This is a genomic window from Streptococcus sp. A25, from assembly GCF_043674095.1.
Taxonomy (GTDB): Bacteria; Bacillota; Bacilli; order Lactobacillales; family Streptococcaceae; genus Streptococcus; species Streptococcus suis_V.
The window spans coordinates 1-40,943 of sequence record NZ_JBIMJO010000021.1 but is presented as its reverse complement, the minus strand read 5'-3'; the positions used below and the strand labels follow the sequence as shown (position 1 = coordinate 40,943).

Here is a 40,943-nt window from a genome sequence, read left to right as displayed (position 1 = left end):
CTAGCCCAGACAGCTTAACCTCTGGATCTCTAGTTATCAATGAACTTGTTGCACTTGACTTGACAATGTGCGAATAAGATCCAATTTTTAAACTCTCAAAACTAAGAAGACACAAATAAAAACATTCAATAATTTCATAAGTTCCGCTGCTTTCCCACCCTAAAAAAATGGACTTTTCTTCATTTCTTTCCTATTTCATGATACAATAGAGCTATGAGAATCCAACAATTATATTATGTTATAAAAATCGCAGAGACAGGGAGTATGAACGAGGCTGCAAAACAGCTTTTCATTACCCAACCAAGCCTGTCCAATGCTATCCGCGACCTGGAAAAAGAGCTCAATATCAAGATTTTTTTCCGTAATCCCAAAGGCATTACCCTGACCAAGGACGGGATTGAGTTTCTATCCTATGCCCGCCAGATTGTCGAGCAGACTGAGCTTCTGGAAGACCGCTATAAAAATCCCAATGCCAAGCGCCAACTCTTCAGCGTATCCTCCCAGCACTACGCCTTTGTGGTCAATGCCTTTGTCTCCCTGCTCAAGGAGACTGAAATGGAAGACTACGAGCTCTTCCTGCGGGAAACCCGGACCTGGGAAATCATCGATGACGTCAATAATTTCCGCTCAGAAATCGGCGTCCTCTTCCTTAATAACTACAACCGTGAAGTCCTGCTCAAGTTGCTGGATGACCACAGGCTCTCCCAAACGCATCTTTTCACTGCCAAGCCTCATGTTTTCGTCAGCAAGACCAATCCACTGGCACAAAAGAAAAGTATTAGCCTGGATGACCTAGCCGACTATCCCTACCTCAGCTATGAACAAGGGATTCACAATTCCTTCTACTTTGCCGAGGAAATTCTCTCCCAAGTCCACCACAAGAAATCCATCGTCGTATCCGATAGGGCCACCCTCTTCAATCTCCTGATTGGGCTAAACGGCTATACGGTTGCGACTGGTATCTTGAACTCCAACCTAAACGGGGACAATATCGTCTCCATCCCGCTGGATTATGACGATGAAATCGAACTCATCTACATCAAACATGAGAAAGCTGTCCTATCCGACATGGGGGAAAAATTCATTGCCTATCTCCTGGATGAAGTAAAATTCGATAAAAAATAATGACATATTTAAGTAGATTTCTTCTATCAATATATGTTATAATGCTATCATGAAAGCAGTTGAAAGTGATGTTGGAAATATTTCAACAAAATCACGGGAACCGCTTTCATTTTTTTGTTCTTTATGCTATAATACTTCTATAATAAATTTTAAGGAGTGATGAGATGGCTCAAAATAAAATGTTAGCTATGATACTTGCAGGTGGACGGGGAACCCGTCTTGAAGGTTTAACAAAAAAGGTGGCCAAACCTGCCGTTGCCTTCGGTGGAAAATACCGCATCATCGATTTCCCTCTCAGTAACTGTGCCAACTCTGGTATCGATATTGTCGGTGTCTTGACCCAGTACGAACCGGTCTTGCTCAACTCATATGTTGCCCAATCACAGCGTTGGGGGTTGGATGTCCAAGGTTCTGGTATTTTTGTCCTGCCACCAAGTGAGAAAATCGAAGGTTTTGGTCTCTATAAGGGCACGGCTGACGCCATCACTCAAAATATCGACTTCATTGATTTGAACGAGCCTGAGTATGTCCTCATCCTGTCTGGTGACCACATCTACAAGATGAACTACGACAAGCTCTTGGATACCCACATTTCCAAGAAGGCTGATGCGACTATAGCAGTTATCGAAGTTCCTATCAAGGAAGCGTCACGCTTTGGTATCATGAATACGGATGATGAGTACCGCATCGAGGAATTTGAAGAAAAACCGGCCAACCCTAAGAGCAATCTTGCCTCAATGGGTATCTATATTTTTACATGGAAAACGCTTAAGAAATACCTCCTGGAAGACGACAAATCAGAAACCTCATCACACGACTTCGGCCACGATATCATTCCAAAATACCTGGCAGATGGTCGCACTCTGATTGCTCACCCATTCCGTGGCTACTGGAAGGACGTGGGTACGGTTAATAGTCTCTGGGAATCTAACATGGACCTGATTGACCATGCGGATGAGCTAGACCTGTCTGACCGTTCATGGAGAATCTACTCTGAAGACAAGGGCTCTCCTGCTCAAGTTATCAGTGCTACTGCCTCTGTCAAGTCTGCCTATATCGATAAGGGAGCCATTATTGATGGTGCCATCGAGCACTCTGTTATCTCAAATGATGTGCAAGTTAATGTCGATGCTGTTGTCAAAAATTCTGTCCTCCTACCTGGTGCTATCATCGGTGAGGGCGTTGAATTGGACTATGTCATCGTGGCTGAAAATGTCAAGATTGCGGACGGTGTCAAATTGGCTGGCGAACCAGACAATATCCTCTTGATTGATAAGAATGTGAACAAGTAAGAAAGGTCGATTATGTTAAGAAATACTCTAGGAATTGTAAATATTGAAGGGAATAATGTGCACTTTGGCAATGTCATGGACCACCGTGGTGTACAAGCCTTTGGTTTTCTTGGCCGCTACCGCTTGATTGACTTTGTCTTGTCCAATATGTCCAACTCTGGCATTACGGAATTTCAGGTCTACATGCCTGCCAAGATGCGCTCAACCATCCAGCACGTCGGAACTGGTAAGCACTACAACATTAACAGTAAGCGTGGTTCGCTCCGTCTCTTGAACGGCGTGACCGACCCCAACTCTGTTTACCAGCATGACATCAATGCCTTTTCAGAAAACCTTCATTACATTGAAAGTTCGACCAAGGAATATGTGCTGATTGCGCCATCTTACTTCCTCTACAGCCAAGATTTCACAAAGGTCATGGCAGAGCATCAGGAAACTGGAGCTGACATCACCGTTCTCTACAAAAATGTTATGGACGCCAAGGAGAATTTTATCGGATGCCAAACCTTGAAATTCGATGATGACAAGCGGGTCGTGGCCTTTGAAGAAAACCACGGTAAATACAAGAATCGTCCTGTTTCACTTGAAGCCTACATCATGAAGCGGACCACCTTTATCGAGCTCATCCGCCGTGCCAACAAGGTTTCCTCGCTCTACTGGCTCAAGGATATCCTGCGCGATGTGGCTGACCAGTATGTCATCCGTGGCTACGCCCACCGTGACTTCGTTGCCTGCATCAACAGCATTGATAGCTATTTCAATACCCAGCTGGACCTCTTGCAGCGTGACACGCGCAAATTGCTCTTCAAAAATGATTGGCCTATCCATACCCAGACCAGCGATTCATCTCCTACTCTTTACGGACCACTGGCAGATGTCAAACGATGCCTGATTGCCAACGGTGCCAATATCAATGGTCAGGTTGAAAATTCTATTATTGACCGGGATGTCATTATCGAGGACGGGGTGACCATTAAGAACTCCATTATCTTAAATGGTGTAACGGTGCGCAACGGTGTCACTATTGAAAATGCCATTATCGATAAGGCGACCAAGATTGTTCATTCTACGGATATTAAAGGAACTGCAAGTAATCCAGCCTATATCAAGGCACATCAAATCATCTAGGAGTAAACATGACAAAAAAATCTGTACTCTTTGTAGCATCTGAGGGACTTCCATTCATCAAAACTGGCGGCTTGGCTGATGTGATCGGCTCTCTGCCAAAAGAATTGGTCAAACAGGGGATGGATGTTCGGGTGGTGCTGCCACTTTACAAGAAAATCGCCATCAACAACCATGCTGATTTTGATTATGTATCCAGCTACGATGTGCGAGCAGGCGATATCCAGTCCATGGCCAATGTCTACAGCCAGGTCGTCGATGGTGTGACCTTCTACTTCATCGAACATCGTGATTTCTTTGAGCGTGACGAGCTCTATGGCTACGATGATGACGCCATGCGGTTTGGGTTCTTCCAGCATGCGACCTGCCGTCTGCTTGAGGCTCTCAACTTCTTCCCAGATGTCATTCATTCCCACGACTGGCATGCGGCGGTCATGCCCTTCCTCTGCCGGACCTTCTACAGCTACCGGGAAGAATTCCGTAATATCAAGCATGTCTTTACCATTCATAACCTGGCTTTCCAAGGGATTTTCAACAAGCAAGCCCTCTGGTCTGCCCTGGGGATGGACTACAGCTACTATCTGGATGGTATTGCACGTTTCCACGACGAATGTATCAGCTTTATGAAGCTAGGTATACTCTACGCTGACAAAGTAACGACTGTTTCTGATACCTACGCCAGAGAAATCCTTACCGAAGAATTCGGCGAAAATATGCAACACGTCCTCGAACTTCGCAAGCATGATTTGGTCGGTATTGTTAACGGTATCGATTACGATAGTTGGGACAGTCAGACAGACCATTATCTAGTGAAGAACTACGGTCTTGAAACAATCGGAGATAAGAAAGCCAATAAATTGGCCTTGCAAGCTCAGTTTGGACTTCCACAGGATGAACATGTCCTGATGATCGGTATCGTATCTCGTTTGACCTGGCAGAAAGGCTTCTACCTCTTGACTGAGGTGCTCGGCCATCTTCTTCAAGCCCATGTGCAATTTGTCATCTTGGGTAATGGTGAAGCAGACGTTGAAAATGCCTTCAACCACTTCAAGCATGCCTATCCTGAAAAATTTGCCTTCTACCGTGGCTACAATGAACCGCTTGCCCACCAAATTTATGCAGCAAGTGACCTCTTCCTCATGCCATCCATGTTTGAGCCCTGTGGTATTAGCCAGCTGATTTCCATGCACTATGGGACCCTGCCACTTGTCCGTGAAACAGGGGGATTGGTGGACACCGTCAAGCCATACCACATCGAAACAGCTCAAGGAACTGGCTTTAGCTTCGGCGGCCGTGATGCCTACAGTATGAAACAGGTCTATGACCTGGCCCTACAGACCTACTACGACCGACCAGAAGACTGGAATGCCATGGTCAAGCAAGCCATGGAAGAAGACTTCAGCTGGACCTCTTCAGCTGAGAAATATATCTGGCTCTACCGTGAAATTAGTGGCTAGGTAAGATTTGACAACAAACTGAAGGGGAGTGCGACCAAGGTCCACTCCTTTTCCACAAGGGAGATTGTTATGACAGAATTTACTGATTTGGATTTATACTATATGAATTCCGGTGAGCACACCACACTCTATGAGAAAATGGGGGCTCATATCATCAAGGAGCGTAATAAAATTCTTGGCACCCAATTTCGTGTCTATGCTCCAAATGCGAGAGAAATCTTTTTAGTTGGTGATTTCAATAACTGGGATCGCAGTCATCCCATGAATCGGGAAATTGACGGGGTCTTTGAGCTCTATGTGCCTGATTTGAAATCACTGGAAGACTACAAGTACCTGATTATCAGCCATGACGGTCGGGAAATTTATAAGGCAGACCCCTATGCCTTTTTCAGCCAGGTCCGGCCCAATACTGCCTCCACGACCTATAACAGTCGCTACAAGTTTAAGGACGATATCTGGATGTATGACCGGGTTTCTTACGATTTCAAGGAAGAACCTGTGTCTATTTACGAGGTTCATCTGGGTTCTTGGAAACAAAAGGTTGTCAATCAAAACCAGGCTGGCGCCCCGCTTGAATCCTTCTATTCCTATAAGGAAATCGCCCCTCTCTTGATTGACTATGTCAAGGAAAACAAATTCACTCACATCGAGCTGATGCCCATCACCGAGCATCCTCTGGATGCCTCTTGGGGCTATCAGGTCACTGGCTATTACAGTCCGACCAGCCGCTATGGCAAGCCTGATGAATTAAAATACCTGGTAGACCAGTGTCACCAGGCTGGGATTGGGGTTATTTTGGACTGGGTTCCCCTCCACTTCTGTAAGGATGCCCATGGTCTCTATCAGTTTGACGGATCCTGGCTCTATGAGTATTTCCATGAAAATGACCGTGAAAATAGACAGTGGGGTACGGCTAACTTTGACCTGGGCAAGGGCATTACGCGGTCCTTCCTCCTCTCTAACCTTAAATACTGGCTAGACAACTTCCATTTTGACGGCATTCGGGTCGATGCCCTTTCCTACCTCCTCTATTGGCGCGGAGAAACCGAAGAGGACAAAATCAACCATGCCGCAATTGACTTTATCAAGCGGGTCAATGCCATGGTTCACACCGATTACAAGGGCGTTCTCATGATTGCCGAGGATTCCTCAAGCTATCCAAAAGTCACCCATGCACTGGAAGACGGCGGTATTGGCTTTGACCTCAAATGGGACTTGGGCTGGATGAATGATACCCTGAAATTTGTCGAGCGTCCGTCTGTTTATCGTAAATACCATTCCAAGGAAATCACCTTTGGCATGTATTACAATCAAAACGAGCACTACCTCCTACCCCTGTCCCACGACGAGGTTGTCCATGGGAAACACTCTATCATTAATAAGATGAACGGGGATTTTGAAGATAAATTCCACCTGGCCCGTGTTTACTACAGCTTCTACTATGCCCATCCTGGTAAAAAACTCCTCTTCATGGGTAATGAATGGGGCCACATCCGCGAATGGCATGAATATACAGAAATGGACTGGGGATTGCGCCTTTATCCAAACCACGAGTCCTTCTACCAGATGATGAAAACCCTGTCTAACTTCTATCGGGACAATGATGCCTTTTGGAAATACGACCATCAAGCCTATGACAAGGGCTTTGATTGGATAACAATCGATGAAGAGGCCAGCGTCTACGCCTTTGTCCGCAAGAGTGATGACCAGGAAATTCTAACTGTTCATAACTTCAATGATCAGGAGGTCTTCGATGTGCACCTAGCCCTACCAACAGATTCTGAATACAAACTGGTCTTCTCATCCAATGCCATTCCAATGGAATCCTTCAGCCTTTATCCGGATGAAAATGGAGCCAAGATTACTGTTCCAAGGTTGACGTCCTTCTATCTGGAGCGAGTGAAATAGCGATAAAATCTTGTGCCTTTGGTGCAAGATTTTTTTCTGTGCATTTGAGGAAAAATTCCACACAAAAAAGCCAGCCACTGTTTAGATGACTGACCTATGTATTCTATTCAACTGCTGTGTAAGTTGCTGCTTTCTCAAGGAAGGCGTCAAATTCACCTTTGGCTTTGACATCAGCGATAACCTTGTCGATTTCTGCTTTGAGGTCTGCGCTGCCTTTTGGAAGAGCAATGACTTTTGAATTTTCATCAATGGTTGGGAACTCAGCTTTGGCGATGGCCAAGTCAGCATTTTGTGAAACATAACCTGCTGCCACTGGCGAGTCCATCAAGACTGCATCAACCTTACCAGCCTTCAATTCGTTGACCGCTTCGCCCATCAAAGTGAGAGAAACAATCTTAGCACTGCTCAAGTTTTCTTTAGCATACGTTTCTTGTGTAGAACCTTTTTGAACGGCCAAGTTAAGACCTGCAAGAGCGTCGGTATCTTTAATCTGATCTGCCTTGTCCTTGTTGACCAAGAGAACATCTGAAATCAGGTAATATTCTTCAGAGAAATCAAATGTTTTCGCACGTTCTTCTGAGTAAGAAATACCCGCGATGGCGATATCTGCCTTGCCATTTTGCACGCTGGTCAAGACGTTGTCAAAGTTCATTGGAGAGATTTCCAATTTTACGCCCAATTCATCAGCAATTTTCTGTGCCAACATGATGTCCGCACCAACGACTTCGTTTTTGCCGTCTACAAGTGCTTGGAATTCAAAAGGTGCATAGTCTGGGCTAGTAGCTGCGACCAAGGTACCTTTTTCCTTGATAGTATCCAAAGTTGACTTGCTTGACTCCGTCGTTGACGATGAACAAGCTGCCAAGGTAAGACCAGCTACAACAGTTGCCGCAAGAGTTAAAATTTTGTTAAATTTCATGATAATTTCCTTCTTTATTGCTTATGTTTTCAGATATTCTGAAACAACATGACCTATTATATGGCATTTTTATTCATTTGTCAACGGGAGTGCTTTGAATATTTATTCTTTATTTACTGATTGACTGTTGGTAAGCTTCTTCGACAAAGTCTGATATCTTGCCTGACTCAACCAGCTCTTTTACGACCTTGTCAATCTTAGCTTTCAGCTCTGCGCTTCCTTTTGGCATGGCAACAGCATAAGAGTCCGAAATGGTTGTCTCAATGTCCATGTCCACAATTTGCAGGTCTGGGTTGCTACCCACATAAGCCTTAGCAATCGGTTCTTCAAAGATTACACCGTCCAATTGGCCAGATTTTAATTGCTGGATCAGGTCGCCGTTCTTCTCTAGACTGAGGATGGATGAGTCAGCAAAAGCCTCCTTGGCAACGGATTCTTGGATAGAACCTTTCTGGGTACCGATGGTTACTGATGCGAAATCTTCAGCCTTGCTGTATTTAGCTGCGTCATCCTTTTTGACAATCATCTTGTTGACCGACTGGTAGTAGGCTTCTGAGAAGTCGTAGGTTTTGGCGCGTTCTTCTGTGGCAGAAATCCCTGAAATACCAACGTCCGCCGTACCTTTTTGGACACTTGCCAATACGTTAGAGAAGCTCATTGGTGAGAACTCTACTTCCACGCCCAATTCTTCACCGATGGCCTTGGCCAACTCGATATCTGCCCCTACGATGGTGTCCTTACCGTCAATCAATTGCTTGTATTCAAAGGGCGGGAATTCTGGGTTGAGGGCAACGACCAGGGTCCCCTTGTCTTCGATTTTTTCAAGTGTGGTTTGGTCGCTGTTTGATGAACCACATGCAGCCAAAGCCAAACTAGCAAAGCAAACTGTCGCAAATGTATAAACTTTTTTTAATTTCATGATAATCTCCTTTTTATGCAATAGACACTATTTTTATACCATACATTTCGTATGTTTATGCCATTTTATACCATAATTATGCAATTGTCAACCATAAAATCCGAATTTTTATACATTTTCTTGAAAAAATGAAAAATGCTGAAAAAACACCCTGTTGCCAGAGTGTTCCAGTTATCAGTTTTTAATCAATTTCTAAGCCGCCTGTATACAGTCTGTAGTAGACGCCTTTTTTCTCCATGAGCTCTGCGTGGTTACCACGTTCGACAATGCGGCCATGGTCCATAACCATAATGACATCAGAGTTGACAATCGTCGACAAGCGGTGGGCTATGACAAAGACGGTCCGGCCCTGCATGAGCTTGTCCATACCCTCTTGGACCATTTTCTCGGTCAAGGAATCGATAGAGGAAGTCGCCTCATCCAAAATCAGGACCGGAGCATTGGCTAGTGCTGCCCTGGCAATAGCAATCAGCTGACGTTAACCATTTGACAAGCCAGCCCCATCACCGCTAATCTGGGCGTCGTAGCCATTTTCCAAATGTTTGACAAAGCGGTCAACATTAGATAATTTTGCCGCAGCCAGTATCTCATCTCGACTGGCAGCTTCATTACCATGGGCGATATTTTCCGCAATGGTCCCTGTAAAGAGGTGGGTATCCTGCAAGACGATGCCCAGGGATTTTCTCAGAGAAGCCTTATCAATCAAACGAATATCAATTCCGTCGTAGGTAATTATGCCTGACTGAATCTCGTAGAAACGATTGATGAGATTGGTAATAGTCGTTTTCCCAGCTCCTGTCGCTCCGATTGATCCCTTGGTCGATAATCGCCGCCATCAAAAAGAGAATGGATAGCTCGAACAGCACTTCAATCGTCATCGCCAAGAATGCCAAAATCGAGGGTCGCTTATAGTTACCAACATAGCCTAGTAGTATCTTATACATTACTCTCCTCCTTTATTGTAATTATCACTAACTATTATTATATTACTATTCAAGAAAATATTCAATGATTAACATGAAAATGACAGGAAAAAAAGCCGAACATTCTTGTTCAACTTTGCTCCTATCTATAATTCCTATCCCATTCTCCGTCCTGGTCTTTCCTTGTATAGAAAAATTCAGACAGATTTGGATTATCCATGACCTTGAGAATTTCCAGCAAGTCATAGGCCAAATCCATTTGGGGTAAATCCGATTTTTTAACCCAACGGACTTCTCCTTCTTCCGTCGAGAGGAGTTGACCGGTAAATGCTGTCGCCTTGTAGAGAAAGACAATGTAACGATGCCCCTCCTTATCAGGCCAGTGCTTGGTCCCAACCAGCTGGGCATTCTGAATTGTCAGACCGGTTTCTTCATAGACCTCACGGACGACCGAATCATAAAATGGCTCATTTTCCTCAATGTGACCCCCTGGGAATGCAACGCCGGACCAACGATAACGATCGGGGTCGCGGATTTGTACCACCACATTTCCATCCTTGTCTTCAATGAGGCACATATTGGTCAGGGTAACGGTTTGCTTACGGGACATAGTTCACTCCTTTTATAATATATTCCTCATTATACCACAAAAGCCAAGGAAATCCCTCGGCTTTGTTAATTTCTTACCAACGTGGTTCTGCTTCAAAGGTCCATTTCCGGGTCCAAGAATGGCTCTGACCTGGCTTGATAGAAATGGTCTGGATGATTTCTGGGCTGACGATATGGTCCGTTGCCCATAGGAGGAGACTGGTTGGGGTGACACTGTCCGTCCCAGTCACGCTAGCCTTAGCCCCCTTGTGTAAAAGTTTCCATGAAAACTCATCTCGGAGCGGAGCATTTTCCGTAGAAAGCACACTCAAAGACACATCGGTCTCACACTTGTCAAAGGCAATAGCCTTGCCGTTTGCTATAAAATTATTATGGTCGTAGCCACCAAATCCCTCCAGGCGCTGGTCGCCCAAATCATACATGTCCGGCAGCTCCAGGCGGTAGTCAGGCGAAATAGCCATCCCATCGATACTGAGGAAATTATGGCAATATTCCTCGGTCACAATCTCCCGCTCGCCAACATTAGTGATGGTCGCCTCCAAAATCAGGTGATTGTCCTCTATCCGAATGGTCTTACGCACCTGAGCTGCAATGCCCAAACAAGGCACCGCATCCGTCACAAAGTCCGCACTGGTCTCCGTGTGGCTAAAAGTCACAGGATAGGGCACAACCTCCTCATACTTGTGTTCAAACTGGTAGCCCAGGTCGCTGTCCTGCTTGATCAGACCCACTCCTAGCTTTGGAAAATAGTTTCCGACTGCAGCACCTTGTGAAAAATCACCCGAAAACTCACAACACAGACCGCGGCCGCCCGATGACAAGTGTCTCAGGTTCATGGGTTCATTGGCACAGAAATGCGTATCTCCGTCCAAAATGACATTAGAGATGAAACCAGCTCGGTCAAAGCGAAAAGTATCATTGGGCCGCTCGCCAGGCTCAGCAATCTCCACTCGCAGGCGATGATTGGTAAGGTAGATCATAAGAACCTCCGTGAATATTTTATAACATAATTATATATTAAATATCCACCTAAAACAATAGCCTACCCTACTTTTCCAAAATCATCCGATATTCTGTCCGTTCTTGGCCGAGATGGACCTGTTTGCTCACCCCATCAAAGCGAAAGCCGACTTTTTCATAGAAAGAAATAGCACGCGCATTTCCTTCCAGCACCCAGAGGCAAACCCTATCGTAGTCTTGCATTTTTTCCAGCGCAGCTTGGAGCAGTCGGTAGCCGACTTTCTGACCGTAGACATCCGCCAGCACATAGAGGGCATATAGTTCGCCAGCATTTTCCAAATCCTCCGACATGGACTGACCATAGCAGGTAAAGCCTACTACCTGGTCATTTTCAAGAGCCACAAAAATCCTCTCTGGATAGCGAAAGGCCCAGTCCTGACAGCGTTCTAGCGTGTAGGTCTTTTGGAGAAATTCCTGCGGTAACAAATCAGCGTAGGCCTCCTGCCAAGCTTTCCAATGGACATAAGCCTTACCCCTAATCTCCTCCTCAGTCTGCATGGGTTTAATAATCATCACTATTGCCTCCTTTTGAAATGATTATACTGAAAAAAAGAAGCTAACACAAGGTCAACTTCTCATCTTCATTACGGGTGCAAACGGTGCAACATCCGTGGGAACGGAATGGCTTCACGGATGTGCTTTGTACCAGCGACGAAGGTCACCATACGCTCGATACCGATACCGAAACCACCGTGTGGCACTGAACCGTATTTACGGAGGTCAAGATAGAATTCATATTCTGACTTGTCCATACCGAGTTCGTCCATCTTGGCTACCAAGGCATCGTAGTTGTCCTCACGCATAGAACCACCGATGATTTCACCGTAGCCTTCTGGAGCCAAGAGGTCCGCACAAAGTACGCGCTCTGGATTGCCAGGAACTGGTTTCATGTAGAAGGCCTTGAAGCTTGCTGGATAGTTAACAACGAAAGTCGGTACACCAAAGTAGTTTGAAATCCAAGTTTCATGTGGCGATCCGAAGTCATCACCATGTTCGATGTATTCGTAGTCTGTATCTTCATCAGCTTCATGTTCTTGCAGAAGGGTAATGGCATCATCATAAGCCACACGTTTGAATGGTTCTGCAATGTAGCGTTTAAGGGCATCCACATCACGCTCAAGAGTTTCCAAGGCTTGAGGAGCACGGTCGATAACACCTTGAATCAAGGCTTTGACATAAGCTTCTTGCAAGTCAAGTGACTCTTCATGGCTGAGGAATGAATACTCGGCATCCATCATCCAGAACTCTGTCAAGTGACGGCGAGTTTTTGATTTTTCCGCACGGAAAACAGGTCCGAAGTCGAAAACACGACCAAGTGCCATAGCTCCAGCTTCAAGATAGAGCTGACCTGATTGACTGAGGTAAGCAGGCTGACCAAAGTAGTCTGTTTCGAACAATTCTGTTGAATCTTCTGCCGCATTTCCAGACAAGATTGGGCTATCAAACTTGATAAAGCCATTCTTTTCAAAGAATTCATAAGTCGCATAGATAATGGCGTTACGGATTTGCTGGATAGCAACCTGCTTACGAGAACGCAACCAGAGGTGACGGTTGTCCATAAGGAAATCTGTCCCGTGCTCTTTTGGTGTAATCGGATAGTCCTGTGACTCGCCAATCACTTCCAAATCCGTCACATCCAGCTCGTAGCCGAACTTAGAACGCTCATCTTCCTTGACAATCCCTGTCACATAAACTGACGTTTCTTGACTGAGGCGTTTTGCCACATCGAACTTCTCAGTACCAGCTTCTTCACCGAATTTTTCGATGAAGTTTGGTTTGAAGGCAACGGCTTGGAAGAAGGCTGTTCCGTCACGCAACTGCAGGAAAGCCAATTTCCCCTTACCTGACTTGTTGGCAACCCAGGCACCAATGGTCACTTCTTGACCAACATAATCTTTTACTTGGTTAATGGTAATCAATTTTCTAGACATTATTTTTCCTCTTTTACTTTTTCATAAATGTGTGTAGTCGAGCCACCGCTTCTTTTAGTGTATCCATATCTGTCGCGTAGCTGAGGCGGATATTTTCAGGAGCACCAAAACCTGCACCTGTCACCAAGGCGACACCAACCTCTTCCAAGATAGCAGTGGTAAATTCGGTCACATCTGTGTAGCCCTTCATTTCCATTGCTTTTTTGACGTTAGGGAAGAGATAGAAGGCTCCTTCCGGTTTGATGACTTCAAAACCTGGCACTTCTGCTAGTAATGGATAGATAGTGTTAAGTCGTTCTTCAAAGGCCTGACGCATGGTTTCGACCGTATCTTGCGGACCTGTAAAGGCTTCAATGGCCGCATACTGAGCAGCAGTTGTTAAGTTTGACGTCGTTTGTCCGACAATCTTACTCATGGCCGCAATGATTTCAGGATTACCAACGGCAAATCCAACCCGCCAACCTGTCATGGCATAAGCTTTTGCAACACCATTGACCACAATAGTCTGCTGGCGAATGCTTTCTGAAATGCTTGAAATCGGTGTAAAGCTGTTCCCATTGTATACCAAACGACCGTAAATATCGTCTGCCAAGATGAGAATATCGTGCTCTACAGCCCAGTTGCCAATAGCTTCCAATTCCTCACGACTGTAAATCATACCTGTCGGATTGGACGGACTATTGAGCAAGAGGACCTTGGTCTTGTCAGTCCGAGCAGCTTCAAGCTGAGCAACTGTCACCTTGAAATTATGTTCTTCTGTGGCAGTGACAAAGACTGGCACGCCTTCGTTCATCTTAATCTGGTCAGCATAGGAAACCCAGTAAGGTGTTGGAATGAGAACCTCATCACCAGGATTGATAACCGCCGCAAAGAAGGCGTAAAGAACAAACTTGGCACCTGTGGCAAGAACAACTTGATTGCGTTCGATAGAGTAGCCATAGAAATTCTCAAAGTAGGTATTGACTGCGTCCTTCAATTCTGGCAGACCTGAAGCCACCGTGTAAAAGCTAGCCTTGCCATTTTCGATAGACTGAATGGCTGCTTCTTGAATATTCTTCGGTGTGACGAAGTCTGGCTCACCCAAGGTCAGCTCTAAAATATCACGCCCTTCCGCCTTCAAGGCCTTGGCACGCGCACCAGCCGCCAAGGTCACACTTTCTTCCATTTCCAAAACGCGGTTTGATAGCTTACTCATAAGCCCTCCTTTTTGATAAAGTCTCCAGTTTTAAAATCAATGTTATAATAGGCCGTCCCTGACTTAATTTCCCAAATAGGCTTGCCCTCCCGCATGCCGATAATCGCGCGATCAATCTGGCCGGCTCCCTGCTCTTGGGCAATGGCCTCAGCCTGGGCTTGGGCAACGCCGTCAGATAGTTTGTAAACATAAACTTGGGAGGTTTGGTCTGACACTAGGATTGCCAGCTCTTGCCCATCAGAATCCGTCCCTAAGACGGTATGAAAGTCGTCCACACCTCGGTAGGAGCTAATCTTTTCAATGGTTTCCAACTGGACTGCTTGACGGGCCAGATTCTCTGCCCTCTCACTTGCCTGGGCATAGGGACTGCTGGCCATTTCCAAAATCAGGAGTATAGAAAATGTCAAAACCGTCAGGATAACTGCTGAACCAATCAAGAATTGTTGACCTAAGGTCAGGCTAATCCAAGGTTCACGTGATGTTTTCGCCATAATAGGAATATTATACTACAAGTTGCCACATATTGCTAATTGAATCCGAAAATTCTGCAAAAAAACTTCAGCTAAAATTCGATATGGGAAAATGCGCTCAAAATCTTGTCAGAATCAGCTTTTTCAGCCATCAAATTTCTTGCCAAAGGAACTAGTTATTGATAAAATATACTTATGAATAAAGTAGAAAACTCTCTAAAAGAAAATCAGCATGCCCTACATAGTTTAGTTGTCTTTCGTCGCGCTGCCAATACTATTAGCAGACAGGAGACAGAGATTATCAGAAAACATGGATTAACCGTTGGCCAATTCGGCGTGATGGAAGCACTTTACAATAAGGGGAATTTACGCATCCAGGATTTGATTGATAAGCTGCTCAGCACTTCTGGCAACATGACGGTAGTCATTCGGAATATGGTCCGTGATGGCTATATCTTCAAGACCCAGGATGAAAGTGATAAGCGGGCTTCCTTGATTGGTTTGACTCCTTTCGGTCGGGAAACGATTGAGAAGGTTTTGCCGGAACACTATGCTCATGTTGGAAAAATTTTCTCTGTTTTGAGCCAGGAAGAACAGGATTTATTGGCCGATTTACTAAAAAGATTCAAATTCATAGATAAAGATGTTGCTAATTAGTGATTTATGTGTTATGATAGTCACATCAAGTAATTAAGGAGTTACATTATGTCAAACATTTTATTTTTAGTTGGTTCTCTTCGTGAAGGTTCATTCACTGCTCAATTGGCTCAAGCTGCTGAAAAAGCGCTTGAAGGTAAAGCAACTGTATCTTACCTTGATTGGAAAGAAATTCCTGTATTCTCACAAGATTTGGAAGCTGATGCTCCTGCATCTGTAAAAGCTGCGCGTGAAGCAGTTGTTGCTGCTGACGCTATCTGGATTTTCTCACCAGTTTACAACGCTGCTATCCCTGGTTCAGTGAAAAACGTTCTCGATTGGCTCAGCCGTGCACTTGATTTGTCAGATCCACGTGGTGCATCTGCTCTTCATGAAAAAGTGGCAACAGTATCTATCACTTCAGTTGCACACCAAGAAGATGCAGCTGTTCAATACCGTGCACTTCTTCCATTCATCCGCACAAACTTCGTAGATGAATTGACATTTGCAACAAACGGCGCTCCAGTTGATGAAGAACAATTGGCTAAACAAGTTGACGCAGTTCTCGCTGCAATTAACTAATTCGCAAGCCTCCCTACAACAAGAACCTGTATTCACAAGCTAAATATGCTGAGCTGCAAATACAGGTTATAAGTCTATTTCTCAGGAGATAGGCTTTTCTTTTTTACTCAAAAAGTCCTAGGTTCTTAACTACCTAGGACTGCTGCTTTTAGCTGAATAGATTTTGTGTGCTTGAATTTGGACTACCCCAGACTTTTTGCGACAATATCCGCCGTCGAACTGATTTTCTGACGTCTTCTGGTCCTATTTCCTAGTTATTTTATAGCAGAATGGGGAAAGATTCTCAATACGCATATTCCATAGAATAGACAAGGCACCCAGATTCTGGGTGCCTATCTATTTTCTACTACCAAACAGGTCTGCTATCTGGCCTACAAGTGGGAGGTGAGAAGATGCAATATAAACCAATCATTCGACTAGTGGTGGGAATGTAGGTCCAGATAAAGACCATGTAGGATAGTTGGAAAGCATAAGGGTTACTCTTCTCTTCTGCGAGCTGTGCCTGCTATGGCAAGGGCAGCTAGGAAGAGGCTAGCACCAATTACAGTCACTGCATGTGAATCGCTGGTACCAGTATTTGGCAATTGAGCCGTACCAGGGCTAGCTGGTTGTGCAGGTCCTGCTGGGCTCGGTTGAGCTGGAGTTGTTGGAACTTCTGGCTCAACTGGAGTCTCAGGCTTGACAGGTGTCACAACAATCGGTCTACTTGGTCGAGCTGGTGGGCTCGGAATGTAGTTGATTGGTGTATCTTGACCTGGATTTCCGGGGATAGGAGGCGCAATGTAGCCCTTGGATGGATCACTTGGATCTACTGGCTGCAATGGTACTCCTCCTGGACCGACAGGGATATAACCCGGAACATGCGGAATAGATGGTAGATCTATACCTGGTTTGCCTGGGTCTGTCGGATGGTTCGGATACGGAATCGGAGTAGATGGCTGACCTGGAATGTTTGGCACATAGCTTCCAATTGGTACATAAGTGTAGACAACACTTGTACCGCCTGCTGGAATCTTACCAGAAGCATTGCTTGGTACTTCCTTGAGCAGATAGCCCTTGATGATCTCAGGGGTGGTCGTGTAATCATCACCAACCTTACCTGGAATGGACTTGCTTGGAATCAAATCATTGCCCTTGTCATCCACATAGCGCACGGTCACACTAGCGTCTTGTGGAATGTACTTGATAACAGTATCTTCACCTGGCTTGCTTGGTACAGGTGGCAGGTAGTTACCGTCTGGACCCTTAGGCAATTCTTTACCATCTGGTCCTACAGGGATGTAGCCTGGAACGACTGGCACAACACCTGTCGGAATACCTGGTTTACCTGGGTCTGTCGGATGGTTCGGATACGGAATTGGTGGCACTGGGTCGTGACCCTCTGGCAATTCTGGTACCCATGAACCGAGTTTATTGTAAACATAGACAACGGTTGTACCTTCTGCTCCCACCTTGCCCTTGCTGTTAGCAGGGATTTCAGTTAGATAGTAGCCCTCAATCATCTGTGGAGTGGTGGTGTAGTCATCACCGACCTTGACTTCCTTGCTTTCTGTTGGACGCAGGTCTGCACCCGTATCGTCCACATATTTGACAGTCAGGCTAACAGTGTTTGGAACATACTCGATAACCGTATCTTCACCTGGCTTGCTTGGTACAGGTGGCAGGTAGTTACCGTCTGGACCCTTAGGCAATTCTTTACCATCTGGTCCTACAGGGATGTAGCCTGGAACGACTGGCACAACACCTGTCGGAATACCTGGTTTACCTGGGTCTGTCGGATGGTTCGGATACGGAATTGGTGGCACTGGGTCGTGACCCTCTGGCAATTCTGGTACCCATGAACCGAGTTTATTGTAAACATAGACAACGGTTGTACCTTCTGCTCCCACCTTGCCCTTGCTGTTAGCAGGGATTTCAGTTAGATAGTAGCCCTCAATCACCTGTGGAGTGGTGGTGTAGTCATCACCGACCTTGACTTCCTTGCTTTCTGTTGGACGCAGGTCTGCACCCGTATCGTCCACATATTTGACAGTCAGGCTAACAGTGTTTGGAACATACTCGATAACCGTATCTTCACCTGGCTTGCTTGGTACAGGTGGAAGCTCATAACCTCCATCTGGACTTGGTTTCAATGGAATGGTTTGTCCAGGGTTATTTGGATCTGGGTAGACAGGAATGGTTCCAGGTATAGCTGGAATAGTCGGAACTTCTGTACCTGGCTTGGTCGGATCCTCCGGATCACGTGGGTAGGTCACAGGCGGCACAGGTTTAGTACCCGGTGGCACGACTGGTTTCCATTGGCCAAGAAGTGTGTAGGTCACGACTTCATTGATGTCTTCATCCTCAGCCTTGACGGTGCTTGCTGGCACTTCGAGCTTGTCTACCAGGTGGTTGTCCTTGAGCGGTGAAGTCACTTTTTCAAAGGTTTGATCAGCAGACCAGTCACCGTAGGTAATGGCATCTGTTACGATGTTAACCTTAGCTGTACGCTTGAAGGTCTTGGTTTCTTTGATTTCCTCAAAGACTGTATTACCCTTGGTATCCACATAAGAAATGGTACGCGTCACTTCTTCAGTCGTCACAAGATCTCTGACAGAATCTGGCCATTTCGGTCCGTCAGGATTGTTCGGATCAACTGGCTCACCTGGTTTAGGCGTTGGTGTATTTGGATCATCTGGGTCGATGTTCTCCGTCCGCTCTACCAATTCGTAGACAAAGGTGTTGGACTTCAGATCTGGTCCAAATGTGCCGTCCTTATCGTAATTATCCTTGTTGGTAACTGTGTAGCCCAGGTTTTCGTACATGGTAACAATGCTGGATACATCCATGCCCAGCTTATCGCCAGTCTTACCAGACAGGTCAATGGTCACCTTGGTCACGGGATTTTCAGGAACTGTCACGTCCACAAAGCTAATCTTACCAACTTGCTCAACCGGTTTGTAGGTAATCGGCGTTGGCTGGCTTGGATCCTTCGGTTTCGGTGGAATATAGTTGCCATCTGGATCCTTAGGCAATTCATTACCATCAGGGTCTACTGGTACATAGCCTGGATAGTCTGGGACCGTTGGAATTGGATTGTTTGGATCCTCTTCATTTGGTCTGGTTGGTTTTGGATCCGCAGGCTTGGTCGGATCGTTCGGATCGTTTTCATACGGAATGTCTGGAACTGGGTCATTTCCTGGAGGCGGTGTGACGGTCCAGCTAGACAGTTTCTTGTAGGTCACGACTTCGCTGATATCAGTCGTAGTTTCCGTAGCGGTCACATCCTCCGCAGTTGTACTAGCCTCTACCTTATCACCGTTCTTAGTCGCTGCAATAGCCACATAGCCGTCAATGACTGGCAATGGATTTCCTTCCAGAACAGCGTCACCATCCTTGGCTTCCCAATCCGTGTAGGTCACTTGCTTGGTCACGAAGTTGTAGCTACCTGTCCGCTCGAAGGTCACTGTTGTAGTCTTGGCTTCTGGAGCTGTTACAGTCTCGCCCTCTGGACTTTCGACCACATAGGACACCTTACGAGTAATGGTGCGAGAAACATCTTCCCACTTCGGTCCATCAGGATTATTCGGATCCACTGGCGTGCCTGGGGTCTGTGGATTATCTGGAGTGGTTGTAACAACCTTCTCTCTAAACACAACTGTGTAGACCTGTGGACTGGTTGTATCACGGTCAAATGTCGCATTAGTTGGGAAGTTGTCTTGAACCAACTCATAGCCACGTTCCTTAATCAAGGCAATGGTATCTGCTGTGCTGTATACAATTGGTTGATCTGCTAGACCAGTTACTTCATCAGCTGGAGAGAGAACCTTATTGCTGCCTTCTTCCAAGTATTGGATGACTGCCTTCTGTTCAAGGGCCTTGTAAGTAATAACTGTTGGCTGAGTTGGGTCAGTCGGTACTGGTGGGATGTAGTTACCATCTGGATCCTTAGGCAATTCATTTCCATCTGGTCCAACTGGGACATAGCCATCCACTTTCGGAATTGCTGGGGTCGGAGTTGGATCTGCCGGCTTGGTTGGGTCGGTCGGATGGTTGTCGTAAGGAATTGGTGGAACTGGGTCATTTCCTGGAGGCGGTGTGATGGTCCAGTTGGACAATGGTTTGTAGACGACGATTTCCTTGATATTGTCTTGAACATCCACACGAACTCCTGCCTCGTCAACGGCAATAGTCTCCGTAGTTGCTACAGGCTCGACCGCTGTGCCATTTTTCGTAGCAGAAACAGCCACATAGCCATCAATCTTCGGCAAGGCCTTACCAGACAGGTCAGCATCCGTACCTTCCTTGAGGGTCCAAGGTGTGTAAGAAATGGTGTTGGTCACAAAGTTGTAGGTACCAGTCCGCTCGTAGGTCACTGTGTCCGTGTGAGTCTCTCCTGTAATCAACTCGCCCTCTGGACTATCCTTACGGTACTCAATGGTACGGGTAATAGACTTGGTCACCGCATCCCAGGTTGGACTATCATCACGACCAGGATTTGCAGGATCACCTGGCTTCGGATTAGTTGGATTGTCGGGATCAGATGGATCCTGTGGCTTGATGGTTGTGGTCTTCGGTATTAGGATAACATCAAAGTTTTGAACGCCCGGCTGATCGTCAAAGGTTGGATCTGTCGCATCCGCAAAGGCATTGCTTTCAACCATGTAGCCAAGTTTTTCAAAGTCCGCAATCTTCTGTGGAGAGTTAGGGAAATCAATAGCATCATCTGGATGACCTTCAGCGCCTTCCTTGCTCAATTCTACCGTTTCAGTACCAACTTTAGCCTTGTAAGTAATGGTTGCCATCTGTTTATCATTTTCACGATAGATAACTGTGATGGTCTCATCCGCGTCATCTCCAGAAACAGTTGTATCTGCTGGAACCACTGCCTTATCAGGCGTAAAGTTATTAAGTAGAGGTGAAGTTACTTCTGGGAAGGTTGTTGTGTCACCTACTGGTGTCCACTCCGTATAGCTAATCTCACCAGTCTCTGGATCAGCAATAGCCGTACGAGTAAAGGAGACTGTATGCTCAAGAGGAGCAACTGGCGCATCATCTTTATCCACTGTAACTGGGCTATTATCTGCATAGACATAGTTGATGGTCCGTTTGACAGTCGTGGTCAATTCTTTCTCTGGGACATCGATGATGTGCGGTGTGTAGGTCGTTTCAACTGGAGTACCATTCACATCCTTGATACGGATAGTCACTGGTGTCACATCGCCTACATAGTCCGTCACTGGTTTGAAGGTCACACTGCCGTTAGGATTCAAGGTGTAGGTACCTTGACCGTCGATGGTCAGACTAGTCACTTCTTGTTCGCCATCAATCAATTTCAGGGTTGATGGGTCCAAAGCAACCGTTTCCTTTACAGAGTCATAGTCGCCATCACCATTTAAGTCTAGCTGGCCTGGTTTGAAGAAGTCTGTAGTAGATTTTTGCGGTGTATTCTTAACTGCATAGGTCTCATCCTGCTCAGCTGTCGGACGTACTTGGACAACTACTGGTGTGTAGCTAGTTTCAACAGCTGTGCCGTTTGAATCCTCTACTTGCACACGAACTGGGGTCGCTGTACCAAAAAAGTCTGGCTTCGGTGTGAAGGTAATAGTAATGACATCTGCCTTCTTATCCAATTCGTAGGTACCGTGTGGTCCCTCCACTTTGTCGACTTTATTGCCATTTTCATCCAAAAGGGTCACTGTGTCTGGCAGCAAGTCTCCGACTGTCGACTGGTCAGCCGGAACAGCAGCAGATTTGACAAAGCTGACCGTGCTGTTGGCATTATCAGCTGTAAAGGTCACAGCCGCTTCCTGAGTCTTACCTTGGAGGTTGACAGTGGTTGCTGCTTGGGCAGTCGGGGTAATCGGGGTAATGGTTGGGGTGTAGGTCGTGGACACTGACGAGCCATTCGTATCTTTGGCAATCACAGTCGCTGGGTCAACGACACCGATATACTTCTTACCAGCATCATTCGGTGTGAAGGTCACAGTACCTGTGCTACCATCTACAGTATAAGTGCCGACTTCTGTCTTAGCACCGTCAACTATCGCATAGGCCTTAGCAGTATCTGCTTCCGTATTAGTTTCATCAATCAGCTTAATCGGATAGATGCCTCCACCTTCAGGTGTGTGGCCCATCTTGACATTTTCGTCACCTGATGTGAAGATTGGCGTACCTGTTTGGATCGCACCTTGGACACCTGTGGAAACAGCCGGTGTGGCAGTTGGTCGAACAGCTACGACATGCGGTACAAAGCGGCCGTCCATAGTACCCGCAGGCTGACCCGCTAGAGTAACATCAGGAGAGACATTTTCAAGATTATTTTGCTCAGTCTTAGCGTGCCAACCAGTTGTGTAGGCTACATCGTGGGCATCCTTGACGGTAGACGAACGACGGATAGAAATGCCTTTAGCTACTTTGAGAGGATTCCCATCTGGATCAATCTTGCTTCCGTCCGCATACTCAGTGATAAAGCCAGCTTCTGGGATGAATTCTACACTAACATTGTCACCAGCACCTGTCAGCTTGTACTTACCTTCGCCTGCGACTACATAGTAGCCTTCCGAATCCAAGTCTGTATCAGCAACCAGCGTTCCATCTGCCTTGACGATTTGTGGGGCTACCTTTTGGTCAATCTTAGCAGGTGTAGTCGAATAGCGATTTTCACCATAGGCAAAGAAGTTCACGACACCAGTCTGTGTCTGACCTTGCTCGCCCCTGCTCTCTGTCAGGCTACCACGAGGTGGGTGGGTCATCTGAATCTGGAAATCTTCCACCTCACCAGAGTAAGCTGTCAGGTCTGGAGTTATAATATCTACAGCATCCAGGGCAATCCGCATTCGAACTCCCAGCTTGGTAACAACTGGGTCAACATTTTGATAAATATCATTGAAGTTGAGTGTGTATTGCTCTTTACCATTGACAATACGAATCAAACCAGAGTTTTCAGAATCATCAAATTTACCATCGTTGTTAAAGTCAATCCAGCCTTGGACATAAGCCTCAGCATGGCCGTTAGTGTTGGCAATAAACTTGAGCTCGTAACTTCCATTATCTGCATGGTGAAGCGTGTAGTTTGTGCCTGCTTCAACATCATCACCCATGAGCTGGGCAGGACCTTCGTCAAACTGGTTGATTAGCTCGTCACGGTACCATGGCACAGATCCTGGTGGAATACCTTCAGGAATAAAGTCGATATCACCCATAACTTTACCAAGATATGGTTGTTTCTCGGCAGCGCTGAGTGAAATAGAATGGGCTCCTGAGCCATAAGATTCTGGAGCATCACCATGATCTAGCAAGGCCACACCTATCATAGTAGACTGTCGGCCAGTTGCTGCAATGTAAACCCCTACCTCTGATGCATTTTTGGTCATGATGATTGGAGTTGAATGCCCTGTATCAATATGGTTAGATACTGGACCAAAAACTTTCGTACCAATACCATCTACTACCCTTAGACCACCTTCAGTTGCTACAGCTGCTTTTTGTACAGCTGTCTCCCATGAAGAATCCGTCGCTTCATTTACCCAATACTTCGGTTCATAAAAATCATACCATTCCTGAGATAAGTGTGAGCGCTCTTCAGCCATATAATTGATATGGCCGTATATTCCCGAACTACCCACAATTCCCTTAGGTTTATAGGATGTCACGGTACTATCATTTGATAATTCACCAAATAGCTCAAAATTCTCACCATTAGTTGTATAAATTTCAATTTCCGAATCACCAGATTCTTCACCTGACATCAATACAACGTTGATTGGAATTTCATTATTCAAATAATATGCTTTTGTCTCAAACTTAACACCGACGTTACCACCATCTGCATATGATCTCAAAGTAACATCACCGGTTATATCTAACCCTTGACGTTTTGCATTTGAATATGTATCCTGAGGAGCTGCTACAATTCGTGCATCATTTCCATAATCTGCTTCCGATTTATTTGCAGCATAAGTTTTCAAATTGGCATTCACAGCATTTGGGTTGTAAGTGCCTTCATGAGCAGTGCCCTCCACACGATTTTTATATACATCTGTTGCTTGGAATGGCCGTAATTCTTTTACAGTTACCTCAACTCTATAACCAGGAGTAATTTCTTTTACATATTTTGAACCAACTCTTAACGCTGGCATACCTGCAACCGTATCTAGAGTATCACCCCAAGCTCCATCTCTGTTAGAAAAATCAAGCCAGGTGATTTGTCTCTTAATTTTCTGCAAGTCAGCGGCATCATAGTTTTTGAAATGCTCTGCACCTTTATAGGTTGTCGCATCGGCACCGTCTGTCGGTTGGTCGACTTGACCGTCGGCTGCTGGTGGCACTGTTGCCCTAAGGCCTGTATAGCCTTCTGTTACTACCTTGGTTTCTGGGACAGCTACAGGGCGCACTGAAAAGGCTACTGGGTTGGCCTGGCCTTCGTGGACGGTGGCGGTCACGCTGGTCTTGGCTGGGTCTGACAGCTCATAGCCCTTCGGCAGGTAGTCAGCTGTGACGTTCACTTCTGCGCTAGCCTTTTCCTCAGTAGTGGTGACGATGGTCGCCTGTGGTTTGCCCTTGCCGACCTCTTCCTTAGTGGTTTCTTCCACATAGGAGGCATGGTAGACGATACCTGCTTGGCGTTCGACAGGTGCTTCCACCTCTGGTGCAGCTGGTGCTTCTGGCGCAACTGGCTCAGCAGTTACTTCTGGGACAACTTCCGCAGGTGCTACTGGAGCTTCAAGGACAGGTGCTTCTGGCTCTGGACTTGGCAGGCTTTCCACCACGGGAACTTCTGGCACTTCTACTGGAAGCTCAGCTGGTGGCGTCTCTGGGACTGGGACTTCTACCGCTGGCTGGGTAGAAAGGTCGATTTCCTCCGCCTGGGCCAATGGACCTGTCGCTAGACTGGCGATGGCAACACCAAGCAAAACACTGGCAGCACCGAAATGGTACTTACGAATGGAGAAACGCTGGCGTAGACTATACCAGTCAAAACCACGATTCCTCCGATTAGGTTTATTTGACATTGCAAACCCTCCTCTATAAATTATTTTGTTTTTTAAAACAATTTAAAGATAGCATATAGTTTTGTATAAATCAAGAATTTTTATGTTATTATAAGTATCTCTAATAGGTTATATATATTTGTATTTTGTTAGAATGGTTTATCGGTAAAATATTCATGGAAAACTGCTATTTTATTAGGTTTTATTGACAGATCAATAAAAAATATCCCCTACAAATTTTTGCAAGGGATAATGACTGATTTGTGAAATTTTCACAAAAATTATTGATAAAATACATTTATATATATATATATATATATATATCTGTATTAGTATGTTATCGGTAGCTTGGTTTCCTCCGCTACGACCAGGCGCTTGTCCTCCTTGTCCGTAAAGGGCAGGACTGGTGGGCGCAGTCTTTCCAAGCAGGAGACCACTTGGCTACCATCCTGGTTAAACTTGAGCAGGGCATAGTAAGGGTCGTGGTAAAAGAGGAAGGTGTAGCCTTGACTGTAGGCTTGCTTGATCCACTTTTCCTTGGCCTTGATACTGTCCATAGGGTAGTCGTCTACTGCTGCCACCCAGAGGGGATTGAAGTGGGCATGGGTCAGGAGGGTGTCGGCCATGTGTATCAGGGTCTCCCCAACTTGCTTGAGCAGGATGATGCTGTGGCCACGGCTGTGACCGCCTGTGTGGTGCATCTCAATGCCGTCGACCAGCTTGAGCTCTGATCCAAAGGTCTGGACCTGGTCTTGGATGGCCTGCCAGTTTTCAGGCAGGTAGGTTGCCCTGGTACGGGGATTGGGATAGCGCACTTCTTCCCACTCGATGTCATTGATGTAGATGGTGGCATTTGGGAAGGTGGGAACCAGCTCGCCATCGACTAGCCTGGTCAGGCCACCGGCATGGTCATTGTGCATGTGGGTCATGAGGACCACATCGATATCCTCAGGGCTGAGGCCCAGCTGGTCCAGGCTTTCTAGGACACGGTTTTCTGAGATGACGCCGAGATTTCTCCGGAGTTTGTCACTGAGCTTTTCCGTTCCCAGACTGGTGTCGATCAGGTAATGCTTGCCCTGGTAGCTGATGAGGATGGGGTCTGTCAGGTCATGGATAAGCCCCTGTTCATTGGTCGGGTAATAGCGGGACCAGACAGCCTTGGGCACAGGTCCGAAGATGGTTCCTGCATCCGTGTACTTGTCTGCCCCTCTCAGCCAGGTCAGGGTCATCTGGCCGAATTGGTAGGTTTGTAGTTTCATATTTTCATATTCTCCTCATTTCACATGAGTTTTACAGCCACATTTCTGCAATTTTTTTCTTGAGTCGATCTGTTTTTCCGCCGTATTCCTTGGTAATATTTGCATCGTGAACATAGCGCTCGATATCATCGTTTCCGATGAAGCTATAAGCTCCAGTTATACGAACTACTTCCTCAGAAATGGTTGAGGCCAATCTGGAGGTAATGATTTTCAGCATGGAGACCTCCCGTTCGTCCGACATATCGGTCCGCAGGTAGTCATGGTAATAGGCTTCGCAGGCAACCAGGGCCGTTTTCAGGTCGACGATGCGGAGTTGATTGATAGATACGTCGATAGGACGCTTGCCAAAGCCCCGGCGAATCTGTGAATAGGCCAGACCTTTCTTGAAGGCACCTTCTGCAATGCCCAGGGATTGAGCACTGATGGCCAGCCGCATCTTAATCATAGACTGGGTGTACTGTTGCTTGCCGGCAATCTGGTGGCCCAACAGCTGGTCGTTGGTCAGCTGGACATTTTCAAAACTAATAGGCGCCAGCGGCATAGAGCGGACACCGACCTTGTCAATGGTGGGACCGACCTGGACACCGGGAGTCTTGCTGTCGAGGACAAAGATAGCCATGTCCTTCTTGCCGTACTGGTCCACGGTCTGGCAGAGGACAAATAGGACATCTGCCATAGGAGCATTGGAGACCATCTGCTTGCGACCGTTGATAATCCAGCCCTTGTCGGTCTGTCTGGCCATGGTTTCGGGAAATTGCTTGTCCAGATTGATATCTTCCTCGGAAAAGGCAAAGACACCAATTTTTTTGAAATTGAGCAAATCATCCAGATAGCGCTCCTTCTGCTCAGAACTGCCAAAATGCTCCAAGAGCCAGATGGCAAAGAAGGCCTGGGTCATGAGGATGGCCGCCAAGGAGGAAAACTCGATGGACAGGAGGCGAATGACCTCTAGAAAGGTCCTGAGCCCGCTGTCTCTGTCCACAGTTTGGTGGAGCAGGTGGAAAATCTTGTGGTCTGTGACCAGCCGATTGATAAAGAGGAGCGGAAAGAGCTTGTGCTCATCATAGTGGGCTGCTTGGCCAACTATCTCAGCCTGGATATAGTCGCTAATCTGGTCTAACTTTTCTTGGTCGTATTGCATGATTCACCTACTTTATTCGACAGGCGTGTAGTATAATTTCAGGAATTCTTCGTAGACAAAGGACTCGATTTCATTGGTCTTGGACTTGTACGGTCGGCAGAACCAGATATTAAAAGGCAAAAAGTCTCTGAAGCGGACCATGGTGTGCTTATCCTTGTCCACCAAATCTTCGATTGGCCGGGGCAGGAGGGTGATGATATTATTGCCAGATGTAGCTTCGATTAGGTAGTCCCAAGAGTAGGCTAGGAAGCTGAGCTTAGGCTTGATTTTTTCTTTTTTGAACTTGTCCTTGAGGATGTGGTAGGTGGTGTAGGACTTGTTAAAGGTGGCGACTTGATAGGGTTCAATGTCCTTCCACTCTAGAAGGTCCTTGCTGGCCAAGGGATGATTCTTGTCCATAAAAGCCACGTATTCATCCATCTGGATGATGTGCTGCTCGTATTTTTGACTATCCAGGGAGGTCGGCTCAATGACCACGACAAAGTTGAGGTCCTCAGCCAGGAACATGCGATTGAGGTCCACTCCTCCTCCTTCGGTAATCTGGATATCAATATTTGGGTGTTTGAGCAGGAAGTCCGGCAGGATATTGGCAAAATAGACCCGCAATATCAAAGACGGAATACCCAGACGGATAGTGCCCTTCTGCTTGGTAGACTCGGTCTGAATCATTCTTTGCATGTCTTCATATTTCTCGACAATTTCGGTGGCAAAGTGGTAGACACGCTCACCTGCCTCGGTCAGTTTTTCCAGGCGACCATTTTTACGATGGAAGAGCTGGAGCCCTTCATTGGTCTCAAACTGGGTGATGAACTGGCTGAGAGCTGACTGGCTGATATGAATCTTCTTGGCGGCTAGGGATAGATTACAGTTGTTCTCAACAATATTGATAAAATACCCCATTTGAACAATATCCATTCCCATAGCATATCCTCCTTTGTCCTTTTGGACAAGCGTTTTTCATATAATCTTGTCTCACCTATCTGAACTGGTAGCTAGGTGATGTTTTTTCATGTTTTGTTTATCGTTTTGCCCTAAAAATCTGGCAACTAAGGTTTCAATTTGTTTTTAGTAGACAACGATAAATCTATCAATTCATTATATCACATTACTGAGTATTTTTAAATAAATCCGCTCGAATTTTACAAATAAATCCCAGCAAATTAACTACTGGGATATTTCTTGTACTTAACATCTATCAAACCGACCTCAAGAACTGTCCCATTGTCTTGTTACTAGTAAGTGTAGCTAGTAAAGTCAGGTTTGCGGAAATGCTTTCCTAGATTGGCATGGTGATGACATTGTCAGCAACGACCACGTCACCTGCTGTTTTTTCTAGGACTTCTTCTACCGTTACTCCAGGAGCTACTTCCTTGAGCAGGTATTTGCCATCTTGGAATTCAAATACGGCTAATTCGGTGATGACCATGGATACCACTCCTTTGGCAGACAGTGGCAGGGTGCATTCTTTGAGGATCTTGGATTCACCATTTTTATCGACATGTTGCAGGGCCACAATCACGCGCTTGGCACCAACCAAGAGGTCCATGGCGCCGCCCATGCCTGGCGCGAATTTTCCTGGAATAATCCAGTTGGCAATGCTGGCGTCCTGGCTAACTTCGAGGGCTCCAAGCACAGTCGCATCCACGTGACCACCACGGATGATGGCAAAGGATGTTTGGATATCAAAGGTTGAAGCTCCTGGCATAAGGGTGATGGGAGCACCACCTGAGTTGGCAATATTTGGATGGTAGTTATCCTTGCCTGGGGTTTCACCGAAACGAAGGGCTCCATTTTCAGCTTGGAGGATAACGCTCACTCCAGCTGGGATATAGTCAGCAGATGCGTTTGGAATACCGAATCCCAGGTTGACAACGTCTCCGTCATGGAATTCTAAAGCGACACGACGTGCAATAACTTCTTTTGCTTTCATATTTTTACACCCCTGCTAGTTTCTTCGTTTCTGTCCAGAGAGCACCCATCATTTCATGGTGTTCTTGTGCTGTCAAACCTTGGACGACATAATCTACTAAAATACCAGGAATATAGACATCATCCGGCTTGATTTCTCCGATTTCTACCACTTCATTGGTCTCAACGATGACTGTGTCGGCAGCCAGGGCCAGTTGCAATGAAATGTTTTTAGTGGTTCCTTCGATGTAAAGGTTTCCGTACTTGTCTGCCTTGCTGGCCTTGATTAAGGCTACGTCAATTTTCAATGGATCATAGACTAGGTACTCACGGCCGTTGCGGACAACTTTTTCTTGTTTTTCTTCTAGGATAGTTCCAACGCCTGTCGGTGTCAATACGGCACCTAGACCTGCACCTGCAGCGTGGAGGCGTTCAACCACTGTGCCCATCGGTGTGAATTCAACTTCCATCTCACCGCTGAAGTAGGCTTTTTGGGCACCTGGTGAGGTTCCGACGTGGGCTGCTATGTATTTGGATACTTGGTGGTTTTCACAGAGACGACCTACTCCGACTTCCTTACCAGGATGGGAGGTTACGACAGATGTCAGAGTCAGGTTTTTTGTGCCTTGTTCCACCAAGCCATCAATCAATTCAAAGGGTTCACCGACACCGAGGAAGCCTGAGATTCCCACGATGTGTCCCGGTTGTACCAGCGATACTGCTTCTTTGAGCGTTACAATTTTTGCCATTTTTTTCTCCTCGTCAAAGCTACTTATTTCCGTGTAAAGACTGCTTTTCGTTTTTCAACAAAAGCGCCCATGCCTTCTTTTTTATCCTCTGTTGAGAAGAGGAGTGCTTCTGCTTCTGTTTCCAAGCGGATAGCACTTTGCAGTGGTAATTCTGTTCCCACGCTGATGACATGTTTGGCTTTTTCGACAGCCAACGGAGCATTCTTCAAAATAGATTTTGCTAGATTTTCAGCTTCCTGCATCAATTCCTCTGCTGGGACCAGGCGATTGAGTATGCCGAGTTCGACTGCTTCTGGTCCTTTTACATTTCGAGCCGTGAAAATGAGTTCCTTGGCCTTGCTGATGCCGATGAGGCGTGGCATCCGTTGGGTTCCTGCAAATCCTGGTATAATTCCAAGTGTCACTTCAGGGAAGCCCAACAACACTTTCTCATGGCCCAGACGAATGTCTGTTGACAGAGCCAATTCCATACCACCTCCCAAAGCATATCCGTTAATTGCTGCAATGGATGGCTGGCGAAGATGTTCTAGTCTGGAGAAAGTATCATTGGCATAGGTCATGTATTCGAAGGCTTGTGTCGGCGTCATCTTATCCATTTCCTTGATGTCTGCGCCGGCTACAAATGATTTCTCACCTGCACCCGTGACGATGACTACACCAATTTCTGTACTGGTTTCCACTACATCCAATACTTCATTCAAGTCTTTCAAGACTTGTGAGCTGAGGGCATTCAATGCTTCTGGACGATTGATAGTGATATAGCCGATGCCATCTTTGACGTCCAACAATACAGTTTTGTTCATAAACATTCTCCTAATGTGTAATGTGATCGGTCACCTAGGGTCAACAATGCAACCAATCGATTGACAAAATGTAAAACGCTTACATTATTAGTTTATCAACTATTTACATATTCGTCTACTTAAGAAATTTTAATAGTTGTATTAGGTGGGCTTATAGAAATTGTGCGAAAACCAACTTATTTATTGAGGTTGTTCAACCATCAAAAAGTAATCAAGAACGCTTTCCCAAAAAGTAAAAAAGCACCCAGATTTCTCCGGGCACTAGAGGTTAGGAAGCTTTTTTAGATTTAGCAATGTAGTAAAGCTGGAGCAAGATTCCGACCACGGCCATGCCGATGACGATATAGAAGGCCATAGAGTAGTCTCCATTGTTGGCTTGAGCCAGACGAGCACCCAGCTGTGGTCCTGCAATAGCAGCCACACCGTAAGCCGTAAACATCCAGCCGTAGTTGGTACCTACATTGGCCACACCCCAGTTATCAGCCGTGATACCTGGGAAGGAACCGAGGAAACCACCGAAGGACAGGGCAACCAGCATGACACCGATGATAGCCAGGACACTGCCCTCACCTTTAAAGGTCGCTGTCAGGAAGAGCCCTCCTGCTACTGCAGCAAACATGGCAACAACGGTCGGGTAGCGACCAATCTTATCAGACACGGCTCCCCAGAAAATCCGGCCAAAGGTATTGGCGATGGAAACCAGCATGACAAAGAATGTCGCTTCACTGACCAGCTTGTATTGGTCAGAGATGGATGCGGCACCACCGATAATCATCATACCGCCGGTCGCACCGAGGATGTAAATCAACCAGAGTAGCCAGAAATTGCCTTCACGCAACATTTCCTTATGGGTCTTACCAGTCGGAGCTGCAGCACCTGGTGTCGGAGCAGCTGCTGGAGCCTTTTCCATGACCAGGGAAGACGCACAGATGACCACCAAGAGGGCAATACCCAGTACATTGAAGGTCCGGTAAACACCCATGGCGCCAATCATGCCTTTAGCAACTGGCCCGATAATCAGGGGACCAAGACCAAAGCCTGCCGCTGTCAAACCACCAGCCAGACCTTTTTTATCAGGGAACCATTTGGAAGCGACCGAAGTGGCTGCACCATAGGCAGACCCGATACCTAGACCCAGGATGACACCGTAGGTCAGATAGAGAATCGACAAGCTGGTTGCAAAGCCTGTGGCAAACATGCCCAGACCAAAGAGGATACCACCTAAGAATACAAATTTCTTAGGACCGAGGGCATCAACCTTGGGGCCGAAAATAATCATTCCGACCGGAACCATGGCAAAGGAGATACTAAAGGCCAGTGAGGTCTGGGCCTGTACCCATCCTTGGTCGGCATTGGCTTCCAAGAGAGCTTTTTGGAAAACGGACCAGGCATAGCCCGCTCCCAAGGAGAGGTTGGTCAAGATGGCCGCCGCCAAAATGACCCAACGATTTGGTGTTTTTTTCATAATCTTTCCTCACATAATCTACAAATGGTGAAAGTTACTCAATGAAAATCAGGAAGACGCGGAGAACTCTGACGCTTATGGTTTTATGGCGACGGGCTGAAAAGCACACCCTGAGCTTTTCACATATCAAGTCGAGTCAACAACGTCTGCGTTTGATTTTCGAAGAGTACTATCTGCTCACGATAACGGCTATCCCCATACCACCACCGATACAGAGAGTTGCTAAACCGCATTTGGCATCACGTTTTTGCATTTCATGTAGAAGTGTGACAAAGATACGGGCGCCTGACGCTCCGATTGGGTGACCTAGGGCAATGGCACCACCGTTTACATTGACAATATCTGGATTGAGTCCTAGTTCGCGATTGACTGCGCAAGCTTGGGACGCAAAGGCTTCGTTGGCTTCAACCAAATCTAGGTCACTGACAGACAAGCCTGCCTTATCCAGGGCCTTACGGGATGCGTAGATAGGACCGCAACCCATAATAGTTGGATCTAGACCTGCACTTGCATAAGATTTGATAGTAGCAAGGACTGGCAGACCCAATTGTGCAGCTTTTTCACTGCTCATCATAATGATAGCCGCTGCTCCGTCATTGATACCAGAGGCATTTCCGGCAGTAACAGTACCGTCTTTCTTGAAGGCTGGGCGCAATTTAGCCATGCCTTCCATGCTGGCATTTTCACGTGGATATTCGTCTGTGTCAAAGACGAGTGGATCGCCCTTACGTTGCGGAATCAGGACTGGTACGATTTCGTCTTTGAATTTACCTGCCTTGATAGCAGCGACAGCCTTTTCCTGGGAACGAACCGCAAAGCTATCCTGATCTTCACGGGTAATATTGTACTTGGCTGCGACATTTTCTGCTGTGATACCCATATGCATTGGCTCAAAGGCATCCGTTAGTCCATCTTTTAGCATGGTATCAATCACTTTGCTGTCGCCCATGCGGGAACCCCAGCGCTGATTTTGAATAACATACGGCGCCTGGCTCATATTTTCCGTACCACCTGCAATGACAACATCTGCATCTCCCAAAAGGATAGCTTGGGCTGCTAGGCTGATGGTTTTCAGACCAGAACCGCAAACTTTATTAATGGTGAAGGAAGGAGTCGTTACAGGCAAGCCAGATTTGATACTAACTTGACGTGCGACGTTTTGTCCAAGACCTGCACCAAGTACATTACCAAAAATCACTTCATCAACCAAAGTAGGATCAAGGTTAATTTTTTCGAGTGCGCCTTTGACAGCAGTTACCCCCAAATCAACAGCAGATATATCTTTTAAACTTCCACCGTAACTGCCAATTGGTGTTCGAACAGCTGCTACAATTACTGCTTCTCTCATTTTTTTCTCCCTTCCTAATACGTAAAGAATCCTTGACCAGTCTTACGACCAAGTTTACCAGATTCCACCATTTTTTTAAGAAGTGGAGCTGGACGATATTTTGGATCCGCGAAGCCATTGCTCAAGACATTCATAATAGCCAAAACAACATCGAGGCCAATTAAATCAGCTAGAGCTAATGGGCCAATCGGATGGTTGGCACCCAATTTCATGGCTGTGTCAATTTCTTCTGCACTGGCAACGCCTTCTCCCAAGACAAAGATTGCTTCGTTGATCATTGGAATCAGGATACGGTTGACCACAAAGCCATAGGAATCCGCCACGCGCACCGCTGTTTTATTGATTTTTGCAGTGACTTCTTCTACCGCAGCAGCTGTTTCTGGAGAGGTTTGAATGGCACGAATAACTTCGACCAATTTCATAAGAGGAGCTGGGTTAAAGAAGTGCATACCTAGCACCTTATCCGGACGACCTGAAACGGCAGCAATATCGGTCACAGACAGGGAGGAGGTATTGGATGCCAGGATGGTTTCTGGAGCTGTAATCTCGTTTAATTGCTTAAAGATGCTCAGCTTGATATCGCGGTTTTCAGTTGCAGCTTCAACGACAAGTTGCACATGTTTGGCATCCTGGTAATCTGTCGACGGGATCAATCGTGCATAGGCTGCGTCTGCTTCTTCCTGAGTCATTTTTTCTTTTCCAACAGCACGATCAAATTGTTTCTTAATACCTGCTAGACCACGTTCAACAAATTCTAATTTAATATCATTGAGATAGACAGTGAAGCCTGATTGGGCAAAAACTTGAGCAATCCCGCTGCCCATTTGACCAGACCCAATGACCATAACATTTTTAATTTCCATTATACTTTTTCCTTTCCTTTCGCCCTAGAGTCAATATCCTGGGAGCAGGAGATTCCCCACTCCCGGATGAATTGCTTACTCTTAGAAAATCATTTCTCTTTTCAAGAGCCTTGACCAGCGCAAATCTCCAGTGGAAGTTTGCGGCCTGTCGCCTTGAGCCGAGAGATGGAATTTCAATGAGTTTTAGACGAAGGCACCGATTCCAGTCAATTCACGCGCCACAATCATGGCATTGATTTCGTGTGTTCCTTCATAGGTGTAAATAGCTTCCGCATCTGTGAAGAAGCGAGCAACTTCTGTTTCGTAGGTAATACCGTTACCGCCGCAGACTTCACGAGCCAGGGCTACTGTTTCTCTCATGCGGAGAGAGTTGTGGAGCTTAGCCAGTGAAGAGTTGAGCATTTCTTCTGTGCCAGATTCTTGGATTTCGGCAATGCGTGCGGAGTAAGCAATGGCTGCCTGCACATTTGCCTGCATACGAGCCAATTTTTCCTGTACCAATTGGAAGCCACCGAGTTTGCGACCGAATTGTTCACGAGTTGTGGTCAAGCGAAGGGCTGCATTGAAGGCACCAGCCGCTGTACCCATGGCAATGTAAGCAACGTCTGCGCGTGTGCGAACGAAGATTTTCGCTACATCACCATAGCCGTTGATATTGACAAGACGGTCTGCTTCAGGAACTTCCACATCTTTGAGTGTAATGTGACCATTGTTTACGATACGGAGGGAAATCTTGTGCTCCACGTTTTCCACAGAAAGACCTGGGCTACCTTGTTTCACCATGAAACATTTGATTTTCTTGGTTTCCACATCGCGGGCAAAGATTGGAATAAAGTCTGCTGTCTTAGCACCACCAATCCAGCGTTTTTCGCCGTTCAATACCCAGACATCACCCTTGCGCTCAGCTGTTGTTGCAAGACCACCTGCAATGTCAGAACCATGGTCAGGCTCTGTCAAACCGAAACAGGTCTGTGCTTCAAAATTACGAACTGGTGTACCAAAGCGCTCAATCTGCTCCTGGCTACCACCAATGAGAATCGTATTGTAACCAAGTCCGCCATGCACTGTGTAGAAGGTTGCAACAGACGGATCGAAGCGAGCCATTTCCAGGTAGAGGAAGGCGTTGTAAAGCTCACCAGCCTTCCAAGATCCTTCGCGACCAACGAACAAATCTGGGTGAGTCATAATTTTGGCTGCTGCAAATGCTCCCAGGATTTCTTCACGTGGAAGCAGGGCTTTTTCATAGCTGTCAATCAAGACTGGACGAACACGTGCTTCTAATTCTTGGCGCAAGTGTTTCAAGACTTTCAGTTCACCCTCCGTCAATTTTTCGGCATAACCGAACAAATCTTCTGGGTACAACTCTCTAGCTAATTCTTTAACTGACATGGTAATAGACTCCTTTTTGTATTTTTTGCTTTTCGTAAAGCGTTTACATTTTGTTGACAACATTATAATATAACGAAATTACATAAAAATCTACTTAATAAAAATTAATACGACTATAAGTGAAGATTATAGAATTTCACAAAGTAGGAAAACACAAGAATCCTTACCATTCCTAACTTTGGAAAGTATAAAAATAGGAAGAACAGAAAGTTTGTGAAGAAAAAAGCAGACTGGATTCTGAATCCAGCCTGCCAAAGAGGAAATTGGTAGTGTATTAAAAATTAGAGGTGGAGTTTCTTCAAGACATGATCTGCTTCTGTAAAGATTGCCTCGATAATGGCCTTGGCAGGCTTGATGTCATTGACCAGACCAGCAATTTGTCCAGCCATGAGAGAGCCGTTTTCAGCATCTCCATCCTTGACCGCCTTGGCAAGAGCCCCCATAGTGATTTCTTCCAGATCATGACGGGAAGTAGCCTGAGCCTCGATTTCCAGATATTTGTCTGTCATAGCATTGCGGATACAGCGCACCGGCGCCTTAAATTTGCGACCAGTCACGACAGTTGAGGTGTCTACCGCATCCAGCACAGCCTGCTTGTAGCTATCTGGTATCGGGCATTCTTCTGCCGCGAGGAATACGGTCCCCATCTGCACCCCTTCTGCTCCCAGGGCAAAGGCTGCGACCACACCATGGCCATCTGCCACACCACCTGCACAAATCACAGGAATATCTAGAGCAGCAGCCACCTGTCTCGTCAGGGGCATGGAGGCCGTTTCGCCGATGTGACCACCAGCTTCCATCCCTTCAGCCACTACAGCATCGCAGCCCAATTCCTGCATTTTGAGGGCCAGCTTGACACTTGGAATAACCGGGACCACCTTGATACCAGCTTCCTTGAGACGAGGCATATAGGGTTTCGGCGTACCTGCACCTGTGGTCACAACCTTAACCCCTTCTTCAATCAGGACTTCCACAATCTCTGCCACATTGTCCATCATCAACATCAGATTGACCGCAAACGGCTTATCCGTCAGGGCCTTGGTCTTCCGAATTTCCTCTCGGACCTCATCTGCCGTCATGCCGCCTGAAGCAAGAATACCCAGACCGCCAGCGTTTGAGACAGCACTGACCAATTGGTGACGAGAAATCTGAGCCATGGCTCCTTGGAAAACGGGATACTGGATACCCAACAATTCTGTAACACGATTCATCTTGCATATTCCTCCTGTTTCGTTATCTTTGTCACAATCATACCAAATATTGAAACCCTTTTCAATCCTTCTTCTATTACAAAATCTTATGTCAACCATAACAAATTGTAATGTGTCTGGACTAGCCTATTTTGGCGGGATAACATTGGCCTGACCAGCTATGACCTTGACATCATCCTGATTGGTCACGATAGTCTCCAAGGTCAACCAGCCCTTGTCATCAATGTCTGTAATGGTCGCAGTCGCAGTCAAGGTATCCCCGATTCCAACGGGTTTGAGGAATTTCAACTCCTGCCCCAGATAGATGGTGCCAGGACCAGGCAGGTACATGCCCAAGACGGTTGAAATCAAGGAAGCACCCAACATGCCATGGGCAATCCGCTTCTTGAACATGCCCTGTGAAGCCTCAACTTCGTTGACATGGGCAGGATTCAAATCACCTGAAATCCCTGCAAAAAGGATCACATCTGTCTCTGTAATGGTCTTAGCAAACTGGCCCGTCTGCCCAATTTCAAATACTTTTGTCATTGTACTACTCCTTTTCGTCATTTTATTTATCCTCAATGAAAATCAATCTAGCCACCAGCAAAACTCTATCACTAACTTATTTCAAGGCGACAGGCTGAAAGGCTCTTGACAAGGGATGGTTTTGATTTTCGAAGAGTTTTAGTTGATTTTTTATTATTTTTTACTATAATGGGGTCAAAGAAAGGGTTATTATATGAAATCATATCCTATCCACTACCATACACTGAAAAATGGAGAGCGCCTAGCCTATTCAAGAACTGGCACTACTGGCCCAGCCTTGATTCTCCTGCATGGCAACCTGAGTTCGTCGGTTCATTTCTACCAGCTGGCAGAGGCTCTGGAAGGAGACTTTCAGCTAATTCTTCCAGACATGCGTGGCTTCGGGCATTCCAGCTATCAGCATCCTGTCCATTCCCTACAGGAATTGGCTCTGGACTTGGTGGAGCTCATGGATGTGCTGGCAATCCCTAGCTATGCTATCCTTGGTTGGTCCACAGGCGGTGGGGTTGCCTTGGAAATGGCTGCGCTAAAACCACAAGCCGTTGAGCAGGTATTTCTCCTCGCCTCCATCGGCATACAGGGCTACCTGTCTCCTAGCGGTATCAATCGACCTCAATTAGGCCTGCTGCCGCTCCTCATCCAGACCAATCGGGCCATGGCCAAGTGGAATCCCGTCCTGCAGAAGGTCGAGTTGGCCTTACAAAACCGTGACCAGCGTATCCTCAAGAAAATAATGGACCCCCTCTACCAACTCTACCCGATTTCTGAGCAGGATTACCAGACCTATATGGATGCCATGTGCCAGCAGCAAAACTACTCTGACATTTTTATCAACCTCTTCACCTTCAATATGACCAATCGGACAAACGGCCTGGTCGCCGGAACCAACCGGATTCAAGATGTCACCTGTCCGGTCATCATTATCCACGGGGACAAGGACAAGGTTGTTCGCATGGACTCTGCTCTTCTGACCTATCAGACCTTGAAGCAACAGGCCCATCTCTATGTCATGGATGCTGGTCACTCTATCCAGACAGACCAACCTAATCAGCTAGCAGACATTCTAAGAAAACATCTCCTCTAGCGAACAAGCCACATTGGCAACTTTCCCCATTATAGACAAGGAGCTGGGCTTAAGCCCAGCCCTTTTTACTCATCATGGGTTTTATAGAAATCCATGAGTTTTGGTATTACTTGTTGGCGAGACCGCTTGCTGACAAAGAGGCCGATATGGCCGGAATCATAATAGACAGTCTCCGTATCTTTTGAGCCAACCAATTTCGGTAATGGTTCAGAAGCCAGAGTCGGCACTTGGTCATCCCGATTGGCAATGATATTGAGCAATGGCTGCTTGATATTCTTGAGATTGACCGTTTCATCACCGATTTTGAGCTCGCCCTTGACCAGCTTATTATCATGGTACATGTCATTGGTAAACTGACGAATGGTCGCTCCAGCCTGGGCAGGGCTGTCAAAAATCCAGCTTTCCAGGGCCAAGAAATTGGTCATGGCTTTTTCATTGTCCAATTTATCAATTAAATCCAAATATTTATTGGTGGTTAATTTGATAGGCGATAAGAGCAAGAAACCGTTGTTCATGACTTCTCCAGACAGGTTGCCATAGGCTTCGACCATACTGTCTGCATCCATATATTTGCCCCATTGGAAGAGCAACTTATCACACGGAGAGAAATCAATCGGCGCCACAACAGTCACCAGATTCTTGACCAAGTCAGGATTGAGGGCTGTAAAGATAGTCGCAAAATTGGCTCCCTGGCAAATACCGAAAAAGTTGATTTTATCGGCACCAGAATGGTCCAAAACAGCCTCCACACAGTTACGCATATAGCCCTGGATATAGTCTTCCATGGTGATATACATGTCATCCTTGGTCGGATAACCCCAGTCGATGACATAGAGATCCGCCCCCGCATTGAGCATGTCTTCCACAAAGCTATTGCCCTCCTGCAGGTCTAGCATGTAGTATTTATTAACCAGGGCATAAGAAATCAGGGTCGGCGTCTTGAGTGGTCGTTTTACTTTTGGTTTGAAATGATAGAGGACCAACTTATCCTCTGCGTAGATGACTTCTTTTTCCGATACGCCACCTTTTGGTCGTTCCAGCTTGGTCAAGGTTTCAATGCCCTTAATCAAGCGTTGTTGGGATTCCAGGGCATCCTGGATATTTTTCTTCGGTATGGTAAATAATTCCTCAAACATAGGCCATCTCCCTTCTTACTTATTTGCTGTCAGCTTTCTTGCTGGGCTTGGTCTTAGCAGGCTTGGCCTCTGCGCCTTGCTTGATGTCCTTGAGTTCGCGCTTGAGCTTGGTCACTTCGCGTTTCAACTCTTGAACCTTTTTATACAGGCTGCGCGCATCACTTTCTAAGACAATCGGCAGGCCTTTCAGGACTAATTCCAAGAGTTTATTGCGGGCAATGACAAACTGCGCATTGGCGGTACCAAATTTGGCCAAGAGTTGAGAAAATTCATCTGAGTAGAAATATTCTTGTAAGGTTTTTTCTACTTCATTAGACCAATGATGATAAAATTCCTTGTATGTTTGCGGTTGCTCACCCTTTTTAACCAATTCAGCAAATTCTTCCATTAAAGTTTTAGCCCGATTTTTGGTTACTTGGGTCAGTTTTTGCTGGAACTCTACACTTGTTAGGATTAACTGAATACTATTGTCAATGAAGGCGTTCTGAGCTTCAATCTTCTCCGTGTTGTTGCCCATGCCTGGAATGCGCAAGAGCGGCGCTACTGTCTGCTCATACTGGCTCTTCCACTGGTCAAAGAAACCAGCCAGCTTGTCTGGATCTCCATTGGCACCCTCGACATAGAGACGACTGAGGTCAAAGAAGGATTCAGCCCACGGCCCCAAGAATTGAGACCAGTTATCCTTGAGCGCGCCGGTTAGCTGATAAGGCGCTTCTAGGATTGAGCGCAGCTGGGCAGGAATATAGGGTTGGACAAAATCAGCATAAAATTGCTGGCCATCTGACATCCACTTGTTGACCCATTCCTTGCCATCTTCTTCAAATGGCTTGGAATAGAGGTCACGAAGGTTGTCAAAATAGCGATAAAAACTAACAAAATGCTTGTTGGCATCCATCATCTGTAACCGCCCAATAACAAAGTATATTGAAAAGACTCCAAAGTCCTATCGACTCTGGAACCTTTTTCTATTTACATG

General features: G+C 46.3%; 31 protein-coding genes and 1 pseudogene. 8 read left to right on the top strand and 24 right to left on the bottom strand.

Annotated features, from left to right (window positions below):
• Positions 1-213: 213 nt before the first annotated feature.
• The 5 genes from ACHBID_RS09460 to glgB all read left to right on the top strand — a co-directional run bounded on the left by ACHBID_RS09460 (position 214) and on the right by glgB (position 6,907).
• Positions 214-1,125, top strand: coding sequence for a LysR family transcriptional regulator (locus ACHBID_RS09460; protein WP_394731476.1), 912 nt, complete (start codon positions 214-216; stop codon positions 1,123-1,125).
• 164 nt (positions 1,126-1,289) lie between these two features.
• A complete protein-coding gene (locus tag ACHBID_RS09455; protein WP_105110485.1) occupies positions 1,290-2,417 on the top strand; it encodes a glucose-1-phosphate adenylyltransferase in 1,128 nt (375 codons plus the stop codon).
• A gap of 12 nt (positions 2,418-2,429) precedes the next feature.
• Complete coding sequence (glgD, locus tag ACHBID_RS09450; protein ID WP_105110486.1) at positions 2,430-3,545, top strand: glucose-1-phosphate adenylyltransferase subunit GlgD; 1,116 nt, start codon at positions 2,430-2,432, stop codon at positions 3,543-3,545.
• An 8-nt stretch (positions 3,546-3,553) separates the two neighbouring features.
• Positions 3,554-4,999, top strand: a complete 1,446-nt coding sequence (glgA, locus tag ACHBID_RS09445; protein ID WP_105110487.1) for a glycogen synthase GlgA — start codon at positions 3,554-3,556, stop codon at positions 4,997-4,999.
• Positions 5,000-5,068: 69 nt separating this feature from the next.
• Positions 5,069-6,907, top strand: a complete 1,839-nt coding sequence (glgB, locus tag ACHBID_RS09440; protein WP_125265653.1) for a 1,4-alpha-glucan branching protein GlgB — start codon at positions 5,069-5,071, stop codon at positions 6,905-6,907.
• A gap of 103 nt (positions 6,908-7,010) precedes the next feature.
• On the opposite strand, the gene ACHBID_RS09435 is transcribed toward glgB, so the two are convergent.
• The 9 genes and pseudogenes from ACHBID_RS09435 to ACHBID_RS09395 form a co-directional block, all read right to left on the bottom strand.
• Positions 7,011-7,826 carry a transporter substrate-binding domain-containing protein gene (locus ACHBID_RS09435; RefSeq protein WP_125265654.1) on the bottom strand — a complete coding sequence of 272 codons (816 nt, stop codon included), beginning with the start codon at positions 7,824-7,826 and terminating at the stop codon, positions 7,011-7,013.
• A 109-nt stretch (positions 7,827-7,935) separates the two neighbouring features.
• The gene (locus ACHBID_RS09430) at positions 7,936-8,748 is read right to left on the bottom strand and encodes a transporter substrate-binding domain-containing protein (RefSeq protein ID WP_394731528.1); all 813 of its coding nucleotides are present in this window, start codon (positions 8,746-8,748) and stop codon (positions 7,936-7,938) included.
• 178 nt (positions 8,749-8,926) lie between these two features.
• Positions 8,927-9,553: pseudogene (locus ACHBID_RS09425) on the bottom strand (ABC transporter ATP-binding protein); the annotation flags it as partial.
• 257 nt (positions 9,554-9,810) lie between these two features.
• Positions 9,811-10,278 (bottom strand): NUDIX domain-containing protein, encoded by a 468-nt coding sequence (locus ACHBID_RS09420; protein ID WP_172096191.1) that lies wholly within the window; start codon positions 10,276-10,278, stop codon positions 9,811-9,813.
• A gap of 73 nt (positions 10,279-10,351) precedes the next feature.
• Positions 10,352-11,257: a hypothetical protein gene (locus ACHBID_RS09415; protein WP_172058865.1), complete on the bottom strand. Its 906-nt coding sequence runs from the start codon at positions 11,255-11,257 to the stop codon at positions 10,352-10,354.
• Between the two features lie 67 nt (positions 11,258-11,324).
• On the bottom strand, positions 11,325-11,810 hold the full coding sequence (locus ACHBID_RS09410; protein ID WP_172023041.1) for a GNAT family N-acetyltransferase: 486 nt from the start codon (positions 11,808-11,810) through the stop codon (positions 11,325-11,327).
• Positions 11,811-11,881: 71 nt separating this feature from the next.
• Entirely contained in the window at positions 11,882-13,228 is a 1,347-nt protein-coding gene (gene asnS / locus ACHBID_RS09405; protein ID WP_394731479.1) for an asparagine--tRNA ligase, read from the bottom strand.
• 13 nt (positions 13,229-13,241) lie between these two features.
• Positions 13,242-14,423: a pyridoxal phosphate-dependent aminotransferase gene (locus ACHBID_RS09400; RefSeq protein ID WP_394731480.1), complete on the bottom strand. Its 1,182-nt coding sequence runs from the start codon at positions 14,421-14,423 to the stop codon at positions 13,242-13,244.
• Positions 14,420-14,914, bottom strand: a complete 495-nt coding sequence (locus ACHBID_RS09395; RefSeq protein ID WP_172074522.1) for a DUF5590 domain-containing protein — start codon at positions 14,912-14,914, stop codon at positions 14,420-14,422. The genes ACHBID_RS09400 and ACHBID_RS09395 overlap by 4 nt, the downstream gene beginning before the upstream one ends.
• Positions 14,915-15,088: 174 nt before the next feature.
• Here ACHBID_RS09395 and ACHBID_RS09390 point away from each other — a divergent pair, with 174 nt between their 5' ends.
• Together ACHBID_RS09390 and ACHBID_RS09385 are read left to right on the top strand one after the other, a co-directional pair.
• On the top strand, positions 15,089-15,550 hold the full coding sequence (locus ACHBID_RS09390; protein ID WP_394731481.1) for a MarR family winged helix-turn-helix transcriptional regulator: 462 nt from the start codon (positions 15,089-15,091) through the stop codon (positions 15,548-15,550).
• A 48-nt stretch (positions 15,551-15,598) separates the two neighbouring features.
• Positions 15,599-16,111: an NADPH-dependent FMN reductase gene (locus tag ACHBID_RS09385; protein WP_394731482.1), complete on the top strand. Its 513-nt coding sequence runs from the start codon at positions 15,599-15,601 to the stop codon at positions 16,109-16,111.
• 476 nt (positions 16,112-16,587) lie between these two features.
• On the opposite strand, the gene ACHBID_RS09380 is transcribed toward ACHBID_RS09385, so the two are convergent.
• The 13 genes from ACHBID_RS09380 to ACHBID_RS09320 all read right to left on the bottom strand — a co-directional run bounded on the left by ACHBID_RS09380 (position 16,588) and on the right by ACHBID_RS09320 (position 37,747).
• Positions 16,588-25,104, bottom strand: a complete 8,517-nt coding sequence (locus ACHBID_RS09380; protein ID WP_394731483.1) for a MucBP domain-containing protein — start codon at positions 25,102-25,104, stop codon at positions 16,588-16,590.
• Between the two features lie 308 nt (positions 25,105-25,412).
• A complete protein-coding gene (locus ACHBID_RS09375; RefSeq protein WP_394731484.1) occupies positions 25,413-26,342 on the bottom strand; it encodes an MBL fold metallo-hydrolase in 930 nt (309 codons plus the stop codon).
• Between the two features lie 31 nt (positions 26,343-26,373).
• Positions 26,374-27,483 carry an acyl-CoA dehydrogenase family protein gene (locus tag ACHBID_RS09370; protein ID WP_394731485.1) on the bottom strand — a complete coding sequence of 370 codons (1,110 nt, stop codon included), beginning with the start codon at positions 27,481-27,483 and terminating at the stop codon, positions 26,374-26,376.
• A gap of 12 nt (positions 27,484-27,495) precedes the next feature.
• On the bottom strand, positions 27,496-28,398 hold the full coding sequence (locus ACHBID_RS09365) for a LysR family transcriptional regulator (RefSeq protein WP_394731529.1): 903 nt from the start codon (positions 28,396-28,398) through the stop codon (positions 27,496-27,498).
• A 361-nt stretch (positions 28,399-28,759) separates the two neighbouring features.
• The gene (locus tag ACHBID_RS09360) at positions 28,760-29,413 is read right to left on the bottom strand and encodes a 3-oxoacid CoA-transferase subunit B (RefSeq protein WP_105110501.1); all 654 of its coding nucleotides are present in this window, start codon (positions 29,411-29,413) and stop codon (positions 28,760-28,762) included.
• 4 nt (positions 29,414-29,417) lie between these two features.
• Complete coding sequence (locus ACHBID_RS09355; protein ID WP_105110502.1) at positions 29,418-30,140, bottom strand: CoA transferase subunit A; 723 nt, start codon at positions 30,138-30,140, stop codon at positions 29,418-29,420.
• A 23-nt stretch (positions 30,141-30,163) separates the two neighbouring features.
• Entirely contained in the window at positions 30,164-30,943 is a 780-nt protein-coding gene (locus ACHBID_RS09350; RefSeq protein WP_105110503.1) for an enoyl-CoA hydratase/isomerase family protein, read from the bottom strand.
• Between the two features lie 268 nt (positions 30,944-31,211).
• A complete protein-coding gene (locus ACHBID_RS09345; RefSeq protein WP_172010144.1) occupies positions 31,212-32,408 on the bottom strand; it encodes an MFS transporter in 1,197 nt (398 codons plus the stop codon).
• A 169-nt stretch (positions 32,409-32,577) separates the two neighbouring features.
• A complete protein-coding gene (locus tag ACHBID_RS09340; protein WP_105122332.1) occupies positions 32,578-33,756 on the bottom strand; it encodes an acetyl-CoA C-acetyltransferase in 1,179 nt (392 codons plus the stop codon).
• Between the two features lie 14 nt (positions 33,757-33,770).
• Positions 33,771-34,619 (bottom strand): 3-hydroxybutyryl-CoA dehydrogenase, encoded by an 849-nt coding sequence (locus ACHBID_RS09335; protein WP_394731486.1) that lies wholly within the window; start codon positions 34,617-34,619, stop codon positions 33,771-33,773.
• A 183-nt stretch (positions 34,620-34,802) separates the two neighbouring features.
• Positions 34,803-36,008 carry an acyl-CoA dehydrogenase family protein gene (locus ACHBID_RS09330; protein ID WP_105122330.1) on the bottom strand — a complete coding sequence of 402 codons (1,206 nt, stop codon included), beginning with the start codon at positions 36,006-36,008 and terminating at the stop codon, positions 34,803-34,805.
• Positions 36,009-36,289: 281 nt separating this feature from the next.
• The gene (locus ACHBID_RS09325) at positions 36,290-37,219 is read right to left on the bottom strand and encodes a nitronate monooxygenase (protein ID WP_394731487.1); all 930 of its coding nucleotides are present in this window, start codon (positions 37,217-37,219) and stop codon (positions 36,290-36,292) included.
• Positions 37,220-37,345: 126 nt separating this feature from the next.
• Positions 37,346-37,747 (bottom strand): MaoC family dehydratase, encoded by a 402-nt coding sequence (locus tag ACHBID_RS09320; RefSeq protein ID WP_394731488.1) that lies wholly within the window; start codon positions 37,745-37,747, stop codon positions 37,346-37,348.
• Positions 37,748-37,940: 193 nt separating this feature from the next.
• On the opposite strand from ACHBID_RS09320, the gene ACHBID_RS09315 reads away from it, so the two are divergent.
• Positions 37,941-38,831 carry an alpha/beta fold hydrolase gene (locus tag ACHBID_RS09315; RefSeq protein ID WP_394731489.1) on the top strand — a complete coding sequence of 297 codons (891 nt, stop codon included), beginning with the start codon at positions 37,941-37,943 and terminating at the stop codon, positions 38,829-38,831.
• A gap of 65 nt (positions 38,832-38,896) precedes the next feature.
• Here the strand turns inward: ACHBID_RS09315 and phaC are convergent, their stop codons facing one another.
• Positions 38,897-39,967, bottom strand: a complete 1,071-nt coding sequence (gene phaC, locus ACHBID_RS09310; protein WP_105110511.1) for a class III poly(R)-hydroxyalkanoic acid synthase subunit PhaC — start codon at positions 39,965-39,967, stop codon at positions 38,897-38,899.
• A gap of 19 nt (positions 39,968-39,986) precedes the next feature.
• Positions 39,987-40,865, bottom strand: a complete 879-nt coding sequence (locus tag ACHBID_RS09305; protein WP_394734394.1) for a poly(R)-hydroxyalkanoic acid synthase subunit PhaE — start codon at positions 40,863-40,865, stop codon at positions 39,987-39,989.
• Positions 40,866-40,943: the final 78 nt, after the last annotated feature.

What these genes read in the sequence shown, in the direction of transcription:
- ACHBID_RS09365 (WP_394731529.1), bottom strand. Translation starts at nt 28,398, where the DNA reads ATGGATATTGTTCAAATGGGGTATTTTATCAATATTGTTGAGAACAAC.
- ACHBID_RS09305 (WP_394734394.1), bottom strand. Translation starts at nt 40,865, where the DNA reads ATGATGGATGCCAACAAGCATTTTGTTAGTTTTTATCGCTATTTTGAC.
- ACHBID_RS09460 (WP_394731476.1), top strand. Translation starts at nt 214, where the DNA reads ATGAGAATCCAACAATTATATTATGTTATAAAAATCGCAGAGACAGGG.
- ACHBID_RS09420 (WP_172096191.1), bottom strand. Translation starts at nt 10,278, where the DNA reads ATGTCCCGTAAGCAAACCGTTACCCTGACCAATATGTGCCTCATTGAA.
- ACHBID_RS09350 (WP_105110503.1), bottom strand. Translation starts at nt 30,943, where the DNA reads ATGAACAAAACTGTATTGTTGGACGTCAAAGATGGCATCGGCTATATC.
- ACHBID_RS09390 (WP_394731481.1), top strand. Translation starts at nt 15,089, where the DNA reads ATGAATAAAGTAGAAAACTCTCTAAAAGAAAATCAGCATGCCCTACAT.
- ACHBID_RS09320 (WP_394731488.1), bottom strand. Translation starts at nt 37,747, where the DNA reads ATGACAAAAGTATTTGAAATTGGGCAGACGGGCCAGTTTGCTAAGACC.
- asnS (WP_394731479.1), bottom strand. Translation starts at nt 13,228, where the DNA reads ATGTCTAGAAAATTGATTACCATTAACCAAGTAAAAGATTATGTTGGT.
- ACHBID_RS09415 (WP_172058865.1), bottom strand. Translation starts at nt 11,257, where the DNA reads ATGATCTACCTTACCAATCATCGCCTGCGAGTGGAGATTGCTGAGCCT.
- glgB (WP_125265653.1), top strand. Translation starts at nt 5,069, where the DNA reads ATGACAGAATTTACTGATTTGGATTTATACTATATGAATTCCGGTGAG.
- ACHBID_RS09410 (WP_172023041.1), bottom strand. Translation starts at nt 11,810, where the DNA reads ATGATTATTAAACCCATGCAGACTGAGGAGGAGATTAGGGGTAAGGCT.
- glgD (WP_105110486.1), top strand. Translation starts at nt 2,430, where the DNA reads ATGTTAAGAAATACTCTAGGAATTGTAAATATTGAAGGGAATAATGTG.
- ACHBID_RS09315 (WP_394731489.1), top strand. Translation starts at nt 37,941, where the DNA reads ATGAAATCATATCCTATCCACTACCATACACTGAAAAATGGAGAGCGC.
- ACHBID_RS09385 (WP_394731482.1), top strand. Translation starts at nt 15,599, where the DNA reads ATGTCAAACATTTTATTTTTAGTTGGTTCTCTTCGTGAAGGTTCATTC.
- ACHBID_RS09375 (WP_394731484.1), bottom strand. Translation starts at nt 26,342, where the DNA reads ATGAAACTACAAACCTACCAATTCGGCCAGATGACCCTGACCTGGCTG.
- ACHBID_RS09360 (WP_105110501.1), bottom strand. Translation starts at nt 29,413, where the DNA reads ATGAAAGCAAAAGAAGTTATTGCACGTCGTGTCGCTTTAGAATTCCAT.
- ACHBID_RS09380 (WP_394731483.1), bottom strand. Translation starts at nt 25,104, where the DNA reads ATGTCAAATAAACCTAATCGGAGGAATCGTGGTTTTGACTGGTATAGT.
- ACHBID_RS09325 (WP_394731487.1), bottom strand. Translation starts at nt 37,219, where the DNA reads ATGAATCGTGTTACAGAATTGTTGGGTATCCAGTATCCCGTTTTCCAA.
- glgA (WP_105110487.1), top strand. Translation starts at nt 3,554, where the DNA reads ATGACAAAAAAATCTGTACTCTTTGTAGCATCTGAGGGACTTCCATTC.
- ACHBID_RS09400 (WP_394731480.1), bottom strand. Translation starts at nt 14,423, where the DNA reads ATGAGTAAGCTATCAAACCGCGTTTTGGAAATGGAAGAAAGTGTGACC.
- ACHBID_RS09340 (WP_105122332.1), bottom strand. Translation starts at nt 33,756, where the DNA reads ATGAGAGAAGCAGTAATTGTAGCAGCTGTTCGAACACCAATTGGCAGT.
- phaC (WP_105110511.1), bottom strand. Translation starts at nt 39,967, where the DNA reads ATGTTTGAGGAATTATTTACCATACCGAAGAAAAATATCCAGGATGCC.
- ACHBID_RS09330 (WP_105122330.1), bottom strand. Translation starts at nt 36,008, where the DNA reads ATGTCAGTTAAAGAATTAGCTAGAGAGTTGTACCCAGAAGATTTGTTC.
- ACHBID_RS09395 (WP_172074522.1), bottom strand. Translation starts at nt 14,914, where the DNA reads ATGGCGAAAACATCACGTGAACCTTGGATTAGCCTGACCTTAGGTCAA.
- ACHBID_RS09355 (WP_105110502.1), bottom strand. Translation starts at nt 30,140, where the DNA reads ATGGCAAAAATTGTAACGCTCAAAGAAGCAGTATCGCTGGTACAACCG.
- ACHBID_RS09335 (WP_394731486.1), bottom strand. Translation starts at nt 34,619, where the DNA reads ATGGAAATTAAAAATGTTATGGTCATTGGGTCTGGTCAAATGGGCAGC.
- ACHBID_RS09370 (WP_394731485.1), bottom strand. Translation starts at nt 27,483, where the DNA reads ATGCAATACGACCAAGAAAAGTTAGACCAGATTAGCGACTATATCCAG.
- ACHBID_RS09455 (WP_105110485.1), top strand. Translation starts at nt 1,290, where the DNA reads ATGGCTCAAAATAAAATGTTAGCTATGATACTTGCAGGTGGACGGGGA.
- ACHBID_RS09435 (WP_125265654.1), bottom strand. Translation starts at nt 7,826, where the DNA reads ATGAAATTTAACAAAATTTTAACTCTTGCGGCAACTGTTGTAGCTGGT.
- ACHBID_RS09345 (WP_172010144.1), bottom strand. Translation starts at nt 32,408, where the DNA reads ATGAAAAAAACACCAAATCGTTGGGTCATTTTGGCGGCGGCCATCTTG.